Genomic DNA, 57671 nt, shown 5'->3' with positions numbered 1-57671 from the left:
TATGCTTTCTTAGAGCAAGAAAATGAGCGCCCTCCAAGTGCTGAAGAAATTGCTAAGAAATTAGACATGACAGTTAATGACGTTAAAGAATCAATGAAAAATTCTGGTCGTCATGTATCAATGGATGCTCCTTTAATTGAAGGTGAAGATTCTAATTTATATGATGTATTAAATTCTGGTGAATCTCCTAACCCAGATAGAACATTATTACATGAATCATTACGTATTGAAATTAACCGTGCTTTAGAAACTTTAACTCCTCGTGAAGCTGATGTTGTTAAATTGTATTTCGGTTTAGGTGAACACCAACCAATGACATTAGAAGAAATTGGTGAAACTTTCGATTTAACTCGTGAGCGTGTTCGTCAAATTAAAGAAAAAGCAATTAGAAGATTAAAGCATACATCTCGTAGTAAAATCTTAATGACTTACTTAGGATAATAACACATACAATAGCAAATAGTTATTATAACTATTCGTTTTTGGATTAATAAAAAGAAAACTCTTGAATCATCAAGAGTTTTCTTTTTTAGTTATTGCCCTTATTAGTTTTAACTATATTTGCATCACAACACAACAAACAAATACATTTAATGGAAAAACTTATTGCTCCTTCAGTTTTAGCCGCTGACTTTGGAAATTTACAGCGTGATATAGAAATGGTTAACGATAGTAAAGCTGACTGGTTTCACATAGATATTATGGACGGAGTTTTCGTTCCGAATATTTCTTTTGGAATGCCTGTGCTAAAATCAATAGTACAACATGCTAAAAAAACAGTTGATGTACATTTAATGATTGTAGACCCTGATAGATATATTGAAACTTTTGCTGATTTAGGAGCAAATATACTAACAGTACATTATGAAGCGTGTACACATTTACACAGAACTATACAAGCAATAAAAGCTGCTGGTATGAAAGCTGGAGTTGCTTTAAACCCACACACGCCTATAGCAGTTTTAGAAGATATAATTCATGATTTAGATTTAGTTTGTATTATGAGTGTTAATCCTGGGTTTGGTGGGCAGTCATTTATTGAAAACACCTATAAAAAGGTACAGCAACTAAAAAACCTTATTGAATTTAACAACGCTTCAACTTTAATTGAAATTGATGGAGGGGTAACTGATCAAAATGCCAATAAATTAGTTGAAGTTGGTGCAGATGTTCTTGTTGCTGGTAGTTTTGTATTTAAAAGTGAAACTCCTATAGAAACTATTGAAAATTTAAAAACAATTGTTAATTAAATTTTTAATTGATATAAAAAAGGCGGTAAAAAATTAATTTTTTACCGCCTTTTTTATTAGTTATATTGTTCTAATAAATAGTAAATTAAATCTGTAGTAGTAACTATACCTTTTAATTCACCTTCTTCAATTACTGGTAATGCATGAAACTCTTTTTTAGATAAAATTTCTGCCACCTCCTTTATTGTATTTGAAGGACTCACTGTTACTAAATTCTTTGCCATAACCTGTTCTATTGTAAACATATTATATACTACAGTATCTACATCACTTTCATCTTCATCAATAGCATCAGCAAAGCTAATTCTCAATAAATCAGTATAACTTAACATCCCTACTATACTCTTACCACTTACAACAGGGATATGTCGTATATCATTTTCTTTAAATAGTTTTTCAGCCATCATTAAGTCATCTGATAAATTTAGTGTGATAACATTTTTAGTCATTATTGTTTGTACTGGTGTTCTTTTTTTCATCTTAAATATGGTTTTATTATTTCTATTTCTATATCAAATTTCAGAAAATATCTCGATAGAAAAACTGATTTTTATCAGTAAAACAATAATTATATATTCGTAACTTATTAAATGCTTTTTATTTTAAAAAGTAGTATTTTTACAAAAAAGCCAACAAGTTTTGATAGAAGAATTAAAAAACAATTACGGTTATTTATTTGAAGAAGCTTTATTAGAAGAAATAAATGATGTAGCCATTTTAAAGGAATTTAAAGCTGATGTTACCATTATTGAAACTGAAAGTTATATTGTTTCGATCCCTTTATTACTAAGTGGAGCTATTAAAATTTTAAGAGAAGATGAAAATGGCGATGAACTCGTTTTATATTATTTAGAAAGAGGAGACACTTGTGCAACTACATTATCATGTTGCATGGGGCAAACAAAAAGTAAAATAAGAGCTGTCTCTGAAACTGATGTTGCTTTATTAATGATTCCTAAGCAAAAAATGTCAGAATGGTTAAGTAAATATAAAAGTTGGCAAGAATATATTTTACAAAGTTACCATAATAGATTACAAGAATTTATAGAAGCTGTTGACACCATTGCTTTTTTAAACATGGATCAACGTTTACTGAAGTATTTACGAGACAAAGCCTTAGTAAATCATAACGATATAATAAGTGTAACTCATCAACAAATTGCTAATGATCTTCACACATCAAGAGTTGTTATATCAAGACTTTTAAAATCTTTAGAAAAACAATCAAAAATAGAACTACAGCGTAATCAAATAAAAGTTTTAGAACTTTAAACACTTGATTTATATATTATAAATCATTCTTTATTTAAATAACCCTTAGGCTCTAAACGACATACACCCCTGAATATCAATTTAAAACAAAATATTATTCAATAATATTTACAATCACTCCTGCAAAAAAGAATTTTTTTCATTTTTCTAATAAAAAAGAAACTTCATTAAATATTTATTTCTCTTTTTACATAGATTTACCATGTTATCAACCTTAATTTCAACCATTTGAAAAACACAAGATAACAGTTCGATTGATCAACGAAAAAACACAAATAAAATGAATTCTATTATTTGATAGTATTAACAATAAATATTAATCGTAATGAAAAAAAACGTAATTAAATCTTCAATTGCGTTTGCAACAATAATATTGGCAATTTATTCTTGTCAAGATTATGATAACGCAAACCCTTCTAATATTGAAAATCAAAATCTAATTTCAATAGAACACCTAAAAGATGAAAACCTATTAGGAACTGCTGCAGCTACTCCATTTAATACTGGGTATTATGGCGCATACAAAACATATAAAATGGCAAGTGGCCAAAGTTACATAGAATGGGCAGTACCAAATTTAAAATGGTTTTTTGGTGTGAACCCAACAGTATATAATTGGAGAGGAACAAATACTAATAATATGTTAGCTTACTCAAACCCAGATCGTGTTTTTATTGGAGAAACTTGGTGGAATAGCATGCTATTAAACTATGATGCTTATGCAGCAAAATCTATTATTGCTCACGAATTTGGTCATATCTTACAATATAACAATAATTGGTACTGGGCTTCAGGGAAAAATCAAGAAATAGGAGCAGATTTCTTTGCTGGTTACTGGTTAGCTAGTAATGTTGGTCAGAATATTTCTTGGCAAGAAGCCTCAAACTCTTTTAAAAACTTTGCAGCTATTGGTAACGGAGTTTCTCATGGTTCTTCTACCGAAAGGCAAGCAGCTGCTAAATTAGGGTATTACACGGGCTATTATGCTAATACTAAAGGTTTTTTAGGCTGGGATAAAGTATATAAACTACTTGTTCGTTTTTGGGGATACATAGGTCAAGGTACTTATTGGTACGATAGTACTGATTATTATAGAACTAGCAAAAAAGCTAAGAGTAAAAAAATGTATGAGGGGCTTTCAAATAAAGAAGCTGATTTTTTTGAATTTATGATGCTTAATTATAATGAAATCTTAGATATCAAAAAAGGAAACGTTTCAAAAGAAGAATTTAGTAAGTTTAAACTAAAAAAAACTAAATAGACTTAAAGCCATTTCTAATGAAATGGCTTTTTATATCCGTTATGTAACAAATGTTACATTAAAAACCAATAAAAAATACTAAATTTATAATATAATAATCGGAAAATCAGATATTTATAATTTAACCTCGGATTCTATTATTACGTTTAGTCCCTCCCCTGTAAAAGCATCTTTTTTTAATGAAAAAGATGCTTTTATATTAAAACTGTAACATTGGTTACTGATTACCTTTTTTTTCAGAAGTAAATTTGCCTGCAACAAAATGTGTAAATATGAAAATAAAGCTTTTCAACTTTTTAATAGTTAGTTTTTTTCTTTCCAATACTATTAGTGCTCAAAATAATGTACTTATCTCTAAAAAAGAAGTCCTTAATAAAGTTACAGAAAACAATTCTTCTCTTAAAATAAGTAAACAAAATTATTTGCAAGCTCAAGCAAACTATAAACAAACAAGTGCTATTTTTTTACCTAACATAACCGCTTCTCATACTGGTTTTATTACGACTAATCCTTTGATGGCATTCGGAAGCAAATTAAATCAAGGAATTTTAATTCAAGCAGATTTCAATCCTCTTTTGTTAAACAATCCTAAACGCACTCAAAATTTTGCTACAAAAATAGAAATTCAACAACCGATATTAAATATTGATGGACTTTATAAACGTAAAGCTGCAAAAACCAAAATGGTGGCAACTAGTTTACAAATTCAACGTACTAAAGATTTTTTATTGTTTGAAGCTGAAAAATTATACATGCAATTACAATTGTCATATAAAAATGTATATGTTTTAGAAAAATCATTAGAAGCGGCAAAAGCAAACTTACAAGTGGCTGAAAATAGTCTTGAGCAAGGTTATTTACAACGTGCAGATATTTTAGCTATAGAAGTACAAGTTACGGAGGTCAAAAATCAATTATATACTGCTAATAATACCATAGAGAACATTTCTAACCACTTATCCTTTTTAGTCAGTGAAACACAAAACAATATTTATCAACCTGCTGATAGCTTAGAAGTAAAACCTTTTAACACATTATCAAATAAAACGCTATCTGATAACCGCTCAGATTTAAAAGCAATGCAATTAACTTCAGAAACTTATAAAAAAATGCACACTGCAAATAAAATGAGTTTTCTACCTACATTAAACGCTTTTGGTAGTTATGAATTATATGACAATAAAATTTTTAGTGCTAATAGTAATGGCTATTTAATAGGTGCTCAATTAAGTTGGAATATTTTTAAAGGTGCTGAACGCTATGGAAAAATTCAAGGAAGTAAAGCTGCTTATGAAAAATCAAAACTTGAATACCATCAGTATAAAGCTAAAAGTGAGTTAGAACTAAACAAAACTAAACGCATTCTAGCATATACTGAAAAACAATTAAATTTAACAAAACTAGCGTTAAAGCAATCTTCAGAAGCATTACGAATTCGAAAAAACCGTTTTAAAGAAGGGTTAGAAAAAACCTCAGATTTACTAATAGCTGAAACTCAGTATGCTCAAAAACAATTACTGTACTATCAAACAGTATATCAATATAACTATACCAAAGCATATTTAATTTTTTTAACAAAAGAATAATTACACAAATGAAAATCATTTATAAAATCACACTTGTTTCGATATTCTTATTACTTTTTAGTTGTGGTAAAAAGGAGACAAAAACACACATAAATAACAATCCGAAAACTGCTGTAAAAGTAAGTAAAGTTATTACTAACAATAATAGTCTTTTTATAACAACAAGTGGTAAAATACAAGCAGTAAACAATGCTGATTTAAGCACACGCATAATGGGATTTGTAAACAAAACTCATGTTAATATAGGTGACAAAGTAAAAAAGGGACAATTATTAATCTCAATAAACAATGCTGATTTACAAGCAAAAAATGCTCAAGTAAATGCAGGTGTTACTGAAGCTAAGGTTGCTTTTAACAATGCTAAAAAAGACTATACTCGTTTCAAAAATTTACTCACTAAAAATAGTGCCTCACAAAAAGAAATGGATGATATGACAGCACGTTTTAAAATGGCTAAGGCTCGTTTAGAATCTGCTAATCAAATGAAAAATGAAGTGAGCTCTCAATTTAAATACACAAATTTAACAGCTCCCTTTAATGGTGTGATAACAGCAAAGAATATAAAGCCTGGAGATATGGCAACTCCAGGAAAACCTTTAATATCTATAGAAAATCACGATATATTTGAAGTTATAACAATGATTCCTGAAAATGAAATTTCAAAAATTCAAAAAAACATTGAGGTCAATGTTCTTATAAAGTCAATCAATAAAACTATTAAAGGAAAAGTAACAGAAATAAGTCATTCTGCAAAAAATACAGGAGGTCAATATATAGTCAAGATAAGACTAAATAAGACTAACACAAATGTTTTATCTGGAATGTACACAGCTGTTCAATTCCCTATAACTAAAAAAACAACAACGTCTGACATTATTTTAATCCCTAAAAAAGCAATTATCACTCGTGGTCAATTGTCGGGTATCTATACAGTAAGTCAAAGTAAAACAGCAATATTACGTTGGTTACGATTAGGAAGAACTTTTGGAGAAAACGTAGAGGTTTTATCTGGTTTATCAGCAAACGAGTCTTACATAGTTTCTTCAGAAGGCAAACTATATAATGGCGTAAGTGTTTTAATTAAATAATTATAAAAATCGAAAATATGAAAGAAGGTTTAGCAGGAAAAATAGCGAAAGTCTTTATAGATTCTAAGCTAACTGTACTTCTAATGATTGTTTTTATGGTTATTGGAGTTTACAGTTCTTTTTTAATTCCTCGTGAGGAAGAACCTCAAATAGATGTGCCTATAGCAGATATTTTTGTTGGATACCCAGGAGCAAGCCCCAAAGAAATTGAATCAAGAGTAATAAAACCATTAGAAAAACTAATTTCAAATATTAAAGGAGTTGAGTACGTATATTCAACTTCAATGAAAGAACAAGGAATGGTTATTGTTCAGTTTTATGTTGGTGAAGATATTGAACGTTCATTTGTAAAACTCTATAACGAAATTAATAAGCACATGGATCAAATGCCAGAAGGTGTTACTATGCCGCTTGTTAAAACTAGAGCTATTGATGACGTACCCATGTTAGGGTTAACTTTATGGAGTGAAAATTATGATGACTACCAATTAAGTCAAATAGCTCAAGAATTAGATAGTGAAATTAAAAAAGTAAACGATGTTGCAATCACTCATAAAATTGGAGGAAGAAACAGGCAATTACGAGTAGTTTTAGACAAAGATAAACTTGCTTCTAGTGGACTAGATTTTTTAACTGTTTCTGAAATGATTAAAAAAAACAACTCTCAATTAAGTTCAGGAAGTTTCTCTAAAGGTGATACAGAGTTCTTAGTAAATACTGGTAGATTTTTAGAATCTGTATCAGATGTTGAAAATTTAGTCGTTGGAGTACAACAAAATCAACCTATTTATTTAAAACAAATTGCTACAATTATTGATGGTCCAGAAATACCTAAAAATTATGTTTCATTAGGTTTTGGACAAGCTAGCCTTAAGAAAAACAACTATAAATCTGAATACCCTGCAGTTACCATTTCAGTAGCAAAACGGAAAGGTGCTGATGCCATGAAAATTGCTGAAGTTATTATTGATAAAGTTTCTCATTTAAGAAAAACTCTTATTCCTGATGATGTGCATGTGAAAATTAGTAGAAATTATGGAGAAACAGCTTCACACAAAGTCTCAGAACTTCTACTCCATCTTATTGGCTCTATTATAGCTGTAACATTAGTAGTTATGCTTGCCATGGGATGGCGTGGTGGTTTGGTTGTTTTTTTATCTGTTCCAATTACGTTTGCCTTAACGTTGTTAAGTTACTACATGTTAGATTATACTTTAAATAGAATTACACTATTTGCATTAGTATTTGTAACTGGTATTGTAGTTGATGACTCTATTATTATAGCTGAAAACATGCACAGGCATTTTAAAATGAAACGCTTAGCTTTTAAAGAAGCTGCACTATATGCTATAAACGAGGTTGGTAACCCAACTATTTTGGCCACTTTTACAGTAATAGCATCAGTATTGCCAATGGCTTTTGTTTCTGGATTAATGGGTCCATATATGGCACCAATGCCAATTGGAGCTTCAATAGCAATGATTTTATCACTCTTTGTTGCTTTAACAATTACACCATATTTAGGTTGTATTTTTTTAAGAGAAAAAGAAAATAAAGGCGTTAAATCAAAACCTGAAAAAACAGTAGAAGAAACATTTATTTATAAAATTTATGATAAACTTGAAAGACCTTTATTAGAAAATAAAGTAAAACGTTGGTTCTTTTTAGGAGGTACTTTTTTAGTATTAATAGGCACTATGTTTTTATTTTTCACTAAATCTGTAGCTGTTAAAATGCTACCCTTTGATAATAAAAATGAGTTTCAAGTAGTTATTGATATGCCTGAAGGTACAACCCTAGAAAGAACTGGAGTTGTAGCACAAGAAATTTCACAGTATTTATCTACCCGTCCAGAAGTATTAAATTATCAAAATTATATTGGAACATCAGCTCCAATAACTTTTAATGGTTTAGTTCGTCATTATGATTTACGAGGTGGAAGCAATATGGCTGATATTCAAGTTAATCTAATTGACAAAGGTCAACGTAGTATACAAAGTCATGGCATTGCAAAATCAATGCGTTCTGATATTCAAAAAATAGCTTCAAAATATAATGCTAATGTAAAACTGGTTGAAGTTCCACCAGGACCTCCTGTTTTATCAACAATTGTTGCTGAAGTTTATGGTCCAGACTACAAGGAGCAAATTAAAATTGCAAATAGCATTCAAAACATTTTAAAAAACACGGATGATGTTGTAGATATTGACTGGATGGTTGAAAGTGATCAAATAGAATATCAATTTAAAATCAATAAAGAAAAAGCGATGCTTTATGGTGTTACACCTCAACAGATAGCATATATAATGAACATGGCTTTGTCAAATCGTCCTATTACAAATTTATACGATGAAAATGCATCAAATCAAATTGGTATAATACTAGCTTTAGATGAAAGTGAAAAATCTACTATTAGTGATATCTCTCAACTTAAAGTTACATCTCAACAGGGAAATATGCTTCCTATTGGTGATTTAGTAGATATCCAACAAACCACAAGTGAAAAAAGTATTTTCCGAAAAAATCAAAAACGTGTTGTTTATGTCATGGCTGACATGGCAGGAAAACTAGAAAGCCCTGCTTATGCAATTTTAGGTATGGAGGAAAAATTAAAACAAATAAAAATTCATGAAGGTTATAAATTAAATGAAATGTATCTCGGGCAGCCAGATTATGAAGATGATTATACTGTAAAATGGGATGGTGAATGGCAAATTACATTAGAAGTTTTTAGAGATTTAGGAATTGCTTTCCTTGGAGCTATTCTATTAATTTACATTTTAATTGTTGGTTGGTTTCAAAACTTTAAAGCACCAATCGTTATGATGGTAGCAATACCTTTGTCTTTAATAGGAATTATTTTAGGCCATTGGATGATGGGAGCTTTTTTTACAGCTACTTCGTTTATAGGAATGATTGCTTTAGCTGGTATTATGGTTCGGAATTCTGTTTTACTGATTGACTTTATCAATTTAAGATTAGCAGATGGCATTCCTTTAAAACAAGCAGCTATTGAAGCAGGAGCCGTTCGTACAACTCCTATTTTATTAACAGCTGGAACCGTTGTAATTGGAGCTTTTGTAATTCTCTTTGATCCTATTTTTCAAGGATTAGCTATATCATTAATGGGAGGTACTATTGTTTCAACAGTACTTACTTTATTAGTTGTACCATTAGTATACTATATGATAGAGAAGAAAAATCATAAATAACAAATTCCGCAACCTTAAAAGTAATAACAATGTTAAATAAATATTTCAGAACAATAGTAGGCACATTTATTTTATTAAGTATTGTACTAACAGTATATATAAATCATAATTGGATTTGGTTTACAGTATTTATTGGTCTAAATCTAATTCAATCAGCATTTACTAAATGGTGCTTACTAGAAACAATTTTAATCAAAGTATTTAAATTAAAGGATTAACCCTTTATACTTTTTAAACACCAAGAGGCTATCATGAATGATAGCCTCTTTTTAATTATGAATAATAAGTATTCATAATCAAACAACTGTAAAACTTATAAAATATTCAAACTTGCAATCATTTTTACTTTATTAGCCATTGTAGCATAATTAGGTGAGAACTTTATAACCTCATCTGCTGCTTCTTTATATTGAATTTCATTCCCATTTCCTTTTACAGTAAATGCATATTCAATAGTATCAAAACCAACAGGAGAAGTTTCATTAACACCCAAAAAACCTTGAAGGTCTAGCCCAGATTTTATCTCTAAACTTACTGATTCTAATTCTATTCCTTTAATTGAACACATTGCTACAAAAGTAACCATCATACATCCTGAAAGCCCACCCAACATATAATCTTGTGGTGTCGGAGCTGAATGTGCTCCTAATAATTGTTCAGGTTCATCAATAGTAAATGAAAAATCGTGAGAAATAGTATCATTTCCTAAAGTAAGATCATTGGTGGTAACACCTACTTTAGTACCTCCCATCCATGTTGCTTTAATACCACCATTATACATCCCATTTGTAGCATTTTTCTCAACTGTTGCTTTGTAAGCTCCTAACGCTTCTAAATTTAATCCGTTAATCATCATTATATTTATTTGTTTTTCTAGTTTAAATAACCGTTTTCTATTAATTGTTTTTGAACTTCTATATATGTTTCTTCATATAATTTATCTATATCATTTATAGGCATAAACGCATCAGAAAATCCAGGTTTTTCAGGATCAATCATTAATTTAATTGACTGAATAAAGTGTTTAATTAATTCCTTTGGGTTTTCATTTCCTACAGATATTCTCATCGTAGTCTTATAAATTCCTGCTTTCAATAATGCATCTTGATCTAGTTCTGAATGCGAAGTAAATGCTGGACATAATAATGTTGTATTAATTTGACCTAAACTCACTTGAAAACCAAATGCAGGTGCTAAAGTGTCGAAGAATTTTTTAAATGCTGAGTCACTTACTCCAGCTTTTTCAAAATCAATAGTAAACAATGGAGCTGCTAACTTATACTTACTAACTTTTTTCATAATGGCATTATTCTCATTGTTTTCAATGGCATTACATATTACTGACATTTCTGGATTTGAGTTGAAGAATTTAGCAAGCACTAATGTATTTACACATTTTTGAGTCATCCTTAAATTCAACGTTTTCATTCCAGATAAAATTTCAAAAGCAGCATCAGCATTTAAAAAAGCACCTTTAATATAATATACATTCCAAAAGAGCGACTCATCCCAATTTATTCCATCTACTTTTTCTCCTTTTGGCACAAACATTAAACTGTTTTTTCCAATTATTCCACCCGCAATTGCATTACCTGAGCCAGTAATATCTTTTGTGTAACTATGAAATAAGAAATCTGGTCGACATTCTTCATCTTCTTCTTGTAAAGGTTTAATTAAAAACGGAGTTGCCACAGTTCCATCTAACATCACCATAGAACCATTTTGTTTTGAGTATTTACATATTGCAGGAACATCTAACATATAACCATGTGGATTACATGGTGACTCTATATATACATGTATTTTTTTTCCATTTTTTATTTCATCTTTATATGTTTCTTTTGCATTATCCATTACTGGTTTAAAATCTTCTAATGTATATCCATCAAACCAAACAACTTGAATATCCATTTTGTTCTTTTTTGCAAAAAAATCTTCTATCAATTGATAAGCTCCTCCATAAATATTTCTAGATACAATTAGAATATCTTGATAACTCAATACATTAGATAATAACGCATCTATTGCTGCCATACCACTATTAAAATTCCAAGCAGTATATTCATTTGCATATTTACCTGCTTCTAAATGAACCATATGCGTACCTAAAGCCATTGATGTTGGATTTAGTGATCTTGAATAAATATGATGAATAGATTCTTTACCATTAAAAGCATCATCTATCCACTCTGTACATGAATAATCATAAGTAGATGTTCTAGCAATTACTGGAGTTGCTGAAAACAAAGCTGCAATATTATTAAATAAAGGCATTGGGCCTTTTGCATTTAAAGTAGCATCCGATTGCTCTAATGACTGGTATGTTTGTTTCAATGGTCCTTGCAAAGTTTCCAAAACTTTAGCTATTTGAAAAGACATAAAGCGCTTTGCATTAAAATACGCTACTTTTTCACTTGCATCTAATTTGCCTACAGTGTCATTTGTAATCTCCTGAAGTTTTGATATATCAGATTGTGCGGTGTAAATATCTATAGCTGCTTTTTTTAATGTCTCTCCATAAGCGCTATTAGGATTAATTTGAAAATATGCTAACTGCTCAATTGCTAACTCTTCGATACTAGAGCAAGTTGTAGAATTTCTTTTTGGTGATAAAACCTTTGTGTTGTTTAAAGTACTCATTTTTGTAATTATTTAAGATTGAAGCAAATTATTTTAGTTGAACTCATTTCTCGTATTGCAGATCTAACACCTTCGCGTCCAATCCCACTCTTTTTTACACCTCCAAAAGGCATCATGTCAATACGATAATCTGAAGAATCATTAATCATTACCCCTCCACACTGTAATTCATTACTAGCTTTAAAGGCATGTTCTATATTATTTGTAAAAATTCCTGCATGTAATCCGTAAGGAGAATCATTACTTGCTATAATCCCTTCTTCCAATGAATTCACTCTTGAAATTGTTGCTACTGGACCGAAAATTTCTTCTTTTCCGTTTAACTTATTATCAAAGTCTCCTTCAATAATAGTTGGCTCTATCCCGTTTCCAACTCGTTTCCCTCCACATAACACTTTATATCCTCCTTTTACTAAATTTTCAATTGACCTTTCAATTTCACTAATAGCTTCTTGATTAATTATAGGCCCCATATCAGTACTATCATCTTCTGGGTTTCCTAATTTGACAGCTTTAGAAAGATTTATGATTTTTTCTTTAAAAGAATCGTAAATAGTATCATGCACATACATTCGCTTTACTCCTACACAATTTTGACCAGCTGCCCAAACCATGCCTCCTATACAATTTTTTGCAACGGCTTCTACATCTACATCATTCATAACAATTACTGGAGAACTAGAACCTAACTCCATTCCTATTTTCTTAACTCCAGCTGCTTTTGCTATAACTTCACCTGATTTAGAACCTCCTGTAAAACTTACCATATCTATTCTTGAATCTGTAACAAGAATATCTCCGAAATTATCTATAGGTCCAGTTATAATATTAAGAATATGATAAGGTAAACCAGCCTCTAGAAATAACTCTCCTAATTTTATTCCTGAAATTGGAGTGAAATCCGATGGCTTTAATATAACCGCATTACCAGCAGCTATAGCTGGTCCTAGTTTATGAGCCACTAAATTTAACGGGTCATTAAAAGGCGTAATTGCAGTAATAATACCAATAGGATCATATACATAGTGTCCTTTTTTTGAAGATCCTCCTTCAAAAGCCGCAAATGGAACAGTTTCTCCTATTACTCTTTTTGCTTCCTCTCCACAAAGTGTAAGTGTATTAATACATCGATCTACTTCTTTACCTGCTTCTCGTTTTGTTTTTACTCCTTCGTTTACAATAACCTTAGTAAACTCCTCTTTTCTTTCTTTTAAAAGATTAACTACTTTGTTAATGATCTCACTTCTGTCAAGAGGAGATAAATTTTTCGAAATTATTTTTCCTTTTTCAGCAGATTCTAATGCTTTATATACATGCTCTTCTTCTGCACAAGAAATAGAATACACATGATTTCCTGAAAAAGGGTTAAAAACTGGTAATTGCATAGGAGTATCAACCCAACTCTCTCCAATAAGCATTCCTTTTGTATTCACTTTTTTATCTAATAAATCTATTATCATAATTTCTCTTTTTTTAAAATTGATAACACATCTGAAAACACTGAGTATCCTGTTTCTAACTTACCTGCACCTGGACCAGTTATCATTAATTTCCCCAAATATTTAGTGGTAATTTCAATAGCGTTTGTTACTCCATCAATATTAGATAATGCGTCAGTTGTTGATAATGGTTCTGGTGCTACTTTTCCTTCTAAAAAATCTCCTTTTTTTTCTAAACTTCCAACCAAGCGAATATTTTTACCAGCTTTTTTTGCAGCATTTACCTCTTCTATAGAAATAGAGTCAATTCCTTTTGTCAAAATTGAATCTAGTCCTAAATCAACACCAAAAACTTTATGCGACAGAATTGCAATCTTTCCTCTTGCGTCATATCCTTTTACATCATTGGTTGGGTCAGCCTCAGCATATCCTTTATCTTGCGCTGTACGTAAGGCACTATCAAAAGAATCTCCTTCTGACATTTTTGAAAGAATATAATTACTCGTGCCATTAAGTATACCCCTAATTTTAAGTATTTCATCACCCGCTAAACATTCTTCTATTAAAGAAAATGTAGGTGTTCCACTTAATACAGTTCCTTCATATTGAAGAAATACATTACTTTCTTTAGCTAGTTTATTTAATTCGTTAAAATGTAGTGCTATTGGACCTTTATTAGTTGTTACTACATGTTTACCCCTTGAAAGAGCTTTTTTTATAAAAGTATAAGCAGGATCTCCAGTAGTATAATCACTATATGTTGCCTCTACAATTAAATCAACTTCTTCTACAGAGCTTACTTCAGTATCTTCAGATATACTAGCATCAGTTATAAGTTCTTTGTTATTTAATTTCTCTAATAACTTCTTTAAGTCTATTCCATTAGGGTTGTACATATTCCCTTTCTGAATATCTTTTACAACTACTACTTTAATCTTTTGTTCATACTTTTCTTGTAACCAAATATTCTTTTCTTGTAAAATTTCAATGAATCCTTGTGTTACTGTCCCAAGCCCTATAATACCAATATTCATGTTTAAATTATTTAATTATATTTGTACAAAATTCAATAAAATACGCTTATTATTGAATTTAATACATTAAAAAAAACATAAATATGAAATTTATTCTATAAAAATATTTAAAATGAAGTTAGATCAAAAAGATATTCAAATTTTGAACTTATTACAGAAAAATGCTCGGTTATCAAATAAAGAAATAGCAGCAGAATTAGAAATAGCAGCTTCTACGTGCCATGAACGCTTAAAAAGATTAACTAGAGATGGTTTTTTTAAATCTTTTAACGCTAACCTTAACTTAAATAAGTTAGAGTTTAATATTGAAGTAATGATTTCTATACAACTTAACAAACACGAGCGAGAAGTTATTAATTCATTTATAAAAAATGTTAGAAAAATTAATGGAGTAATTAAATTATACCACATGGCAGGCAAAACTGATTTTATGCTTCATGTTGCAGTATGTAACTCAAATGAGTTACGTTCATTAATTTTAGATGAACTAACTAAATTCAACTATATAGGTCATATAGAAAGTTCAATGATATATTTTCATGATGATATAAACCAACTACTCATAAAACCACAATAAAAAAGTATTTTCTTTAACAAGAAATTAACTATTCTAGCACGTACTTATGTAACAAATGTTACAAACAACTATTTAGTAGTTATATAATTTCGCCGTCTTTAAATCCCTAATATTATATTTCCCCTTAAACAAGAAAAGCAACAGAAATTATTCTGTTGCTTTTTATTTGTGACCCAGGAAGGACTCGAACCCTCATCGTCAGAGCCGAAATCTGATGTTCTATCCAATTGAACTACAAGGTCAAAAAATTATGAAAGTTTTGCTTTTACAATTCCTGATATAATTTTACCATCTGCTTGTCCCGCTAACTTTTGTGATACAATCCCCATTACTTTACCCATATCTTTCATTCCTTCAGCTCCAACTTGACTTATAGTAGCTACTACTACTTTTTCAATTTCATCTTCACTTAAAGCTTCTGGTAAAAATTGTTCTAACACTTTAGCTTCTGCTAATTCAGGTTCTGCCAAATCTAATCTATCTTGATCAGTAAAAACTTTCGCGCTGTCTTTACGTTGTTTAACTTGTTTTTGAATTATTTTCATTTCTTCTTCTGAAGATAATTCATTTGCACCTCCTTCTGTATTTGCAAGCATAAAAGCTGACTTTAATGCTCTTAATGCAGTTAAAGCTACTGTATCTTTCGATTTCATAGCTTCTTTCATTTTATTCATTACCTCTTGCTGTACACCCATTTTTTTAGTTTTTTAAGTAAAAAATTCCTGATTACTCAGGAATTTAAAAATATTTAAAATTGTATTATTAATCTACATTATCATGTAAGAATGAGTTATTAGATTGTAACAAATCATTATTATCGGTATTCAATGCTGTATCAGATTTACTAATATCTTTATTAGTTTCAATATCTACTCCTAACCTTTTGTAAGCTGGTTGACGTTCAATTTCATCTATATTTTTACTAACTTGATCAGCAAACTTATAATTAAATCCTTTCATTTTTTCACGTCTTTCTTGAGCTTTTCTTTGTAGCTCAGAAATCGTTAAACTTAAAGGTGTTACCTCTTCATTTGAAGTATCAGTTGTAACTTTCTCTTCAGTTTTAGTTTTCACTTCAAAACGTAAAGCTTCTTCAACTTCATTTTTAATTGTTGGCGTAGAACTTTTTCCTATAGTTGGTTCAACATTAAAATCATCTAAAACATAACGCTTTTGAGTTTCTTTTACTAAAGGTTTTACTTCTTCAGCTTTCACCTCAATACTTTTAATATCTTCAGTTGTTTCTACAAGTGCTGGGTTTGGTTTTATTTCTTCATAAGAGTTTAATGGTAAATCAAACAATAAATCTTGTTGAATATACTGTTGTTTTTCTTCTTTAATCTCTTCTTTTACTTCTGAAATATTTGTAATGATAAAATCTTCTTCAGAAATATTCTCTATAGCAATCTCATCGTATACAACCTCTATATTTTTAATAACATCAGTAGTAGCTATTAAATCTATCTTTGGTTTTATTACTTCTTTTTCTTCTTCTAAAACATGAACTATTTTTTGTTCAGTCTTAGGAGTTAATGGTTGATTTATTGTTGCAGCTTTTTCTATTTTTTGCTCGTCAAAAGTATACGTTGCTTTTTGTTCATCTTCTAAGGTGTGAACAATTTTTTTAACTTCAGTATTAGTTATATTACCTTGTTGATCAGCAGCAAAACCGGTTGCAACAATAGTTAAAGATAGTCCATCTTCCAATGACTCATCTTCTCCTATTCCCATGATAATGTTAGCATCAAATCCAGCTTCTTCTTGAATATGATCGTTAATTTCTCCTATTTCATCTAAGGTAACCTCATTAGCTCCAGAAACTATTAATAGCAATACATTTTTAGCTCCAGTAATTTTATTATCATTCAATAAAGGAGAATCTAATGCTTTTACAATAGCATTTTTAGCTCTATTAGCACCTGTTTCTTTTGCTGACCCCATAATTGCAGTACCACTGTTAGATAACACAGTTTTTGCATCATGTAAATCAATATTTTGTTTATAGTGATGTGTAATTACCTCTGCTATACCTTTAGCTGCAGTTGCCAATACTTCATCAGCTTTAGAGAATCCAGCCTTAAAACCTAAATTCCCATAAACTTCACGTAATTTATTATTGTTTATAACAATTAAAGAATCTACATTTTTACGTAACTCATCAATACCTGTTTGAGCCTGTTTTGAGCGCATTCTTCCTTCAAATTGAAATGGCATAGTAACGATTCCTACCGTTAATATATCCATATCTTTTGCAATTTTAGCAATAATTGGAGCCGCTCCAGTACCAGTACCACCTCCCATACCAGCAGTGATAAACACCATTTTAGTATGAGTACTCAACATTTGTTGAATTTCTTGAATACTTTCTGCAGCTGCTTGCGCTCCAACCTCAGGGTTGGCTCCAGCTCCTAAACCTGATGTTAAGTGTGCTCCTAACTGAATTTTATTAGGTATTGGGCTGTTTTCTAACGCTTGAGAATCTGTATTACAAATTACGAAATCTACTCCGTGAATTTGTTTGCTATACATGTGATTTACTGCGTTACTTCCTCCCCCACCAACACCAATTACTTTAATGGCATTCGATTGTGTTTTAGGCATGTCGAATGAAATGTTATCAAATTCTGCGCTCATAATAACTTTTCTTTTATTAAATTTTTGTTTACTAAACTCCTCTTTAGGGGAATAAATAGGAGTAATTCTTATATAATTAATTATTCTGCATTATCTAAAAACTCTTTGAATCGTTCTGTAAACTTTTCAAAAAAAGATTTAGATTTATGTGTCTTACTTTTATTCTCTACAACAGGTTTTTCCTGCTCTTCTATTTCGTCTTTTATTATCTCTCTTTCAAAAACTGGTTCTTCAATGATTTCTTCCTCAACATTTTCTTCTTCCTCTTTTCTTTGTTTTTCTAAACCTTCCATTAATAAACCTACAGCAGTTGCATAAGCAGGACTAGATAAAACATCATCAGAATCTCCTGCTAAATGTTCGTTAGGATATCCTATTCGTACATCCATTCCTGTAATGTACTCAACTAATTGACGTAAATGCTTTAACTGTGATCCTCCTCCAGTAAGAACAATACCAGCTATTAGTTTTCCTTTTTGAGTTTCATGGCCATAATTTTTTATCTCTAAATATACATGCTCTATAATTTCTTGAACACGAGCATGAATAATCTTTGATAAATTCTTTAATGTAATTTCTTTAGGTTCTCTTCCTCTTAAACCTGGAATAGAAACAATTTCTGTTTCTTTATTTTCTCCTGGCCATGCTGAACCAAATTTAGTTTTTAATAACTCTGCTTGCTTTTCTATAATTGAGCAACCTTCTTTAATATCTTCAGTAATTACATTTCCACCGAAAGGTACTACAGCAGTATGCCTAATTATACCATCTTTAAAAATAGCTAAATCAGTTGTTCCTCCACCTATATCAATTAGAGCAACTCCTGCTTCTTTTTCTTCCTGACTCAAAACAGCTGAGGCTGATGCTAATGGTTCAAGTGTAATATCTGAAAGACTTAATCCAGCACTTTTCACACATCGCCCTATGTTTCTTATAGAAGATACTTGACCAACCACTACATGAAAGTTGGCTTCTAGCCTTCCTCCATACATTCCTATAGGCTCTTTGATGTCTGACTGACTATCTACTTTATATTCTTGAGGCAATACATGAATAATTTCTTCACCTGGTAACATTACCAACTTATGTACTTGCTCTACTAAATTCTCAATATCTAACTCATCTATTACTTCATCTGACTTTTCTCTTGTTATATAGTCACTATGATGTAAACTTCTTATATGTTGACCAGCTATTCCAACTACAACCTCTTCTATTTGTTGCCCCGAAACACTTTGTGCTTCATCAACAGCTTGTTGAATAGATTGTATTGTTTGTGTTATATTATTTACCACACCTCGTTTAACACCTAAACTTTTCGCTTTACCAATACCTAAAACTTCAAGTTTTCCATATTCGTTTTTACGACCAATCATGGCAACAATTTTGGTAGTACCAATATCTAACCCAACTGCTATTTTATTGTTTTCCATCTTGATTTTGTTTTGTGCACACAACTTGATTGTGATATTTTACATTTATTTTTTTATACTTTTTTATAGTACCATCTATTAACGCTTTATTATAAAATGCTTTAAGTTTTTTAAACTTAACTTTTACGTTTTTAAGCTTTCCAAAAATTATTTTATAGCTTCCTGTACGAACTGTAAAAACATATTCGTTTTGAGCATTTTTTTCAATTGCAATGATCTCTTTTGTAAAAAAGTCATCTTTTGAAATTGTCGTTATTAACTGAATCAATTCTTTTATTTCTTCAGTACTTTTCACACCAGAAGCTAAAGGTACACGAGCCGAAAAATTTGCTGATAAAGGCATCTTAACACCATACTTATCAACATAATAGGACTCACTTTTATCAACAACTCGAACTATTGGTTTTCGTTGTTTTATGATAGTTTTCAACATACCATCTATAGTTAAAAAAACAGTTGCTTTTTCTACATATGGGTTCGCTGAAACATTAGTTTCTAGAAAGTGTAAATCTACTATTCTTTTTGGTTGGTTTTTAACAAATTCTCGACTTTGTATTAACAATTTATCAACCGCTTTGTGCGTCAAGAAGTTATTATCTCCTGCTTCAAATTCAACAATAGTATTTTTTACTTTTTTCGCATTATTTCTAGTAGACGTAAACCCGTACAAAAAGAGTAAAGCCACTACTAAAACCACTAATGATATGTATGGTACTATTTTTTTCACTTTTAAACCTTATACTTTTCTTCTAATTTAACTTTCACGTCATTTACTAACAAACCTATATCTCCTGCACCAATCATTACTATGATTTTAGCTTCAGATTTTAAAACGTCTTGAACTATTTTTTGTTTTGTTGTTAGCTTTTTATTCTCAAGAGACATTTTATCTAATAACCATGATGAAGTAACTCCTTTTATTGGCAACTCTCTAGCAGGGTATATATCTAACATTAAAACTTCATCAAACTTAGAAAGAGCCCTAGAAAAATCATCTGAAAAATCTTGTGTTCTACTAAATAAATGTGGTTGAAAAACCGCTAATACTTTTTCATTAGGATACATTTCTCTCACAGAATTTTCTATTGCATTTATTTCTGTAGGGTGATGTGCGTAATCATCAATCAACACAACGCTGTTCGTTTTTATCTTATATGAAAACCTTCTCTGAACACCTTTAAATGTTTTTAATTGCTCTTTTATCACCTCTAAAGAAACACCATATACATCCGCCATAGCAAATGCTGCTAAAGCATTCATTAAGTTATGCCTCCCTGGCAAATAAAACTCTATATTTTTTATTAATTTAGTTGGTGTTTTTACACTAAACACATAAGCTCCATCATTTATTTCAATATCGAAAGCCATGTAGTCAGCTTCATCATTTATAGCATATGTTAATCCCTCAATAGGTAATCCTTTTGCTATAATTAGTGTATCTGTAACTTTATTAGCAAACTCTCTAAATGATTGTTCTAAAGCATCAGCCTCTCCATAAATATCTAAATGATCAGCATCCATAGAAGTAATACAAGCTATATTTGGAGATAGCTTTAAAAACGATCTATCAAATTCATCTGCTTCTACAACTGAAACCTCTTCTCCACCTAAAATCAAATTCGAATTATAGTTCTCAGCTATTCCTCCTAAGAAAGATGTAGCCTTTACTGGTGCCATTATATGACCCAAAATCGAAGAAGTTGTTGTTTTTCCATGGGTTCCTGCAACACCTAAGCAAAAAGAATTTTTTGTAATCTCTCCTAATATTTCAGCCCGCTTTAAAACAGTATAATTATTAGCTTTGAAATACGTGAGTTCCTGATGTTCATCAGACACGGCAGGTGTATAAACCACCACTGTTGATTCCTTATCTAAAAACGACAACGGAATATTTTTAACAGCATCATCAAAATGAATTTCTATACCTACACTTTTTAATGAATTAGTAATTGGTGTCTCTACCTTATCATAACCTGCTACTATTTTTCCATTCACAGAAAAATAACGAGCAATAGCACTCATTCCAATACCTCCAACTCCTATAAAATAAACATTATGTATCTTATTTAAATTCATCTACTCCTTAAAATGGATTATTTTTTCTATTTCGTTTACAATATCATTTGTTGCATTAGGTAATGCTAAAGTTTTAATATTTTCACTTAAACTTTCTTGCTTTCCTTTATCTTTCAACAACGTTTCCAGTACAATTGGAAATGTATCTAATTCACTTTCTTTCACCAAAATTGCTCCATGTTTATCCACAATAGCTTTAGCATTTTTAGTTTGATGATCTTCTGCCACATTGGGAGACGGGATAAAAACCGTAGGCTTCCCTACAATACATAATTCAGAAACCGAACTTGCACCTGCTCGAGAAACAATAAAATCAGAAGCAGCATATGCCAAGTCCATTCTATTCAAAAACTGATGTACTTGAACATTTTCATTTAGATTATACTTTTTATACTCATCATAATACAACTTACCACATTGCCATATAACCTGCATATTATTCTCTTTGAAAAAGCCTAACTGAGACTCTATCAATTGATTTACTCTTCTTGCACCCAAACTACCTCCTAAAACCAATACTGTTTTCTTATTTGCTATTATTTTAAAAAACTTCTTACCCTCTTCAGTTTTAGAATGAATAAACAACAAATCTTGCCTAACAGGATTCCCTGTTTTTATAATTTTATCAGAAGGAAAAAAGCGTTCTAAATTATCATATGCTACACAAATTTTTTCTGCTTTTTTACTTAACAATTTATTTGTTATTCCAGGGTATGAATTTTGTTCTTGGATTAACGTAGGAATTCCTTTATTAGCAGCAACTATTAAAGTAGGTCCACTTGCAAATCCTCCCGTACCTATTGCCACATCAGGTTTAAATTTCCTTATAATACTATTTGCCCTCCATAAACTACTTAATAACTTAAAAGGAAACATTAAATTTTTTAATGTTAACTTACGTTGGATTCCAGAAATCCACAACCCTTTTATATCATAACCGGCTTGAGGTACTTTTTCCATCTCCATTTTATCTTTAGCTCCCACAAATAAAATACTAGCATTAGGGTACCTTAGCTTAATTTCATTTGCAATAGCAATAGCAGGATAAATATGGCCTCCTGTTCCTCCTCCACTTATTATAACCTTAATCGATTGTTTCATGTAAAATATCTAAAGGGTTATCATCTAAAATCGTTTCCTCAGTTTCATTCTTTGAAGCACTTACACTCAATATCATTCCTAAAGCAAAGCAAGTCATCCATATTGAGGTACCTCCACTACTTATTAAAGGTAATGTTTGACCTGTAACTGGTAAAATATTTACAGCTACAGCCATATTAATCATAGCTTGAAAAACAATGGGAATACCTACTCCTACCACCATTAATGTTGCAAAAATTGTTGTCGCCTTTTTTGCTGTTATCAATATTCTAAACAACAATAAGAAATAAATAAAAACTACTAAAAGCGCACCCAACAATCCATATTCTTCAACAATTATTGCATAAATAAAATCTGATGATGATTGCGGTAGAAAATTTTTCTGCACACTCTTTCCAGGACCTTTTCCTATTGGCCCTCCAGTTGCTATTGCTATTTTAGCTTTCTCAACTTGGTAACTCTCAGCTCCTTCTGACTTAGAAAAACTCTCTAACCTACTTTGCCAAGTATTAACACGGTTAGGCATAGCGTCTGGAAACGCTTTTGCTACTAGTATAAAAAACAACAATGAAAACAAACCAATACCTAATATATAACCTATATACCTTAAAGGGTATCCACCTATGAATACCAACAATAAAATCATAGTGAAAAAGATGGCTGTAGTTGAAAAATTTGCTGGTAATACTAATATCAATACCAGTCCAACTGGCAACCATAATTGCAACAAACTATCTTTAAACTGTATTTGTTTTTCTTTATTTCTTGCTAAATATCTTGCCACATATACCATTAACACTAAGCCTGCCAATGTAGATGTTTGAAACCCTATCCCAACAAAAGGTATATGAATCCACCTACTAGCATTTGCCCCTTCAATTACAGTACCTTGTGCCATTGTAAAAATTAACAACAACACTACTATTGGAAGCATCAATACAGATCCTCCACTAAAATACCTATAAGGAACTTTATGTACTCCATAAATCACAGCAAAACCAGTAATTAATAAAACAACATGCTTTATTAAATGTCCTATAGTTGAACCATTACCAACAACATACACTAAATTTGTACTAGCACTATACACTGGCATAAATGAAAATATTGCCAACACAGTAACAATAGCCCAAATTGCTCTATCTCCTTTAATATGTTGAAAAATGGATTTCATTTACTATTTAACTCTTTTTTTAATCTATAAATTCTTTACTGCTTCTTTAAATTTCAATCCCCTATCTTCATAGCTATCAAATAAATCAAAACTAGCACAAGCTGGCGATAATAAAACAGTATCACCTTTCTGAGCAATCTTATGCGCTACCTTAACAGCTTCTTCAGCTCCAGCCGTCTGTACCAAAACATCAACCACATTTCCAAAAGTTTCAATTATCTTTTGGTTATCTAAACCTAAACAAACAATACCTTTTACTTTTTCTCTTACCAATGGCAATAAATCTGCATAATCATTTCCCTTATCTACACCACCTACAATCCAAACAGTAGCACTATCCATACACTCCAAGGCATAATATGTTGCATTCACATTGGTTGCTTTACTATCATTTATATATTGAACACCATTGATTTTTTGCACATTCTCTAAACGATGCTCAACACCTTCAAAGTCTGATAAACTTTCTGCAATAGTTTCTTTTCTCACTTTCAACAATCTTGCCGCCATAGCAGAAGCCATTGCATTTTTTGTATTATGCTTACCTTGTAATTTCAAATCTGAAACATTCATTAGAACCTCTTCTGTATTTAATTTCATTATTATTTTATCTTTTCTTACAAAAACACCATAAACCAATTCTTTCTCTAATGAAAAAGGAACTAATATTGCTTTTGTTATATTATTTTCCAACCAGTCAGTGACTACCTTATCATCAGCATCATATATTAAAAAATCTTTTTCTGTTTGATTTTTTGTTATTCTAAATTTTGACGCTATATACTTATCAAAATTGTTATCATATCTATCTAGGTGATCAGGAGTTATATTTGTTATTATAGCTATGTGAGGACTAAAATTATTAATTCCATCTAACTGAAAACTACTCAATTCCAACACATACTCATCATAACTCTGTTCTACTAATTGCTTTGCAAAACTATCACCAATATTACCCGCTACACCAACATTCAATCCAGCATTTTTTAATAAATAATGCGTAATCAAAGTGGTAGTTGTTTTACCATTTGCTCCTGTTATTCCTACTAACGTTGCCTGAGTAAACTCATTTGCAAATTCTATTTCAGAAATAACTAAAATTCCTTTTTGTTTTAATTCTTGAACCAATGGAACACTATCAGGAATCCCTGGGCTTTTCATTACCACATCAGCAGAAAACACTTCAGACTCTGTATGCCTACCTTCTTCAAATTCAATAACATTATTTAAAAGAACTTTTTTATATTTTTCTGCTATCACTCCTTTATCGGTAACAAAAACCTCAAAACCTTTTTGTTTCCCTAAAAGAGCTGTACCTACTCCGCTTTCTCCACCTCCTAAAACAACCAATCGCTTCATTTATCTCAACTTTAGGGTTACCATAGCAAATACTGCCAATAAAATACCTACAATCCAAAATCTGGTAACAATCTTACTTTCGTGAAACCCGCTTTTTTGATAATGATGATGGATAGGTGACATTTTAAAAATTCGTCTACCTTCACCAAATTTCTTCTTTGTGTATTTAAAATAAGACACTTGTAAAATCACTGATAAATTCTCAATTACAAAAACCCCAGCCAAAATAGGCAACAATAATTCTTTTCGAATAGCAATAGCAATTACAGCTATGATACCTCCAATAGTTAAACTACCTGTATCTCCCATAAAAACCTGAGCTGGAAAGGTATTATACCATAAAAAGCCTATCAAAGCTCCTGCAAAAGCAAATATAAAAACAGTCATTTCCCCTGACTTTGGTATGTACATTACATCTAAATAATCTGCAAAAATTATATTTCCAGATACCCATGCAAAAATTGCCAACGCAATAACCATTATTGCCGACGTACCTGCCGCTAACCCATCTATTCCGTCTGTTAAATTAGCTCCATTAGATATTCCTGTTACAATAAAAACTACAACAAAAATGAACACTACCCAACCATATTTCCTATAACCGTCTCCTAAAAAACTTAATGCTTTTGCATAATCCAATTCATTATCTTTCAAAAAAGGAACTGTTGTTTTTGTAGATTTATGCGCATCTCCAAAAACTTTCTTTTTTCCATTTTCCTGAATAGTTTGTTCTGCTAGAGGCAATTGTTCTTTTATTGTTACATCTGGATGAAAATAAAGCATCGCTCCTACAATTACACCCAAACCTACTTGACCTAAAACTTTAAACTTACCTTTTAATCCTCCTTTATCTTTTTTGAATACTTTTATATAATCATCAGTAAAACCAATAACCCCCATCCATAATGTGGTTATCAATAATATTATGATATAAATATTTTCAAGCTTTGCTAACAACAATACTGGTATTAAAGTTGCCAAAATAATGATGATTCCTCCCATAGTTGGAGTACCAGATTTTTGAGCTTGCCCATCTAACCCTAAATCACGAACAGTTTCTCCTACTTGTTGTCTCCTTAAAAAGTTTATGATTTTTTTTCCAAAAATCATAGATATCAATAACGACAAAATAAATGCAGATGCTGCACGAAATGTTATAAACTGAAACACACTTGCTCCAGTTAAATTAAATTCATTTTCTAAATATTGAAAAATATAATACAGCATTCGTTATGATTTTTTTAATTGATTAAAACAATTTATCACTTCTTCTAAATCATCAAAATGACTTCTTTCACCATTTATCTCTTGATAATTTTCATGCCCTTTTCCTGCTATTAAAATTATATCACCAGGCTTAGACAACTTACATGCCGTTTTTATAGCCTGCCGTCGATCTAAAACTGACAATGTTTTTTTGTAATTTTCAGCAGCCACTCCTACTTCCATCTCATCAATTATTACTTGCGGATCTTCAGTTCTTGGATTATCTGAAGTAAATACTACCTGATTACTTAATTGAGATGCTATATGAGCCATTTTTGGCCTTTTAGTTTTATCTCTATCTCCACCACAACCAACAACAGTTATTACTTGTTCATTCCCTGTTCTTATATCATTTACCGTCTGTAAAACATTTCTTAAAGCATCTGGCGTGTGTGCATAATCAACAATCCCAGTTACTCTATCATCTGATACAGTGTACTGAAAACGACCACTAACACTCTCCAAATCACTCAACAATCTTAATATTTCAATTTTCTCCAAGCCTAATAAATTTGCCACACCATATATTGCCAACAAATTATACGCATTGAAAACACCTATTAACTTTGTCCAAACTTCTACTCCATTTACAGTTAACAAACTTCCTGAAAAACTTTTCTCTAAAACCTTAGCTTTAAAATCAGCTAATGTTTTTAATGCATATGTTTGCTTATTAGCTTTACAGTTTTGCAGCATTATCTGTCCGTTTTTATCATCAATATTCACCAAAGCAAATGACGTCTTAGGTAATGAATCAAAAAACTCTTTTTTAACATCCCTATACTCAGCAAACGTTTCATGATAGTCTAAATGATCGTGAGATAGATTTGTAAACACCCCACCAACAAACTCTAACCCTTCTGTTCTTTTTTGATGAATTCCATGCGAACTCACTTCCATAAAACAATACTCAACACCTTCTTCCACCATTTCAGCTAAATATCTATTAATCATAACCGAATCTGGAGTGGTATGTGTTGCTTTATACTCTTTAGCATTAACTACAACTTTTACGGTAGATAATAAACCTACTTTAAATTCAGTCTTCTTAAATAACTGACACAAAAGTGTAGCAATAGTTGTTTTACCATTTGTACCAGTTACCCCTATTAATTTTAATTTCTTCGAAGGATTTTCATAAAAATTAGCTGAAATAATAGCCAAAGCACTACTTGAATTATCTACCTCAACATAAGTCACTCTCTCATCTTTAGCTTCTGGAGTTTTCTCACAAACAATAACAGAAGCCCCAGATAAAATAGCTTTATCTATAAACAAATGCCCATCAACAGACACTCCTCTTTGAGCAACAAAAAGATCTTTATCACCAACCTTTCTACTATCAAAAATAACTTCATTAATCCCCACATCTGTACTTCCGAAAATAGAATTTACAGATACCTTATACAATATGTCTTTTAACCTTTTCAACTATAATAATCTTAAATAAACAGTTGCTCCTTTTGATACTTTCACTCCTTTTTTTATTGATTGCTCCATCACCTTCCCCATTCCAGAGAATTTGACTTTCAACCCCATATTCTCCAACAACGAAATAGCATCCATACCACTCATATTAACAACCTTTGGCATAATTGTTTTGTACTTCCCTAATTTCTCATAATAATCCTGATATTGTTTATCTATTTTCGCAAAAGAAATAGTATCAGAAACTGACTGATTATCAATAGGTGTAGTTGTGTATATTTTTTGTGCTATTTCTTTAAATATAGGAGCAGCAACATCCGCCCCGTAATATCCTTTTTCTTTCTTAGGCTCGTGCACTACAACTATACATGAATATTTAGGCTCTTTAGCTGGAAAAAAACCAGCAAATGATGCCACATATTTTTTATTTGAATAATGACCAGCTACCACTTTTCCATTTCCATCTTTATGCCTTGGAATGTATTTTTTTGCAGTACCTGTTTTACCTGCCATTGAAAAATTAGAAGAATATATTTTTTTAGCAGTTCCTTTCTCAACTACATTCTCCATCACTTTTCTAATTTTATCTAATGTTTTTTGAGAAGCTATTTTCTCTTTCAAAACTTCTGTTCCGAAACTTTTATCAACTCTATTCCCCATCCTTAACTCTTTCACAAAATAAGGCTTAACTAACTTCCCATTATTAGCTACTGCATTATAAAAAGCTAGCGTTTGCAAAGGCGTCAACGAAACTCCATAACCCCAAGCCATCCACTCTAATGAAATAGGACTCCAGCTTTTTTCCTTCGGATTGGGTATATAAGGCTTTCCTTCTCCTTTTATTTTTACTCCAGTTTGTTTATCTAAACCAAAGGATTTAATTTTATCAATAAATTTTTTAGGGTTTTTATCATAATGCTTTCTTATTGTCTTTACAATCCCAACATTTGATGAAACCTCAAAAACTCTAGCTAACGATATCTTTCCGTACCCCCCATACTTACTATCCTCAACTTTTCTATTATTAATAAAAATTTTCCCTTTACCACAGTCAACTACCGTAGAAGTATCTGCAACCTTATCATCTAAAGCCGCCATTAAACTCGCTAACTTAAATGTTGATCCTGGTTCATGACTTTCCCATACAGCATAATTTCTTTTTTCATAATACTTCCCTTTTGAAGTTCTACCAAGATTAGAAATCGCTTTAATTTTACCAGTTGCCACTTCCATAACAACAGCACATCCATGCTCTGCATCAAAATCTTCTAACCTTTTTAATAAAGCATGATGAGTTATATCTTGAATATTAACATCGATTGTTGTTATTATATCATGACCATCAATGGGTTCTTTCTCATTTACATCATTAATCGGTTTCCACTGCCCTTTTGCAATTTTCTGCTTCAATCTCATTCCATTTTTCCCCTCCATGTAACCTGCAAAAGCTCCTTCTATACCTGCCCCTCCTCTGTAATCATCATAACCTATCGTTCTTTCCGCAATCTTACCTATTGGATGCACCCTTACAGTTTCTTGCTCAGCAATAAAACCTCCTCTATAAATACCTAGCCTTAAAATTGGAAAAGTTTTTATTTTAGCATAATCATTATACCCTATATTTCTTGCAATTAACAAATAACGGTTTTTACGTTTTTTTTGCGTTTCTTAATTTTTTTTGATAATAATCTGCTGATTTCCCCAACAATCTAGACAAAGACTCTGACAACCCTCTAATATTTTTTTCAAAAACACCAGATTTCACCGTCATCACATCCATTCTTATAGTAAATTTAGACATTGAAGTTGCTAATAAATTACCATCCGAAGCATACACATTCCCCCTATTTGCGAATATTGTGTCGTTTCTAACTGTTTTTTCTTGAGATAATTTCCTATACTTATCTCCATCTATATACTGAAGTTTAAAAACCCTAAAAACAATAACCACAAAAAAAAGCGTCATTAAAATTACAACTACATAGAGTTTATTTAATATGCCTTTTTTTACCACCATTATTATTTATTCTTTTTTTAAGGTTACTTTAATTTTTTTCGGGGGAGTTTTTGCCGGCTTAAGTTTTTTTCCTTTCACCTTTTTACGAATACTACTTTCTAACTTCATCCGCATTAAAATAGTACTCGTATCAACATTTTCCGCCCTTAACCGTCTTTTTTCTCTATTCAACTCCGCTATCTTTACCACCTTTGCATCTGCACTATGCGCACTTGAAATCATGATAAGTAACAATCCTACTATAAAAATAAGTATTCGCCAGTTTTTAAAAGCACTTTCATCAGTAAGAAAACTACCCCTCAAAACATCATAAACACTTCTTCTAACTTTAGACATAAAAACTATTTTAGCGTTGCTATCCTTAACTTAGCACTCCTAGCCCTATTATTCTCTTTTATCTCTTCTCTAGTAGGCACAATTAACTTCCCCACCTTTTTTAAAGGAACACTTATGTTTCCAAAAAAATCTTTCTCAGGCTCACCACTAAACAATCCAGTTCTAATAAAGCGCTTAACCAACCTATCCTCTAAAGAATGATATGCTATTACACTTAATCGTCCTTCCTCATTTAACAACTGCGGCATTTGCTGCAAAAACTCCTTTAACACCTCTAGTTCTTGATTTACTTCTATACGAATAGCTTGAAATATTTGAGCCAATATCTTATGCTCTTTCGCCTTAGGAAGAAACCTTTGTAAAACCTCTTTTAATTGAAAACTTGTTTTCACTTCTTCTACCTCTCTAGCCTCAACTATTGTTTTAGCCAATACCTTAGCATTTCTAAGCTCTCCATACAAAAACAAAACATCAGACAACTCTTGCTCTCCGTAAGTATTTATAATTTTCCTAGCTGAAAGCTTTGACTTCTGATCCATCCTCATATCCAAATCAGCATCGAACCTTGTTGAAAAACCTCTTTCAGCAGCATCGAACTGATGAGAAGAAACCCCCAAATCAGCCAAAACACCATCAACCTTCTTCACTCCATAAAACCTCAAAAACCTAGATATAAATCTAAAATTCTCGCCTATCAATACAAATCGGTCATCTTCAATTTTATTAGCATGTGCATCTGGATCTTGATCAAAAGCAAACAACCTCCCATTCTCTCCCAAGCGACTCAAAATCTCCCGTGAATGACCACCTCCACCAAATGTAACATCCACATAAACACCATCTTCTTTTATATCAAGCGCATCCACACTTTCCTTCAATAATACTGGACTATGATAATTCATCTACCTCTGTATTTCCCATCACCTCTTCTGCCAAATCTGCAAAATCAACAACAGCTTCATCTATTACTTTTTCGTACTCTACTTTATCCCAAATCTCAATAATATTAACAGCAGAAGACAAGACAAGCTCTTTACTCAAACCTGCAAACTGACATAAATCTTTCGGGATTAAAATCCTCCCAGAAGCGTCAACCTCCACTATCTTTACCCCCGCAGTAAATCTCCTTATGAAATCATTATTCTTTTTAACAAAACGATTCAACTTATTCACTTTACCCATCATCAAACTCCACTCTTTCATCGGATACAACTCCAAACATGACTGAAAAACAGAACGTTTAACAACAAAACCATCTTGTAACACTGATGATAATTGCTTCTTAAAAGCCGATGACATCATCAACCTTCCTTTAGCATCCATCTTACACTCATATGTCCCAATTAGGTTTACCACTTAATAAATTGATAGTTTGCATCAAAAATATAAAAAAATTACCACTTTTTACCACTTTACCCCACTTTGTTAATAAGTTTTACTACAACACTTAAAACACTGATAACAAACACCTTTACACTATCTCTTCTAATGAAAATAATAAAAATGAAAATGTGCTAAAAAAAAACTACATTTGTCGATAAGTCAAATCAAACTTTTTTATGACTGAATTTTTAAAAAAAGAAGGCAAATTTACATACGCAGAAGCTGGAGAAGGAACACCGATCATCGTTTTACACGGGCTCATGGGAGCATTGAGTAATTTTGACGCAACTTTTAGCTATTTATCAAAAAAAGGATATAAGGTTATAATTCCTGAACTCCCTTTATATTCACTTCCTCTACTAAAAACAAACGTTAAAAATTTAGCTAAGTTTATATATGAATTTATTGAATTCAAAAACTTAAAAGATGTTGTTTTATTAGGTAATTCATTAGGAGGCCATATTGCTTTATACTATATTAAACACTATCCGAAAGACATTGCTGCCCTAGTTTTAACTGGTAGTTCTGGTTTATATGAAAATTCAATGGGGAATAATTACCCTAGACGTGGAGATAAAGAATTTGTTAGAAACAAAACTCGTGATGTTTTTTACAATCCTGAGATAGCAACTGATGAACTTGTTGATCAAGTTTATGAAGTTATTAATGATAGAAATACATTAATTAGAACATTAGCTATTGCAAAAAGCGCTGTAAGGCATAATATGGCGAATGATTTGCCAAATATGGAGCAACCAACATGTTTAATTTGGGGAAAACAAGATACAGTAACCCCTCCTGAAGTTGCTGAAGATTTCCATAGATTATTACCTAACTCTGATTTATATTGGATAGACAAATGTGGTCATGCAGCAATGATGGAGACACCTGAAGAGTTTAATCGTCTTTTAGAAGAGTGGTTAACAAAACGTAATATATAACAAGCTATTTATTTACATGAAAATCAAATCAGCTGATTTTATAATGAGTAACTCTAATGTTACTAAAGCCCCAAAAGATCGACTTCCTGAGTATGCATTCATTGGCCGATCTAATGTAGGTAAATCTTCATTAATCAACATGTTAATGGAGCGTAAAGATTTAGCTAAAATATCTGGAAAACCTGGAAAAACTCAACTTATTAATCATTTTAAAATTAATGACGAGTGGTTTTTAGTGGATTTACCTGGATACGGTTATGCCAAAGTTTCTAAAAAGAAAAGAACAATCTTTCAATATTTTATTGAAAATTATTTTAAAGAAAGAGAACAACTAGTATGCACCTTTGTTTTAATTGATAGCCGCCATGATCCTCAAAAGATCGATTTAGAATTTATGCAATTCCTTGGCCAAAATCAAATTCCTTTTTGTATCGTTTTTACTAAAGCAGATAAATTAGGAAGTTCAAAACTAAACAAGCAAATTACGTCTTATAAAAAGAAGCTTTTAAACACATGGGAAACACTTCCTAATTCATTTATAACTTCATCTTCAACTGGACTTGGACGTGATGAGTTTTTAAGTTTTATTGAACAGGTAAACCATGATGTAGCTAAGGATTTTAAATAATTGGTAGCTACCTCAAAGTAACAAAATGCATTCAACCAAAGAAACCCTTGAAGTTTTACACGAAGACAATCATTTAATAATTGTTAATAAACGTTCTGGAGACATTACTCAAGGTGATAAAACTGGAGACAAACCTCTAAGCGATGTTGTTAAAGAATACATTAAAAAGAAATATAACAAACCTGGAAATGTATTTTTAGGAACGGTTCATCGGTTAGATAGACCTACTTCTGGTGTAATTATTTATGCTCGCACTTCGAAAGCTTTAGAGCGATTAAATAAAATGTTACGTGATAAAACCATAAAAAAAACATACTGGGCAGTTGTAAAACAACAACCAAAAAAAGAAAGTAACACTTTAATTAATTACCTTAAAAAAAATCCAAAGAACAATAAATCTTCAGCATACGATAAAGAAATTAAGGAAAGCAAAAAAGCTATACTTCATTATAAGACCATTAAGCGTTTAGACAATTACTCTTTATTAGAAATTGATTTAGAAACTGGTCGACACCATCAAATTAGGGTGCAACTTTCAAACATTGGAAGCCCTATAAAAGGAGATTTAAAATACGGATTTAACAGAAGTAATAAAGATGGAAGTATTCATTTACATGCACGAAAAATTGAGTTCATTCATCCTGTAAATAACGATTTTATTAAAGTTGTAGCACCTACACCTAAAGATTCAATTTGGGATGCTTGTATGTAATTTGTATATTTAGACAAATTTCAACAATGAAAGCCTTCAAGTATTTATCTATTTTAGTTTTACCACTAACAGTATATATTTCTTTTACACAAAATGGCTTATTTACTTTTTTACCACTAATTACATTTTTTGGGCTTGTACCTTTTTTGGAACTTTTTTTTTCTCCAGATAAAAAAAACCTCACACAAGATCAAGAAGATATAGAAAAAGAAAATAAGATATATACTGGCATCTTATACTTCACCGTTCCTTTACAGTTATTCTTTTTAGGATGGTTCTTTATTATAATGCAAGATCCTAACCTTACATTTACAGATACTATTGGTAGAGTTTTTGCTATGGGATTAATGTGTGGTGTTATAGGTATCAATGTTGGCCATGAACTTGGTCATCGAAATAATAGGTTTGATGAATTTTTAGGAGAAGTTTTATTACTAACCTCTTTAAACACTCACTTTCTACCTTATCATAATGCAGGTCATCATTTTAATGTGGCAACCCCTAAAGACGCAGCTACTGCAAGAAAAAATGAAATAATTTACCTCTTTTGGTTTCGCTCTCATTTTCAAAGTTATTATCAGGCTTGGAAAACAGAAAGCATACGATTAAAAAACTCAGAAAAAAGCTGGTTTCACTATCAAAACAGAATGTTAATCTATACTTTTTGTAATATTATTTTACTAGGTAGCTTATTCTTTTTCTTAGGATTAAAAATGCTTCTTATATTTTTAATCACAGCAATAATAGGAATTTTATTACTTGAAACTGTAAACTATATTGAACATTACGGACTATTACGTAAGAAAAACGAAAGAGGAAGATATGAGCGCGTTAAAAGAACACATTCCTGGAACTCTGATCATGTAATCGGGAAAACAATGTTGTTTAATTTATCTCGACATTCAGATCATCATTATAATGGAAGTAAACATTACCAATTATTAAAATCATTACCGGAAAGTCCACAAATGCCTACGGGTTATCCTGGAATGATGCTACTAGCTCTATTTCCTCCATTATGGTTCAAATTAATGAATAAAAAACTAGAAGAACTCTAAGCAAAATGAACATCCCTCAACTTATTCAGCATCAAAGAAAATTCTTTACAAGCCAACAAACTAAAGATATAGCATTTAGAAAAAATATCTTAAAGCGCTTATTAAAAGAATTAATAAAAAGAGAACGTGAAATTATTAAAGCTTTGTACGATGATTTTAAAAAACCGGAATACGAAGCAGTAATGACTGAAATCTCTATTGTGATTTCTGAATTAAGGATGACTATTAAAAATATTCATTCTTGGAGTAAACCTACACGGGTTTTACCTTCTATTTTAAACTTTCCCTCTTCTGCTAAGATATACAAAGAACCTTATGGAACGGTTTTAATTATTGCTCCTTGGAATTACCCATATCAATTGGCTTTTTCTCCTTTAATTGGAGCTATAGCTGCTGGAAATACAATTATTGTAAAACCTTCAGAATTAACACCTAATACAAGTAAAATAACTAAAGAAATTATTGAAAATGTTTTTGACATCAACCATGTTACTGTTGTTGAAGGTGGTGTACCAGTTGCTCAGGAGTTATTAGCACAACGTTGGGACTATATTTTTTTTACAGGTAGTGTTCCTGTTGGAAAAATTGTTGCTAAAGCAGCTGCTGAGCACTTAACTCCCGTAACATTAGAACTGGGAGGTAAAAGCCCATGTATTGTTGATGACACAGCTAATATTAAATTAGCCGCTAAACGAATTGTATGGGGTAAATTTATTAACGGAGGACAAACGTGTATTGCTCCAGATTATTTATTAATTCATAAAACTGTTAAAGATAGTTTTGTTCGTTATTTTAAAGAAGAAATATCAAAAGCTTATGGTGATAATCCTAGTGAATCTCTAGATTACCCTCGTATTGTAAATGCTCGAAATTTTGATCGTTTAGCTAAAATGTTAACCAATGAAAAGGTATTAATTGGTGGTAAAACCAATAAAGATAGCAACTATATTTCACCTACCTTGTTAGATGAACCTAGCTTAGATAGTGAGTGTATGAAAGGTGAAATTTTTGGACCTATTTTTCCAGTTATTTCTTATGAAAATGAAAATGATATTGAAAAAATCACTTCTAATTATGACAAACCTTTAGCATTATATGTATTTACTAATCGTAATTCTTTTGCTAAAAAAATTATAAAACGTTATTCATTTGGAGGAGGTACTGTAAATGATACTACTGTACATTTTGCAAATAACAGATTACCTTTTGGTGGAGTTGGTGAAAGTGGAATTGGAGGCTACCACGGAAAACAAACATTTGACACTTTCTCTCATAAAAAAGGAATAGTAACAAGAGGCACATGGTTAGATATTCCTACTCGATATGCTCCATATAAAGGAAAATTAAAACAACTTAAAGCTTTAATGAAACTTGGATAACCCTATTATGACACAACAAAAAACAGTATCAGAAGCTATTAATTATCGCCGTTCTGTAAGAATATATGATGAAAACAAAACAATTGATTCTTCTATTGTAAAAAAATGTATAGAACAAGCTAGCTTAGCTCCTACTAGCAGTAACATGCAACTATGGGAGTTTTATCATATAACCTCTAAAGAGGTTATTACAAAAATAGCTCCATTGTGTTTTAATCAAAACGCCGCAAAAACAGCACAAGAATTAGTTGTTTTTGTAGTTAGAAAAGATTTATGGAGGAAACGCGCAAAAGCTAATTTAGATTTTATGGATGAAGCCTTTGGGAAAAACACTCCAAAATCCAAACAAAGTAGTAGAGAAAAAGTAGCAAGAAACTATTATGGAAAACTCATTCCATTTGTATATTTTGATTTCTTCGGAATTTTAGGCATATTTAAATACCTGTTAACTTTAATTACAGGACTATTTAAACCAATATATCGTGAAGTTAAAAACAGCGACATGCGAATTGTTGCTCATAAAACTTGTGGTTTAGCTGCTCAAACTTTTATGTTATCAATGGCTTCAGAAGGGTATGATACTTGCCCTATGGAAGGTTCAGATACTTGGCGTATAAAACGTGTTTTAGGCCTACCAGTTAGTGCAGAAATCAACATGATTGTTTCTTGTGGTATTAGAAAACCTGAAGGAGTTTATGGAAAACGCTTTAGAATACCTTTTGACGAAGTTTATAAAAAAATTTAAGTTTTTAACACCAAAAATCAGTTCGGATAAAATTTTAAAACCACAATTAAGCAACAAAGTTGCGTTAGAAGAAAAAATGTATATCTTTGCCATGTGAAAAAACACAAAAAAATAGTAGGCAAACTTTTTTTAGGACTCATGATAATGATGCACCTATCTACTTTTTTTCACTCTTTTTTTCATCACAATTCAACAAAAGTTACATCTTCTAAAGATATTGTTAAAGTTAGCGATTCTGAAAACGAGTGCTCTTTCTGTTATTTAAATCTAAACAATTTATATACGAATATTGATAAACAACAATATTTTATAAATACTTTTTATCAAAGATTAAATGTATACTATATAAATTCACATTTTACAACTTCCTTTATAGGAGCTGAAAATTCGAGAGCACCACCATTTTACTTATAATATACCATTCCTTTTATAAAGCAATTAATATGTAATCAAACTTTTACTTATTAAGTATATATAGAATATTTTTTATTCGCTTTTTAATCTAGGAAATTCTTTTCACAAAACAAATTATTACACAAACCTACTCAATGCTACAAGCCATAAACCTATCTATGTGCTATGGGGATAAACATGCACTAAAAGATTTAAATTTTTCAGTAGCTCCAGGAGAAATATTTTGCCTACTAGGGCAAAATGGTGCTGGTAAAACAACCACCATTAATATTTTTTTAGGACTATTAAAACCAACGTCAGGAACCGCTACTATAAACAACAGCTCTTCTCTTAATAATAGTAACGTAAGAAAAAACATAGCTTATATACCTGAAATAGTTCAGTTATATAGAAATTTAACTGGGCTGGAGAATTTAAACTTCTTTAGTCAATTAGCTGGTTTTAAATATTCAGAAAAGGAGTTAATTACTTTTTTAAACACCGTTGGACTTCAAGAAGAGGCTCATCGAAAAAAGTTAGCTACTTATTCAAAAGGGATGCGTCAAAAAGTGGGTATTGCTATTGCATTATCTAAAAATGCTAAATATATTTTAATGGATGAGCCTACTTCTGGTTTAGACCCTAAAGCTTCTTTTGATTTTACAGAAATCTGCAAAAAACTTGCTAAAAATGGAGTAGGGATCCTTATGGCTACTCATGATATTTTTAATGCGGTAAATGTAGGTTCTAGAATAGGTATCATGAAACAAGGCACAATAGTTCATACAGCTGAAACTTCAACTATTAACGCACAACAATTACAAGAATTATACATCAAAACAATATAAAATAATTCCTTTTAAATATAGCAACATGAAAATTAATAAATTAATTCTATTCGCAATAACATTTTGCGTGTATCAAATAGCCCACTCACAATCTAAAATTAGTGGAGTTCTAATAGATGCCAATAAGCAACCTATTTATGGAGCTACAGTTATAGTAAGCAAAAACAATAACAAAACTCATACTGCATCTGACCTTGACGGAAAATTTTATCTTGAAACAAAAAAAGATGGATTGCATATTATTCAAATATCTTATGTAGGTTACAAAACTTACCAACAGGAAATAACAATTACATCAAAACAAAATTATGGCCTAGGAAAAATAATACTAGCTTTATCTAATGAGTATTTACAATCGGTTGAAATAATTGGTAGAACAAGAAAAGATTATAACAGTGATTATTCTTTTTCAGCAACTAAAATAGCTATCAAAAATAAAGAACTACCACAAGCTGTAGCTAGTGTAACTAAAGAACTTATTTCTGATCGTTTAGCTTTTCAATTACCAGATGCTGTAAAAACAGTAAGTAATGTATCTGCTACTGGCTTATACAATCACTATAATATTAGAGGTATTACTCAGGCTGATGATGGTCAAATAGTTAACGGTATGCGTACTCGTCAGTATTACTTTTTACAACCAATAACATCACATTTAGAACGTGTAGAAGTTATCAAAGGACCTTCTTCTGTAACTTTCTCTAGTTCTGATCCAGGAGGAACTGTGAATATGGTTACAAAAAAACCATTATTAGAAAAACGTAGTGAAGTTTCTTTAGCTACTGGAAGTTTTGGAACAATTAGAGCTACCGCAGATTTTACTGGGCCACTAAACGAGTCAAAAACATTATTATATCGTGTTAACGCAGCTTTTCAAGAAGCAGATTCATTTAGAGATGTTGTAAATAACAATGCCATTTTATTTTCTCCTTCTTTAAGTTACATACCTAATGAAAACACTTCATTTAATGTAGAATTGATTTACAACAATGCCGAAGGTAATTTAGATAGAGGTCAGCCAATTTTTGGAGCAATAAATGGTGAGTATGATATCAATAGTACACCTATTACAATGAATGTTGGCGCATCAAACGACCATTACAAAACAAAAGAGCTAACATTTATGGCTAGCTTCAATAAAAAATTTTCTGAAAACTTTGGTTTTAATGCTCAATATATGAAGCAAACTTGGGATGAAGATTTAGCTGAACACAGAATAGACGGTTCAGCTGTTGACATTAATGGTACTATAATTCCTACACTTGCAAGAATGAGATATGATAAAAGACAACAGTTTTGGGAAACAGATAACTTTAGTGCATATTTTAATTACGATATTAAAGCAGGAAACATTACTAATAAAATATTGATTGGTTATGATGCTTCACGTTGGGAAAGAAAAATTGGAGCAGGATTCAATAGAGCAAGACGCTATTTAACAGTTAGTGGTGGTCAAGCAAATTTTAACCCAAGTAACGCAGCTAACTTTCAACAAATGGTTGTAAATGGTGTAACAATGCCAGTCCCTGCTGTTCCTCATTTTGATTTAGAAAACCCTTTTAACGGTGCAAGAAACACAAGTGCTTACAATCTTTCTGAATTAACAATTCCTGCAAATTTAAATTCATCTGATGGAATATACATTCAAAATCAATTTAAGATTGGAAAATTCTCCGCATTAGTAAACTTAAGATATGAATGGTTTTTTGATATTTTTAATTATAAAGCGGATGAAAAAGAATTTAAAACAAATGCATTTGTACCAAGAATTGGTTTAACTTATGAAATCACTAACAATATTAGTGCATATGGAACTTATTTAGAAGGCTTCCAACCTCACACAAATACAGTTTCATTATCGCCAACAGCAGAAGGTTTCTTTTGGGCGGCTTCACCAAGCAGGTTCGAGCCTCTAGAAAGTAGTTTAAAAGAAATTGGTGCAAAAGGAGAATTTTTAAATGGTAGAATATTTGCAAACATTGCTTTGTTTGATATTACTCAAAAAAATATCTTATTAGGTAATACTTATGATTTAGATAATTTAACAACAAGAGGTAAGCAACGTAGTAAAGGATTTGAATTTGATGTTTCTGGTTATATAACATCAAATTTTCAACTTACAGCTTCTTACGGTTATACAGATGCTAAAATTGTAGAAGATGCAATACCTGAATTTATTGGAGCACGAATAGGAGGAGCTCCAAAGCATAATGCAAACTTCTGGGGACGTTACGATTTTAAGAATGAAACTTTAAAAGGTATTGGAATCGGTTTTGGTGCCCAATATGTAGATGAAAGATATACTTGGTACAACCCTACATATGCTATTAATAGAGTATTATTACCAGATTACACAGTTTTTGATGCCGCTGTATATTACAAGCCAAATAATACAAGTATGCAATTAACTCTTAAAGTAAACAATTTATTTAACAATACTTATTGGTTAGGAGGTTTGAATCCTTCAAGATTAGGTCCAGGAGCTCCAAGAAACTTCATGCTAAATGCTACCTATAAATTTTAATTACCATGAAAAGTAAACTTGTTATTTTAATAGCAAAGCAATTTTTTAAAAAGACCTTTATTACTAAAGGTCTTTTAGTGCTTTTATTTATTTATTTAGCAGTTTTAGGGTATGTTACTGCTAATAGTTGGGCCGCTTTTGAAAAAAAGCATCATTCAGTAGAACATCATCAAGAATCTTCAAGAAAAAGTTGGGATGAAAATCCAGACAAACATCCACATAGAATGGCACATTTTGGGTCATTCGTTTTTAGGGCACAACATCCATTAAGTATTTTTGATTCTGGACTAGAAAGTTTTACAGGTAATTCTATTTTTTTAGAATCTCATAGGCAGAATACAGCAAATTTTTCTGAAGCAAGTTTATCTACAGGCTTAGTTCGTTTTGGTGATTTAAATATCACCATGTTATTACAGCTAATTCTACCTTTAATAATATTCTTTTTGGGATACGCTGCAATTACTTCAGAAAAAGAAAACGGAACGATTAAAATAATTTATATTCAGGGGGCTGGTATTAAAGAAATACTTTTAGGGAAATCTTTAGGATTATTTTTAGTTTCTTCACTTTTCTTTTTACCATCTTTATTTTCTTTATGGGGAATTTCTTTTATAGAAAATGAAACAATCAATAGTGCAATAACTACAAGATCATTGTTAATAACCGTTAGTTATATTCTGTTTTACATGATTTTATGTTGTGTAACTGTAGTATTCTCAGGAAAGAGTCAAAACTCAAACAAAGCACTCTTAAGTTTATTAAGTGTTTGGTTATTGTTTTTCATTATCGTTCCTAAAATGGCACAAGTTGTAGGAAATTCAATATATCCAAACCTTTCAAAAATTGAATTTAAAGCTGCTATTGAAGAAGAAGTTTCTAAAATTGGTGATAGTCATGATCCTGATGATCCATATTTCAATTCACTCCGTGATTCAGTTTTAAAGGTACATAAAGTTACAAACATAAAAGATTTACCTTTTAATTATAGTGGGTTTGTAATGAGTAAAGGAGAAGAACAATCGTCTACAATTTATAACAATCAACATAAAAAATTGATAAATACTTATAAAAAACAAAATAGCATCTCTAATGGATTGGTATTGTTGAATCCGTACTTAGCGATTAAAAATTTGTCAATGAGTTTTTCTGGGACTGATTTTGACACCTATGTAAATTTCTTATCTCAAACAGAAAAATATAGATACAAGCAATCGCAATACATGAATGAACTTCAAATGAAATTTATTAGTAATAAAGCAACAAGCAGTGAAGGGAAAATTAATGTTATTGATCGTTCCTATTGGAAATCTGCTCCTAAATTTAGTTATGAATATATGCCCATTCAAAAAATAATAAAAAATCAATTATTAGCTATTTCTACATTGATTTTTTGGTTGCTATTTGTACTAATTTTAATCACTAAGTTTTCTAAACGTTTTAAAATTATTTAGCCATGTATTCTTTATTAATTAAACATTTTTTTAGATCAAAAATAGTAGTGTTAGCTTTTGGAATCTTAATGATTTTAGGTTTTTTGAGTATCGGAACAGGAAAACAATTTTTAACACAAAAACAAGAAGTAATTACCAAAGCCAAAATTGAACAAAAAAAACATATTAAAACACAGACGAGTCTACATAAAAACGATTTAGGATTACTTTTATATTATTTAAAATTTTCTTACATCAATCCTGTAAGTTCTTTAGCTGGGATATCTATTGGGCAAAGTGATTTGAATTCTCATATACAAAATGTTACTATTTTAAACTTAGAAGGCCAGAAGTACGATACTGACTTAGTAAATCCAATGCGTTTACTTGTTGGGAATTTAGACATTAGTTTTCTCATTATTTTTCTTTTCCCACTAATTATTATTGCGTTAAATTTCAATATTTTATCGGAAGAAATAGAAAAAGGAACTTGGAAAATGATTACTATTCAAGGAAAATCATCATTCAACTTTTTGTTAAAGAAATTCTCTATAAGAATTGGTTTCGTTTTTATTATTTTAGGGTTACTTTTTTTATTCGCTAAGATTATTTTAGAAATTTCTTTTAGTGTAAATTTTCTAAAGATTATTATAATTAGCTACTTGTATATTTCATTTTGGTTTGCCATTTGTTTTTTTGTTATCATGTTTAGAAAATCTTCAAATACAAATGCAATTGTATTACTATGTAGCTGGTTACTTTTAGTAGTTTTTTTACCAGTTTTGGCAAACAATTATATAACAAACAAATATCCAGTAGATGAAGCATTTACAATGACTATTAAGCAAAGAGACGGATATCACAAAAAATGGGATACCGATAAAAAAGAAACTTTAGATAAGTTTTATGCACATTATCCTCAATTTTCAGATTATAAGTTACAGGAAAAAGGTTTTTCTTGGTTGTGGTATTATGCAATGCAGCAAATGGGTGATGATGAGTCAAAAAAAGAAAGCAACTCCTTACGCGAAAAAATACTTAAAAGAGAAAAGCTAAGTAAACAAATAGCACAGTTTTTCCCTCCTATGCAAACTCAGTTAGTTATGAATGATATTGCTGGAACAAGCCTTACTAATCATGTAAGTTTTTTAAATGCAACCACTGAATTTCATGAAAAACTACGTTTAGAATTTTATCCAAAAATATTTGATAAAAATTCAGCAAATAGCGTTAATTGGAATAATTTTACACCTGAAGTTTACAAAAAGAATAGCTCTACTTCTTGGGTAAAAAACATACTTCCAATCACTATAATTACTTTCCTTTTATTACTATTTGGAATTATAAAGTTAAGAAAGATTTAATTTTATAGCCTAATCATATTTTTATTATGATTGGGCTATAATTTATTTCTTTGGTATAAAAATCAACACATTTTCACTCTTCTGTATCTCCTGTTGATTCAATTTCATTTTTACAAACTTCCCATCTAAATATTTCTGTGCTTGATTTTTATAGTACGAACTAAATACATTTCCTGATTGCCCTGTTGGTAAAATAGCCATACTGTTTTCTACATCTGAAAAATCAATAATTCTTCTAGTTGATGGCCCAGCACTTACTTTATAATATCCAGTACTATCAATTTTATAAATCTGATTGTTAATTACTTGATCGCCCCCTATAGTTTTAAAAGGACCTACATTAAACAGCTTACGTAAAAGCCCTCCTGCTTTACCTATAGCATGCTCATATTCTACAGATGCTACTCTTTCCCATCTCCAATCATCAACATTTTCTCCTAATTGATTTTGTAAAAACAGTATTGCTTTCTTAAATGATTTCGTAACTATCTCTTCCTTTGTTTCTATTTTATCTTTCGTTGTAATATCATCCCACCAAACTGATACTTTCTTTTTTACTTGACTTGCTACTACTTTTTCTTCAAGAGGAGTACTTACAAATTGCTCTAAAGCATCTCCCATTTCATCTTTAAAAGTATTTTGTACAAACTCATACCATAAACGATTATAAACAACAGGAGCTACTTGTTCTTTTTCAAATACTCCATTCCATGCTTTTAATATTTGTAGTGCTTTTTTTTCACTAGGAGATAATTTAGATTTGTCAATGCTTTTTATCAAATGACCAATAACTTCAGGAGCTGTTACTGAAGTTACATCATATATCATTTTAGCTACATCTTCTTTTGTGAAATCATTTTTAGCATCTAGTAAATTCTCTATTCTTCTTGCTCTATTTTCAGGTAAATAATAACCGGGATATAGCATTCCAGCAATAGAATCTGGTTGATTATTTGCTGAATACACATAGTTATTTTTTGGATTTATTGCTTGAGGGTTTTCCTCAAAATCCAAATAACTCAATATCTCATCTTTTCCAGAAGCGCCATCTAAAATTAATTTAGTATTTAAACTGTCTCTGTATTTATATAACTTCCCTGATGCAAACCAGGCTATATTATTTTTAGCATCACCATACATAATATTCAATCCAGGTGCGTGTAATTTACTAGCTCCTTTTTTAAAATCAGATAAAGAGTTAGCATGAGACATTTCATAAGAAACATCTAATAACTCATTATTTAACTTCGTATAAATCCACTGCATAGCTATAGGACGAGTATCATCTAGAAATTCAATCAATCCATTCATTATTGGACCGTGCTTACTAACCTTTACTTGATATGTAGTGTCTTTTTCTCCTTTAACTTTTATGGTTTTATTTATCAATTTATACTTTTCATAACCTAAAGGTGTTTTATATTCTAAAGCATTATCTGGGTTATTTTGTTCATAATAAAAATCTACATCATCATTTTCAAACATTGTTAATCCGTAAGCATAATCTTTATTATGACCTAATAAAGGAAATGGAGTTAATGCTAAATTAAAACCATACATTTCATAACTAGGCGTTTTAATATGCGATTGGTACCATACAGAAGGTTGAGAAAACCCTATATGTGGATCATTAGCAAAAATCACTTTTCCTTTTTTAGTTTTTTCCGGTCCAATGACCCATGAATTACTTCCAATAAATGGAGATACTGGTAGCTTTTCTAATAAAGTATTAATTGCTTTAGCAAAACCAGCTTTTAATTCAGGATTTTTTTCGTTTTTAATAACTGTTAAATTATCAAACGTAGCTCCATTAAGTTCATCGAAATAAGCATCTCCTAATTTTTCCTTCACTTCAGTTAATAAAGGATCTGTTTTATGAGCAACAGCAAAACTAAACGCCATATAACCATACACATTATAAATATCACTTAAAGTGTACTCTTCCTTATCTACACCTACCATATAAAACTCTAAAGGTGTTGCTCCTTCTTGCATAAATTGATTTATTCCATCTAAATATGATTGTGTTAATTGATATGATTGTGAGTTTTTATCTAATCTTTCAATTGTTTTTTTTGTTGCTTCCTCAATTCCTAATCCAGAAAAAAACGTGTCAACTCGTAATAATTCTTTTCCAAAAATTTCAGATAATCTACCCGCAGCTATTCTTCTTATTAGTTCCATTTGCCACAATCTATCTTGTGCATGAACATACCCTAAAGCTTTATAGGCATCTTTTTCATTTTCAGCATTAATATGTGGAACTCCAACTTCATCATAATATACTGTAACTTTTTCAGATATGTTGGCTAAAGCTACTTCACCATTATATACAGGTTTTAAACTACTGGTAAACAACCAAATACCTATAAATAGTAAAGTCAATAAAACTAAAATTACCTTTAATAATTTTTTAAACACAGTCATAAATCTGTTTTTCATCAAATATAAAAGAAATTTAGTTTGTTTATTATACGTCTTAACTTTTTAGCTTGGGTTTTAACAGTGTATTTTTTACACACTCATAATTTTATAATACACACTTTTTACACAAAGTATAAATAGCAAAAAAACACCTAATAAAAAATAAAGCGCTGAAATACAATACATTAAGAACTCTGGAAGTAATCTTAAAATACGATGGCATGTTTATTTCAATATCTAATGCAAATAATAATTATAAACTATTTAAGTCATGAAAAAATTAATTTTAGCTACAGCTATTTTTGCAGGAACAGTTTCGTCATATGCTATTACTAATAATGAAACACCACTTACAAACACCACATATTGTTTTAAAAACGATTCTTTTAAAGAAATCTCATTAGATAAATTGCCTTCTGCTTTAAATAAAGCTCTAAAAAAGGATTTTACTACAGCAAAAGTAAATAAAGCATATATTAATCAACACAATCAATACAAACTAGAACTTAGTATTAATAAAGAAATAAAAATTATTTATGCTGATAAAGATGGTAATTGGTTAGATGAAAAAGAGATAAGTAATCTTAAAAAATAATTTTCTGTTTTCCTTTCAATTTTCTCTTAAAAAGAGCGTTTTAAATAAAACGCTCTTTTTTTTATTCTATAAAGAGTAAACCTCACTAACTTAATAAGAGTATAACCATTTTATGAACAAGATTTTATTAATTGAAGACGATATTACTTTTTCAAAAATGTTAAAACATTTTCTTGAACGTAACCAATACATCGTTGACATTAGTTATACTATTAAGAATGCCTTTACTTTATTAAAAAAAAACTCCTACAATTTAATTTTTACAGATCTTCGTCTTCCCGATGGTGATGGTATTAACTTTTTAAAACAAGTAAAAAAAAACAATAACATTCCTGTTGTACTAATGACAAGTTATGCTGAAGTTTCAACAGCTGTTCAAGCAATGAAACAAGGTGCTTTTGATTATGTTTCTAAACCATTTAACCCTGATGAAGTTATTGAAGTAATAAAAAATGCTTTAGAAGAAAAATCAAAAAAAAATATAATAACCAAAACACTAATACAAGAAAAAGGAGAAAACAACACTCAATTTATCAAAGGTATTAGTTCAGCTTCAAGAACTTTATATGAGTATATTGATTTAGTAGCACCAACTAACATGTCTGTACTTATTAACGGTCAAAGTGGTACTGGTAAAGAAGTTGTTGCTAAAACTATTCATAAACAAAGTACAAGAAAAAATCACCCATTTATAGCTGTAGATTGTGGAGCTATTCCTAAAGAAATTGCTTCCAGTGAGTTTTTTGGACACAAAAAAGGTGCTTTTACTGGCGCTACTAACCATAAAACTGGTCACTTTGAAGCAGCTAACAATGGAACTCTTTTTTTAGATGAAATTGGAAACTTAAGCTATGAAAATCAAATACAATTATTACGCGCTTTACAAGAGCGTAAAATAAAACCTGTAGGAAGCAGTGAAGAAATAACTGTAAATATTCGATTAATCACAGCAACTAATGAAAACTTATTAAAAGCTGTAGAAGAGGGTGATTTTCGTGAAGATTTATATCATCGTATTAATGAGTTTTCTATTAAAACACCTAGTTTAAAAGATAGAAACGATGACTTAATTTTATATGCTGACTTTTTTCTTAACAAAGCCAATCAACAACTTAACAAATCTGTTATTGGTTTTTCACAACAGGTTTTAACTATATTTCAATCTTATCATTGGCCAGGTAACCTAAGAGAATTATCAAATATAATTAAAAGAGCTACACTTCTAACTCAAACTAAAATCATAGAAAAACATACACTCCCTGACGAATTAATATATGTGGAGGAAGAAAAATCAACTTCAATTAAATTCTCTACAAAAGAAAATGAAAAGAAACTTATTTTAAAAGTTTTGAATAAAGTAGGAAATAATAAAACTAAGGCCGCTAAACTTTTAAACATTACAAGAAAAACTCTCTATAATAAGATAAACGAATACAACCTTAATTGAGGTAATTTTTAAGTTCTAAAACAAAGCATTCCAGATTTGCTTTAAAATTTTCATATATAGAATCATTTATTCTTGTGGTTGTTTCAAAAGCTTCTAAGAATTCTACAATATCAGTTGCTTCAATTTGTTTAAACATACTTAACATTTTATGACTGATATTGTTAAAACTAACTATGTCTTCTTCACTAATAGCCTTTTCTAAATTTACACTATTTTTTTTTGTCTCCTTCAAAAAAAGAGCTAACATATTTTTTACTTCTGTTTCATCATTATTAAGAAATTCTTTCAAGGACAGAAAACTGTAAGTTTTCAGTTTTAATTTACTTGGTGGTTCTAGATCTTTTTTACTAAAAAAACTCTGAATCAAGTACTCTAATTTAACCATTGAAAATGGTTTTAATAATATATCCGAAAAACCAATTTCTATATATTCTTTTTTAGAAAAACTCGCTCTACCAGTCATAGCTATTATTGGTTGCTGTTTGTACGAACTCATTTTTTTTAGCGTTTCCATAAATTGTATTCCATTCATTTTTGGAAGTTGTATATCTGTTAAAACAAAGTCATATACTAATTCATTAATACTTTCAAGAGCATTTTGTCCGTTAGTAAATAGAACAACTTGTATCCCTAATTGCTCAAAAATATTTTTTAAAAGCTCTCTTATAGTTACATCATCTTCTACAACTATAGCCTTTAATTTATTTTTAAATTTTATAGGTTGCTTCTTTTCTTCCGGTAAGGTATTTTCTGAAAATCGTATTGGGATTTTTAAAATAAAAACACTTCCTTCACCCAAATTACTTTTTAAAGTTAAAGTTCCTCCTAATAATTCTGTAAGTTTTTTAGAAATAGTTAAGCCTAAACCAAATCCTTTTTTCCCTTTTTCATTTAATTGTAATTGTGAAAAAGGCTTAAATATTTTTTCTTGCTCACTTTCATCTATTCCTAATCCAGTATCACTAACTGTAACTTCTAAATATTTTTTATGACTTATAGTTTGAAGTTTAGCTTCAATTTTTATAACGCCATTGTTTGTGAATTTACAAGAGTTAGTTACTAAATTATAAAGGATTTGTTTTATTCTAAAAGGATCACTCAATATATTTTTATTAAAAGCTTTATCGGATTTTAAAATAATTTTAACGGGTTTTTCTTTTATTAAGTTTTTAGCATTTTCAAACACTTCATTCAAAAGCTTTTCTATGTTAAAAGGAATACACTCAATACCTATTTCTCCATTTTCAAGCTTTGAAAACTCTAATAAATCTTCCACTAACTTTCTCATATACACTGAGGCAGTTTGTATATGAGTTACTTGATTCTTTTCTTTAGTATTGTTTATTGACTTTTGTAATAATTCACTGTAACCAATTACTGTACTTAAAGGAGTCCTTAAATCATGGCTTACCATTGAAATTAATTGTTCTCTACTTTTTAAAAGTGAAGACGTTTTAATATTTGCATTTTCTAACTCTATTCTATAATGTTGACTCTTCCAAAAATCATTTAGTATAATAAATGAAAAGAAAACGATTATAATAAAGCTAACTCCACCAGCTAATAAAATAATATTCTTGCTTCTACTTAACATTTTTTGATGTTGATTATGAATATTACTTGAATAAGAAATGATGCTTTTTTCTAAACTATTAAGCACCTCTATAAGCTTTCTCGAGATTATTAAATCGTTCTCTACTAGCTCTTTTTCTTTTACTCGTAAAAATTTCTTTTTATTATTACTCTGCTTTTGAGCTTTTTGTAGTATTATTTTAGAAATAGATACTAATGAATCTATTTCTTTCTGATTTATATTTTTATCTTTATTATCATCATCAAAACTATTAATATATTTAAAATACTCTTCTAAACTTTGTTTTGTGCTTTTATCAAAAAACTTTGAGTTTTCAACAAACTCTTTAGTCGTAATTTTTCCCAAAAGAGTATCTATAGATCTAAGTTTATTGATAGCTTCATTTATAGATTTATCAGAATTATTTCGTCTAGAAATTCTATATAAACTAGTTATATTTTTATACTTTTTATTGATGCCTAATTTTATACTATCTAAAATACTCTTTTGCATAGCATTTTCTATTATAAAATTAAGTGAATCAATTTTTAACAACAATAATTTATTTTCTGAAGTATACTCATTAATTTTTTTTGCAGAATTTAATTGGATAGCTGCTCTCCCTAGATTTTCGTTTTCATAAATACTAGCAATTAAACTACTTGTTTTTAGTATTCTTTTTTTATCAGCAATACCCTCTTCTTGAATATAAATAAAGGTTTTAATTTCAGAAAACAATAATGCTCCAGAAATAATTGCTAGAAACCCCAGAATTATATATCCCATTAAAACCTTAAACGTTATTTTATGCTTTAATAATTTCATAAAAACAGTATCAAAATATTCGAATTATTCTTTTGTAACAACAACGATGCATTCTAATCTTTGTTGCTTAAAAACACCATATCTGCTAACATTACTTGTATTAATATATAATTAGTAAAAACAATAAAAGATTGTTTGTATTTTTGTAATTATAAAAATTCATTCTACCAATGAAAAAAATACAAATGGTTGATCTACAAGGTCAATATCAAAAAATAAAAGACGTTGTTGATACGTCAATTCAGGAAGTTTTAAATTCATCAGCTTATATTAATGGGCCTTATGTTAAAGAATTTCAGGCCGACTTAGAAAAGTATTTAAACGTTAAACACGTTATTCCTTGTGCTAACGGAACTGATGCTTTGCAAATTGCAATGATGGGATTAGGATTACAACCTGGTGACGAAGTCATTACTGTTGATTTTACTTTTGCTGCAACTGTAGAAGTTATTGGTTTACTTAAATTAACACCTGTATTAGTTGACGTTGAACTTGATACTTATAACATAGACATTGAAGCTCTTAAAAAAGCTATAACTCCAAAAACAAAGGCTATTGTTCCTGTACATCTATTTGGTCAATGTGCTAATATGGAAGCTATTTTAACTATTGCTAAAGAGCATAATTTGTTTGTAATTGAAGACAATGCTCAAGCTATTGGTGCAGATTACACTTTTACTGATGGAACAAAAAAGAAAGCTGGTACTATGGGGCATGTGGGTACTACTTCATTTTTCCCATCAAAAAACCTAGGATGCTATGGTGATGGTGGTGCTATTTTCACTAATGATGATGAATTAGCACATACATTAAGAGGAATGGTAAATCATGGAATGTATAAACGTTATTATCATGATGTTGTGGGAGTTAATTCACGTTTAGATAGTGTACAAGCTGCAGTTTTAAAAACAAAATTACCTTTACTAGATAATTATTGTGAAGCTAGAAGAAAAGCTGCTTCGTATTATTCAAATTCATTTGCTAACAATTCAAGTATTGTAACTCCAGTTATTAGTGACTTTACCACACATGTTTTTCATCAATACACTTTTAGAGTTACAAACGGTAAGCGTAATGAGCTACATAGGCACCTACTAGATAATGGAATTCCTAATGCTATTTATTACCCTGTTCCTTTACATGCTCAAAAAGCATATCAGGATGATCGATATAATGAAGAAGACTTTAAAATAACTAACCAGTTAATTGATGAAGTAATTTCATTACCAATGCATACAGAATTAGATGAGGAACAATTAGTATTTATTACTAATACTGTTTCTGAGTTTTTAAAATAACCATTTAATTTGTCAATCGAGGAAGAACTTAACTTCAAAAAAATCATTAGAAAAGATATAGTTTACATTTTTAATAGGATTTATTTGAAGTTAAGTTCTTTTTATTTTTTCAAAAAATACAGCAAACTTGCTATAACTTAGTAAATAGAATATTCAGATATGCTATTAGTTATATTTTTTTTACATAGTAATTATAAATAATAGCAAACAAATTCACACAAAAAATAAAGTCATGAAAAAAATTTTAGTTACTGGAGGATTAGGGTTCATTGGTTCTCATACTGTAGTAGAATTACAAAACTCTGGTTTTAAAGTAATTATTATTGATGATTTATCAAACTCAAAAATTGAAGTCTTAGATAATATTACAGAAATAACAGGAGTAAAACCAGAATTTCATAAACTTGATCTAAAAATAAAATCTAATGTTCAAGATTTCTTTAAAAATAAAAAAATTGATGGTGTTATTCACTTTGCTGCGTTTAAAGCTGTAGGTGAAAGTGTTCAAAATCCATTAGATTATTATGAAAATAATATTGGAAGTTTAGTGTACTTATTACAGGGAATGCGTGATAATAATATTGACAACTTGATTTTTAGTTCTTCTTGTACTGTATATGGACAATCAGATGAGTTACCCATAACTGAAAATGCTCCAATTAAAACTGCAGAATCTCCATATGGAAACACTAAACAAATTGGAGAAGAAATAATTAAAGAAAGCTGTAAAGCTTATACTATGAACGCAATTTCTTTAAGATATTTTAATCCTATTGGAGCGCATTCAAGTATTAAAATAGGTGAATTACCTATAGGTATCCCTCAAAATTTAATTCCTTATGTAACACAAACTGCTGCTGGGATAAGAAAGGAATTATCTATATTTGGTAATGATTATGAAACTCCTGATGGAACTGCTATTCGAGATTACATACATGTAGTTGACCTTGCAAAAGCACACATAGCTGCATTAAATCGTCTATTAGAAAAAAAGAATACAAAGTCTTTTAACTTTTTTAATATAGGCACTGGAATTGGCACTTCGGTTTTAGAAATTATTAAAAATTTTGAAAAGTGCACTGGTGTAAATCTAAATTATAAGTTTATTGGTAAACGTGAAGGAGACATTACTAGTGCATTTGCAAGTACAAAAAACGCAAACGAACAACTTAACTGGAAAGCTGAAAAAAGTTTAGAGGAAGCTCTACTATCAGCTTGGAAGTGGCAACAAAAAAGCAATAATGTATAGAATAAATACTATCTATATAGTATCGTGAAAACTATTATCGTCTATACTTATACTAAAAAAATCAATAAACTATCTAATGAATTATTCAAAACATTGTGATTTATGTAAAAATAAACAAATGGAATTGAAAAATGGATTGATATGTAGTTTAACAAATAAAAAACCTGATTTTAAAATATATTGTACTAAAATTAATTTTAGTACAGATTTACAACAAATATTAGAATCAGTTAATATAGAACTAGAAGTTATAAAGAAAGATAAAATATCAATTTCTTTAAGTTTTTATCTTTTTTCAACAATTGGAACTTTTATTATATTTGGTGGAATATCTCTTTTAAAGTCTACTGAAAACAGCCGATATTCCATTGAAATTGTATTTCTGATAATTAGTCTTGGTATTAGCATATTTACAATAACATATCATAACATTAAAAAATACAGAAGAAAACTACATAATGCAAAATTTGATAAATATGAAATAGATTCTTTTCTTAAAAAATATAGGATTGAATATACATCAAAAACAAGTTTTAATGATAAAGTTCACGGTGCTCAACAAATAGATATTGAAATAAATTTCTTGAATAAGACAAAAAAATCAACTAGATCTTCTTATACCATAGATTGCTAATCTTATATTCAAAAGTATTACCAACTAATAGAGTCTTTCCAAGCTAATACTCCCACAGTATTGAACTACTGATTATTTAGGTTGTGTTAAAAAAGTAAGGTATAGCACAAAAAAAAAACCGTTCTTTATCTTACTAAAGAACGGTTTAAAAGAAAGGCAACGACCTACTCTCCCACCTGTGGCAGTACCATCGGCGCTAATGGGCTTAACTTCTCTGTTCGGAATGGTAAGAGGTGAGCCCCATTGCAATAATCACCTTAAATTGTTTCAGTGTATTTCAACTGTATAAGTTAACATATTGATAAATATAATATTGTAAAGTTTCAAAGAGTTTGCTTCCCCTCACAAGGAGGGGAAGTACGTACATAAGCCTATGGGTTATTAGTACTACTTGGCTACATACATTACTGCACTTACACCTATAGCCTATCAACGTGGTAATCTCCCACGACCCTTTAAAGAAATCTCATCTTGTGGTGGGTTTCGCGCTTATATGCTTTCAGCGCTTATCCCTTCCCGACGTAGCTACCCTGCAGTGCCACTGGCGTGACAACAGGTACACTAGAGGTCAGTTCAACTCGGTCCTCTCGTACTAAAGTCAAATCCACTCAAATTTCTAACGCCCACAGCAGATAGAGACCGAACTGTCTCACGACGTTCTGAACCCAGCTCGCGTGCCACTTTAATGGGCGAACAGCCCAACCCTTGGGACCTTCTCCAGCCCCAGGATGTGACGAGCCGACATCGAGGTGCCAAACCCCCCGTCGATGTGAGCTCTTGGGGGAGATCAGCCTGTTATCCCCGGAGTACCTTTTATCCTTTGAGCGATGGCCCTTCCATGCGGAACCACCGGATCACTATGCTCTACTTTCGTACCTGATCGACCTGTATGTCTCTCAGTCAAGCTCCCTTATGCCATTGCACTCTACGCACGGTTACCAAGCGTGCTGAGGGAACCTTTAGAAGCCTCCGTTACTCTTTTGGAGGCGACCACCCCAGTCAAACTACCCACCACGCACTGTTCTCATCGCTGAGTTAGGCTCTAGATAAGCAAAGGGTGGTATTTCAAGGATGATTCCACAACGCCTAGCGACGCCGCTTCATTATCTCCCACCTATCCTACACATTACTTATCCAAAGTCAATACGAAGCTATAGTAAAGGTTCACGGGGTCTTTTCGTCCGCTGCGGGTAATCGGCATCTTCACCGATACTACAATTTCACCGAGCTCATGGCTGAGACAGTATCCAGATCGTTGCACCATTCGTGCAGGTCGGAACTTACCCGACAAGGAATTTCGCTACCTTAGGACCGTTATAGTTACGGCCGCCGTTTACTGGGGCTTCATTTTAGATCTTCGCCGAAGCTAAACCCTCCACTTAACCTTCCAGCACCGGGCAGGTGTCAGGCCTTATACATCATCTTTCAATTTAGCAAAGCCCTGTGTTTTTGATAAACAGTCGCCTGGATCTTTTCACTGCGGCCAGCATTGCTGCTGGCGACCTTTCTCCCGAAGTTACAGGTCTATTTTGCCTTAGTTCCTTAGCCATGAATCTCTCGAGCACCTTAGAATTCTCATCCCAACTACCTGTGTCGGTTTACGGTACGGGTTCTCATAATCTGAAGCTTAGAGGTTTTTCTTGGAAGCCCTTAGGCACACTATCAACGCATCCGAAGACTTGTTGTACTATCACACTTCAGCTAGACTAGCGGATTTACCTAAAAGTCTAATACCTACATGTTTCAACGAACTATTCCGTCAGTTCGCGGTGCTTTCATTACTCCCGTCACCCCATCGCAATTATAAGAAGTACAGGAATATTAACCTGTTGGCCATCGACTACTCCCTTCGGATTCGCCTTAGGTCCCGACTAACCCTCAGCTGATTAGCATCGCTGAGGAAACCTTAGTCTTTCGGTGAGGGGGTTTCTCGCCCCCTTTATCGTTACTTATGCCTACATTTTCTTTTTCTATCCGCTCCAGCATACCTTACAGTACACCTTCTGCGCAAATAGAATGCTCCCCTAACCACTTTATACTTAGTATAAAATCCATAGCTTCGGTAATATGTTTATGCCCGATTATTATCCATGCAAAACCGCTCGACTAGTGAGCTGTTACGCACTCTTTAAATGAATGGCTGCTTCCAAGCCAACATCCTAGCTGTCTAAGCAGTTTCACCTCGTTTTTTTCAACTTAACATATATTTGGGGACCTTAGCTGATGGTCTGGGTTCTTTCCCTCTCGGACATGGACCTTAGCACCCATGCCCTCACTGCTGAGTAACATTTTATAGGCATTCGGAGTTTGTCAGGAATTGGTAGGCGGTGAAGCCCCCGCATCCAATCAGTAGCTCTACCTCTATAAAACTTTCGCTCAACGCTGCACCTAAATGCATTTCGGGGAGTACGAGCTATTTCCGAGTTTGATTGGCCTTTCACCCCTACCCACAGGTCATCCAAAGACTTTTTCAACGTCAAACTGGTTCGGTCCTCCACTGTGTGTTACCACAGCTTCAACCTGCCCATGGTAGATCACTCGGTTTCGCGTCTACTACTACTAACTATGGTCGCCCTATTCAGACTCGCTTTCGCTTCGGCTCCGGACCTTAAATCCTTAACCTTGCTAGCAACAGTAACTCGTAGGCTCATTATGCAAAAGGCACGCCGTCACACAGTAAATGTGCTCCGACCGCTTGTAGGCGTACGGTTTCAGGTTCTATTTCACTCCCTTACTTAGGGTTCTTTTCACCTTTCCCTCACGGTACTAGTTCACTATCGGTCTTTCAGGAGTATTTAGCCTTACCGGATGGTCCCGGTAGATTCATACAGGATTACTCGTGTCCCGCACTACTCAGGGTACTGCTATATTATCTTCGCTTACCTATACGAGGACTATCACTCTCTTTGGTTCGTCTTTCCAAACGATTTCTAGTTCACTTAGACTCTAATGTCGCAGCCCTACAACCCCAATACTGCCGTAACAGCATTGGTTTGGGCTAATCCGCGTTCGCTCGCCGCTACTAACGGAATCACTATTGTTTTCTCTTCCTCCGGGTACTTAGATGTTTCAGTTCTCCGGGTTTGCTCCTATAAATAGGTGACATGTCTTCAACATGCCGGGTTGCCCCATTCGGAAATTTACGGATCATAATGTGTGTGCCACTCCCCGTAACTTATCGCAGCTTATCGCGTCCTTCATCGCCTCTGAAAGCCTAGGCATCCGCCATACGCCCTTATTTAGCTTATTGTACTTTTTGCTGCAGTATCTCTACTACAACGAGCTCTTTATAATTCTTTATTTTTATAAAAATATTGTTGTTAGATCGTAATCTAACTTCTCTATCTTGATTCTTTACGATATCATTTTTACCAATATGTCAATGAACGTTTTTAGACCTATAGTCTAATGGTGGAGAATATCGGAGTCGAACCGATGACCTCTTGCGTGCAAGGCAAGCGCTCTAGCCAGCTGAGCTAATCCCCCATTATGAAATTCAGAATATGAATCCTCAATTATGAATGTTGAATTCTCTAACTTCCAGAATTTCCTTCCTAATATATACTTCTTTATTTGTAGTCCCGGGCAGACTCGAACTGCCGACCTCTACATTATCAGTGTAGCGCTCTAACCAGCTGAGCTACGAGACTATAATAGCTATATATTAGTGTGTTTTAAAATTAACAGCAAAGAGCAAAATGTACCTCTTTTGTAACTCACCATCTTTCTCTAGAAAGGAGGTGTTCCAGCCGCACCTTCCGGTACGGCTACCTTGTTACGACTTAGCCCTAGTTACCAGTTTTACCTAGGCAGTTCCTTGCGGTAACCGACTTCAGGCACCCCCAGCTTCCATGGCTTGACGGGCGGTGTGTACAAGGCCCGGGAACGTATTCACCGGATCATGGCTGATATCGATTACTAGCGATTCCAGCTTCACGGAGTCGAGTTGCAGACTCCGATCCGAACTGTGATATGGTTTATAGATTCGCTCCTATTCGCATAGTGGCTGCTCATTGTCCATACCATTGTAGCACGTGT

At 31.3% G+C, this 57671-nt stretch carries 44 protein-coding genes, 3 tRNA genes, 3 rRNA genes and 1 pseudogene (1 of these 51 running past the window's edge); 24 read left to right on the top strand and 27 right to left on the bottom strand.

Going from position 1 to position 57671, the window contains the following annotated elements:
* Together BLV71_RS00500 and rpe are read left to right on the top strand one after the other, a co-directional pair.
* Positions 1 to 441 carry the 3' portion of a sigma-70 family RNA polymerase sigma factor gene (locus BLV71_RS00500; RefSeq protein WP_093868660.1) on the top strand. It extends 423 nt beyond the left edge of the window, so the window shows 441 of its 864 coding nt (coding positions 424-864); its start codon lies off the left edge, out of view; its stop codon occupies positions 439 to 441.
* A gap of 152 nt (positions 442 to 593) precedes the next feature.
* A complete protein-coding gene (gene rpe, locus BLV71_RS00495; protein WP_093868659.1) occupies positions 594 to 1250 on the top strand; it encodes a ribulose-phosphate 3-epimerase in 657 nt (218 codons plus the stop codon).
* A 56-nt stretch (positions 1251 to 1306) separates the two neighbouring features.
* Here rpe and BLV71_RS00490 read toward each other — a convergent pair whose 3' ends face one another.
* Positions 1307 to 1729 (bottom strand): CBS domain-containing protein, encoded by a 423-nt coding sequence (locus BLV71_RS00490; RefSeq protein WP_093868658.1) that lies wholly within the window; start codon positions 1727 to 1729, stop codon positions 1307 to 1309.
* Between the two features lie 160 nt (positions 1730 to 1889).
* Here BLV71_RS00490 and BLV71_RS00485 point away from each other — a divergent pair, with 160 nt between their 5' ends.
* The 6 genes from BLV71_RS00485 (at position 1890) to BLV71_RS00460 (ending at position 9887) form a co-directional block, all read left to right on the top strand.
* A complete protein-coding gene (locus BLV71_RS00485; RefSeq protein ID WP_093868657.1) occupies positions 1890 to 2522 on the top strand; it encodes a Crp/Fnr family transcriptional regulator in 633 nt (210 codons plus the stop codon).
* 325 nt (positions 2523 to 2847) lie between these two features.
* Positions 2848 to 3783 (top strand): ImmA/IrrE family metallo-endopeptidase, encoded by a 936-nt coding sequence (locus tag BLV71_RS00480; protein ID WP_093868656.1) that lies wholly within the window; start codon positions 2848 to 2850, stop codon positions 3781 to 3783.
* 272 nt (positions 3784 to 4055) lie between these two features.
* Complete coding sequence (locus BLV71_RS00475; RefSeq protein WP_093868655.1) at positions 4056 to 5369, top strand: TolC family protein; 1314 nt, start codon at positions 4056 to 4058, stop codon at positions 5367 to 5369.
* Positions 5370 to 5377: 8 nt separating this feature from the next.
* Positions 5378 to 6457 (top strand): efflux RND transporter periplasmic adaptor subunit, encoded by a 1080-nt coding sequence (locus tag BLV71_RS00470; protein WP_093868654.1) that lies wholly within the window; start codon positions 5378 to 5380, stop codon positions 6455 to 6457.
* A 17-nt stretch (positions 6458 to 6474) separates the two neighbouring features.
* Complete coding sequence (locus BLV71_RS00465; protein ID WP_093868653.1) at positions 6475 to 9669, top strand: efflux RND transporter permease subunit; 3195 nt, start codon at positions 6475 to 6477, stop codon at positions 9667 to 9669.
* 29 nt (positions 9670 to 9698) lie between these two features.
* Positions 9699 to 9887: a YgaP family membrane protein gene (locus tag BLV71_RS00460; RefSeq protein WP_093868652.1), complete on the top strand. Its 189-nt coding sequence runs from the start codon at positions 9699 to 9701 to the stop codon at positions 9885 to 9887.
* Between the two features lie 95 nt (positions 9888 to 9982).
* On the opposite strand, the gene BLV71_RS00455 is transcribed toward BLV71_RS00460, so the two are convergent.
* From BLV71_RS00455 to BLV71_RS00440, 4 genes are read right to left on the bottom strand one after another with little or no spacing between them, the layout of a single operon-like run.
* Positions 9983 to 10525: an OsmC family protein gene (locus BLV71_RS00455; RefSeq protein ID WP_093868651.1), complete on the bottom strand. Its 543-nt coding sequence runs from the start codon at positions 10523 to 10525 to the stop codon at positions 9983 to 9985.
* A 17-nt stretch (positions 10526 to 10542) separates the two neighbouring features.
* Positions 10543 to 12309: a PLP-dependent transferase gene (locus BLV71_RS00450; RefSeq protein WP_093868650.1), complete on the bottom strand. Its 1767-nt coding sequence runs from the start codon at positions 12307 to 12309 to the stop codon at positions 10543 to 10545.
* An 8-nt stretch (positions 12310 to 12317) separates the two neighbouring features.
* On the bottom strand, positions 12318 to 13769 hold the full coding sequence (locus BLV71_RS00445; protein WP_199488209.1) for an aldehyde dehydrogenase family protein: 1452 nt from the start codon (positions 13767 to 13769) through the stop codon (positions 12318 to 12320).
* Positions 13766 to 14782 carry a homoserine dehydrogenase gene (locus BLV71_RS00440; RefSeq protein ID WP_093868649.1) on the bottom strand — a complete coding sequence of 339 codons (1017 nt, stop codon included), beginning with the start codon at positions 14780 to 14782 and terminating at the stop codon, positions 13766 to 13768. Before BLV71_RS00440 ends, BLV71_RS00445 begins: the two co-directional genes overlap by 4 nt.
* Positions 14783 to 14894: 112 nt before the next feature.
* Here BLV71_RS00440 and BLV71_RS00435 point away from each other — a divergent pair, with 112 nt between their 5' ends.
* Positions 14895 to 15359: an Lrp/AsnC family transcriptional regulator gene (locus BLV71_RS00435; protein ID WP_093868648.1), complete on the top strand. Its 465-nt coding sequence runs from the start codon at positions 14895 to 14897 to the stop codon at positions 15357 to 15359.
* 169 nt (positions 15360 to 15528) lie between these two features.
* On the opposite strand, the gene BLV71_RS00430 is transcribed toward BLV71_RS00435, so the two are convergent.
* From BLV71_RS00430 to mraZ, 15 genes and pseudogenes are all read right to left on the bottom strand, one after another.
* Positions 15529 to 15601 (bottom strand) — tRNA-Arg (locus tag BLV71_RS00430).
* 6 nt (positions 15602 to 15607) lie between these two features.
* The gene (locus BLV71_RS00425; RefSeq protein WP_093868647.1) at positions 15608 to 16054 is read right to left on the bottom strand and encodes a GatB/YqeY domain-containing protein; all 447 of its coding nucleotides are present in this window, start codon (positions 16052 to 16054) and stop codon (positions 15608 to 15610) included.
* Positions 16055 to 16121: 67 nt separating this feature from the next.
* Positions 16122 to 17993: a cell division protein FtsZ gene (gene ftsZ / locus BLV71_RS00420; protein ID WP_093868646.1), complete on the bottom strand. Its 1872-nt coding sequence runs from the start codon at positions 17991 to 17993 to the stop codon at positions 16122 to 16124.
* A gap of 80 nt (positions 17994 to 18073) precedes the next feature.
* Positions 18074 to 19426 carry a cell division protein FtsA gene (gene ftsA / locus BLV71_RS00415; protein WP_093868645.1) on the bottom strand — a complete coding sequence of 451 codons (1353 nt, stop codon included), beginning with the start codon at positions 19424 to 19426 and terminating at the stop codon, positions 18074 to 18076.
* A complete protein-coding gene (locus tag BLV71_RS00410; RefSeq protein ID WP_093868644.1) occupies positions 19413 to 20153 on the bottom strand; it encodes a cell division protein FtsQ/DivIB in 741 nt (246 codons plus the stop codon). The genes ftsA and BLV71_RS00410 overlap by 14 nt, the downstream gene beginning before the upstream one ends.
* A 2-nt stretch (positions 20154 to 20155) precedes the next feature.
* The gene (gene murC, locus BLV71_RS00405; protein WP_093868643.1) at positions 20156 to 21502 is read right to left on the bottom strand and encodes a UDP-N-acetylmuramate--L-alanine ligase; all 1347 of its coding nucleotides are present in this window, start codon (positions 21500 to 21502) and stop codon (positions 20156 to 20158) included.
* Positions 21503 to 22603, bottom strand: a complete 1101-nt coding sequence (murG, locus tag BLV71_RS00400) for an undecaprenyldiphospho-muramoylpentapeptide beta-N-acetylglucosaminyltransferase (protein WP_093868642.1) — start codon at positions 22601 to 22603, stop codon at positions 21503 to 21505.
* Complete coding sequence (locus BLV71_RS00395; protein WP_093868641.1) at positions 22587 to 23777, bottom strand: FtsW/RodA/SpoVE family cell cycle protein; 1191 nt, start codon at positions 23775 to 23777, stop codon at positions 22587 to 22589. The genes murG and BLV71_RS00395 overlap by 17 nt, the downstream gene beginning before the upstream one ends.
* Before the next feature lie 24 nt (positions 23778 to 23801).
* Positions 23802 to 25136, bottom strand: coding sequence for a UDP-N-acetylmuramoyl-L-alanine--D-glutamate ligase (gene murD, locus BLV71_RS00390; protein WP_093868640.1), 1335 nt, complete (start codon positions 25134 to 25136; stop codon positions 23802 to 23804).
* Positions 25137 to 26363, bottom strand: coding sequence for a phospho-N-acetylmuramoyl-pentapeptide-transferase (gene mraY / locus BLV71_RS00385; RefSeq protein ID WP_093868639.1), 1227 nt, complete (start codon positions 26361 to 26363; stop codon positions 25137 to 25139).
* 3 nt (positions 26364 to 26366) lie between these two features.
* Positions 26367 to 27833, bottom strand: coding sequence for a UDP-N-acetylmuramoyl-L-alanyl-D-glutamate--2,6-diaminopimelate ligase (locus BLV71_RS00380; RefSeq protein WP_093868638.1), 1467 nt, complete (start codon positions 27831 to 27833; stop codon positions 26367 to 26369).
* A pseudogene (locus tag BLV71_RS00375) lies at positions 27834 to 29796 on the bottom strand (penicillin-binding protein).
* A gap of 57 nt (positions 29797 to 29853) precedes the next feature.
* Positions 29854 to 30183: an FtsL-like putative cell division protein gene (locus BLV71_RS00370; protein WP_093868637.1), complete on the bottom strand. Its 330-nt coding sequence runs from the start codon at positions 30181 to 30183 to the stop codon at positions 29854 to 29856.
* A 5-nt stretch (positions 30184 to 30188) separates the two neighbouring features.
* The gene (gene rsmH, locus BLV71_RS00365; protein WP_093868636.1) at positions 30189 to 31085 is read right to left on the bottom strand and encodes a 16S rRNA (cytosine(1402)-N(4))-methyltransferase RsmH; all 897 of its coding nucleotides are present in this window, start codon (positions 31083 to 31085) and stop codon (positions 30189 to 30191) included.
* Positions 31072 to 31539: a division/cell wall cluster transcriptional repressor MraZ gene (mraZ, locus tag BLV71_RS00360; RefSeq protein WP_093868635.1), complete on the bottom strand. Its 468-nt coding sequence runs from the start codon at positions 31537 to 31539 to the stop codon at positions 31072 to 31074. Before mraZ ends, rsmH begins: the two co-directional genes overlap by 14 nt.
* A 203-nt stretch (positions 31540 to 31742) precedes the next feature.
* Between mraZ and BLV71_RS00355 the strand changes: the two genes are divergently transcribed.
* From BLV71_RS00355 to BLV71_RS00305, 10 genes are all read left to right on the top strand, one after another.
* On the top strand, positions 31743 to 32507 hold the full coding sequence (locus BLV71_RS00355) for an alpha/beta fold hydrolase (protein WP_093868634.1): 765 nt from the start codon (positions 31743 to 31745) through the stop codon (positions 32505 to 32507).
* A gap of 16 nt (positions 32508 to 32523) precedes the next feature.
* Positions 32524 to 33135, top strand: coding sequence for a ribosome biogenesis GTP-binding protein YihA/YsxC (gene yihA / locus BLV71_RS00350; RefSeq protein WP_093868633.1), 612 nt, complete (start codon positions 32524 to 32526; stop codon positions 33133 to 33135).
* 25 nt (positions 33136 to 33160) lie between these two features.
* On the top strand, positions 33161 to 33847 hold the full coding sequence (locus BLV71_RS00345) for an RluA family pseudouridine synthase (protein ID WP_093868632.1): 687 nt from the start codon (positions 33161 to 33163) through the stop codon (positions 33845 to 33847).
* Between the two features lie 26 nt (positions 33848 to 33873).
* Positions 33874 to 34905 (top strand): alkane 1-monooxygenase, encoded by a 1032-nt coding sequence (locus BLV71_RS00340; protein WP_093868631.1) that lies wholly within the window; start codon positions 33874 to 33876, stop codon positions 34903 to 34905.
* Between the two features lie 5 nt (positions 34906 to 34910).
* On the top strand, positions 34911 to 36284 hold the full coding sequence (locus BLV71_RS00335) for an aldehyde dehydrogenase (RefSeq protein ID WP_093868630.1): 1374 nt from the start codon (positions 34911 to 34913) through the stop codon (positions 36282 to 36284).
* 7 nt (positions 36285 to 36291) lie between these two features.
* Entirely contained in the window at positions 36292 to 37029 is a 738-nt protein-coding gene (locus BLV71_RS00330) for a nitroreductase family protein (protein WP_093868712.1), read from the top strand.
* A 548-nt stretch (positions 37030 to 37577) separates the two neighbouring features.
* On the top strand, positions 37578 to 38270 hold the full coding sequence (locus tag BLV71_RS00320) for an ABC transporter ATP-binding protein (RefSeq protein WP_093868628.1): 693 nt from the start codon (positions 37578 to 37580) through the stop codon (positions 38268 to 38270).
* 25 nt (positions 38271 to 38295) lie between these two features.
* Complete coding sequence (locus tag BLV71_RS00315) at positions 38296 to 40794, top strand: TonB-dependent receptor (RefSeq protein ID WP_093868627.1); 2499 nt, start codon at positions 38296 to 38298, stop codon at positions 40792 to 40794.
* Between the two features lie 5 nt (positions 40795 to 40799).
* Entirely contained in the window at positions 40800 to 42245 is a 1446-nt protein-coding gene (locus tag BLV71_RS00310) for an ABC transporter permease (protein WP_093868626.1), read from the top strand.
* Between the two features lie 2 nt (positions 42246 to 42247).
* The gene (locus BLV71_RS00305; protein ID WP_093868625.1) at positions 42248 to 43588 is read left to right on the top strand and encodes a DUF3526 domain-containing protein; all 1341 of its coding nucleotides are present in this window, start codon (positions 42248 to 42250) and stop codon (positions 43586 to 43588) included.
* Between the two features lie 42 nt (positions 43589 to 43630).
* Here BLV71_RS00305 and BLV71_RS00300 read toward each other — a convergent pair whose 3' ends face one another.
* A complete protein-coding gene (locus BLV71_RS00300) occupies positions 43631 to 46015 on the bottom strand; it encodes a penicillin acylase family protein (protein WP_093868624.1) in 2385 nt (794 codons plus the stop codon).
* Positions 46016 to 46283: 268 nt separating this feature from the next.
* Between BLV71_RS00300 and BLV71_RS00295 the strand changes: the two genes are divergently transcribed.
* Positions 46284 to 46607 (top strand): hypothetical protein, encoded by a 324-nt coding sequence (locus BLV71_RS00295; RefSeq protein WP_093868623.1) that lies wholly within the window; start codon positions 46284 to 46286, stop codon positions 46605 to 46607.
* A gap of 112 nt (positions 46608 to 46719) precedes the next feature.
* Positions 46720 to 48054 carry a sigma-54-dependent transcriptional regulator gene (locus BLV71_RS00290; protein ID WP_093868622.1) on the top strand — a complete coding sequence of 445 codons (1335 nt, stop codon included), beginning with the start codon at positions 46720 to 46722 and terminating at the stop codon, positions 48052 to 48054.
* On the opposite strand, the gene BLV71_RS00285 is transcribed toward BLV71_RS00290, so the two are convergent.
* The gene (locus BLV71_RS00285) at positions 48047 to 50452 is read right to left on the bottom strand and encodes a hybrid sensor histidine kinase/response regulator (protein WP_093868621.1); all 2406 of its coding nucleotides are present in this window, start codon (positions 50450 to 50452) and stop codon (positions 48047 to 48049) included. The genes BLV71_RS00290 and BLV71_RS00285 overlap by 8 nt on opposite strands.
* A gap of 170 nt (positions 50453 to 50622) precedes the next feature.
* Here BLV71_RS00285 and BLV71_RS00280 point away from each other — a divergent pair, with 170 nt between their 5' ends.
* The 3 genes from BLV71_RS00280 to BLV71_RS00270 all read left to right on the top strand — a co-directional run bounded on the left by BLV71_RS00280 (position 50623) and on the right by BLV71_RS00270 (position 53633).
* A complete protein-coding gene (locus tag BLV71_RS00280; protein WP_093868620.1) occupies positions 50623 to 51750 on the top strand; it encodes a DegT/DnrJ/EryC1/StrS family aminotransferase in 1128 nt (375 codons plus the stop codon).
* A gap of 232 nt (positions 51751 to 51982) precedes the next feature.
* Positions 51983 to 52999, top strand: coding sequence for a UDP-glucose 4-epimerase GalE (galE, locus tag BLV71_RS00275; protein ID WP_093868619.1), 1017 nt, complete (start codon positions 51983 to 51985; stop codon positions 52997 to 52999).
* Positions 53000 to 53075: 76 nt separating this feature from the next.
* A complete protein-coding gene (locus tag BLV71_RS00270; RefSeq protein ID WP_143032738.1) occupies positions 53076 to 53633 on the top strand; it encodes a hypothetical protein in 558 nt (185 codons plus the stop codon).
* A gap of 151 nt (positions 53634 to 53784) precedes the next feature.
* Here the strand turns inward: BLV71_RS00270 and rrf are convergent.
* From rrf to BLV71_RS00245, 5 genes are all read right to left on the bottom strand, one after another.
* Positions 53785 to 53893 (bottom strand): 5S ribosomal RNA (gene rrf, locus BLV71_RS00265).
* Positions 53894 to 53994: 101 nt separating this feature from the next.
* Positions 53995 to 56883 (bottom strand): 23S ribosomal RNA (locus BLV71_RS00260).
* Between the two features lie 159 nt (positions 56884 to 57042).
* A tRNA-Ala gene (locus tag BLV71_RS00255) sits at positions 57043 to 57119 on the bottom strand.
* Between the two features lie 90 nt (positions 57120 to 57209).
* Positions 57210 to 57283: transfer RNA gene (locus BLV71_RS00250), tRNA-Ile, on the bottom strand.
* 83 nt (positions 57284 to 57366) lie between these two features.
* Positions 57367 to 57671 (bottom strand): 16S ribosomal RNA (locus tag BLV71_RS00245); the annotation flags it as partial.

The sequence above is a fragment of the Tenacibaculum sp. MAR_2010_89 genome (assembly GCF_900105985.1).
Classification (GTDB): domain Bacteria; phylum Bacteroidota; class Bacteroidia; order Flavobacteriales; family Flavobacteriaceae; genus Polaribacter; species Polaribacter halocynthiae.
Note: the sequence above shows the minus strand (reverse complement) of the source record. Positions and strands in the feature narration are given on the sequence as shown.

What these genes read in the sequence shown, in the direction of transcription:
- BLV71_RS00435 (WP_093868648.1), top strand. Translation starts at nt 14,895, where the DNA reads ATGAAGTTAGATCAAAAAGATATTCAAATTTTGAACTTATTACAGAAA.
- BLV71_RS00315 (WP_093868627.1), top strand. Translation starts at nt 38,296, where the DNA reads ATGAAAATTAATAAATTAATTCTATTCGCAATAACATTTTGCGTGTAT.
- ftsZ (WP_093868646.1), bottom strand. Translation starts at nt 17,993, where the DNA reads ATGAGCGCAGAATTTGATAACATTTCATTCGACATGCCTAAAACACAA.
- BLV71_RS00340 (WP_093868631.1), top strand. Translation starts at nt 33,874, where the DNA reads ATGAAAGCCTTCAAGTATTTATCTATTTTAGTTTTACCACTAACAGTA.
- murD (WP_093868640.1), bottom strand. Translation starts at nt 25,136, where the DNA reads ATGAAGCGATTGGTTGTTTTAGGAGGTGGAGAAAGCGGAGTAGGTACA.
- murC (WP_093868643.1), bottom strand. Translation starts at nt 21,502, where the DNA reads ATGAATTTAAATAAGATACATAATGTTTATTTTATAGGAGTTGGAGGT.
- rpe (WP_093868659.1), top strand. Translation starts at nt 594, where the DNA reads ATGGAAAAACTTATTGCTCCTTCAGTTTTAGCCGCTGACTTTGGAAAT.
- BLV71_RS00305 (WP_093868625.1), top strand. Translation starts at nt 42,248, where the DNA reads ATGTATTCTTTATTAATTAAACATTTTTTTAGATCAAAAATAGTAGTG.
- BLV71_RS00295 (WP_093868623.1), top strand. Translation starts at nt 46,284, where the DNA reads ATGAAAAAATTAATTTTAGCTACAGCTATTTTTGCAGGAACAGTTTCG.
- BLV71_RS00445 (WP_199488209.1), bottom strand. Translation starts at nt 13,769, where the DNA reads ATGATAATAGATTTATTAGATAAAAAAGTGAATACAAAAGGAATGCTT.
- BLV71_RS00345 (WP_093868632.1), top strand. Translation starts at nt 33,161, where the DNA reads ATGCATTCAACCAAAGAAACCCTTGAAGTTTTACACGAAGACAATCAT.
- BLV71_RS00465 (WP_093868653.1), top strand. Translation starts at nt 6,475, where the DNA reads ATGAAAGAAGGTTTAGCAGGAAAAATAGCGAAAGTCTTTATAGATTCT.
- BLV71_RS00355 (WP_093868634.1), top strand. Translation starts at nt 31,743, where the DNA reads ATGACTGAATTTTTAAAAAAAGAAGGCAAATTTACATACGCAGAAGCT.
- BLV71_RS00280 (WP_093868620.1), top strand. Translation starts at nt 50,623, where the DNA reads ATGAAAAAAATACAAATGGTTGATCTACAAGGTCAATATCAAAAAATA.
- BLV71_RS00290 (WP_093868622.1), top strand. Translation starts at nt 46,720, where the DNA reads ATGAACAAGATTTTATTAATTGAAGACGATATTACTTTTTCAAAAATG.
- yihA (WP_093868633.1), top strand. Translation starts at nt 32,524, where the DNA reads ATGAAAATCAAATCAGCTGATTTTATAATGAGTAACTCTAATGTTACT.
- BLV71_RS00455 (WP_093868651.1), bottom strand. Translation starts at nt 10,525, where the DNA reads ATGATGATTAACGGATTAAATTTAGAAGCGTTAGGAGCTTACAAAGCA.
- BLV71_RS00330 (WP_093868712.1), top strand. Translation starts at nt 36,292, where the DNA reads ATGACACAACAAAAAACAGTATCAGAAGCTATTAATTATCGCCGTTCT.
- galE (WP_093868619.1), top strand. Translation starts at nt 51,983, where the DNA reads ATGAAAAAAATTTTAGTTACTGGAGGATTAGGGTTCATTGGTTCTCAT.
- BLV71_RS00310 (WP_093868626.1), top strand. Translation starts at nt 40,800, where the DNA reads ATGAAAAGTAAACTTGTTATTTTAATAGCAAAGCAATTTTTTAAAAAG.
- BLV71_RS00285 (WP_093868621.1), bottom strand. Translation starts at nt 50,452, where the DNA reads ATGAAATTATTAAAGCATAAAATAACGTTTAAGGTTTTAATGGGATAT.
- BLV71_RS00395 (WP_093868641.1), bottom strand. Translation starts at nt 23,777, where the DNA reads ATGAAATCCATTTTTCAACATATTAAAGGAGATAGAGCAATTTGGGCT.
- BLV71_RS00440 (WP_093868649.1), bottom strand. Translation starts at nt 14,782, where the DNA reads ATGAATATTGGTATTATAGGGCTTGGGACAGTAACACAAGGATTCATT.
- BLV71_RS00460 (WP_093868652.1), top strand. Translation starts at nt 9,699, where the DNA reads ATGTTAAATAAATATTTCAGAACAATAGTAGGCACATTTATTTTATTA.
- BLV71_RS00490 (WP_093868658.1), bottom strand. Translation starts at nt 1,729, where the DNA reads ATGAAAAAAAGAACACCAGTACAAACAATAATGACTAAAAATGTTATC.
- BLV71_RS00470 (WP_093868654.1), top strand. Translation starts at nt 5,378, where the DNA reads ATGAAAATCATTTATAAAATCACACTTGTTTCGATATTCTTATTACTT.
- ftsA (WP_093868645.1), bottom strand. Translation starts at nt 19,426, where the DNA reads ATGGAAAACAATAAAATAGCAGTTGGGTTAGATATTGGTACTACCAAA.
- mraY (WP_093868639.1), bottom strand. Translation starts at nt 26,363, where the DNA reads ATGCTGTATTATATTTTTCAATATTTAGAAAATGAATTTAATTTAACT.
- BLV71_RS00475 (WP_093868655.1), top strand. Translation starts at nt 4,056, where the DNA reads ATGAAAATAAAGCTTTTCAACTTTTTAATAGTTAGTTTTTTTCTTTCC.
- BLV71_RS00335 (WP_093868630.1), top strand. Translation starts at nt 34,911, where the DNA reads ATGAACATCCCTCAACTTATTCAGCATCAAAGAAAATTCTTTACAAGC.
- BLV71_RS00370 (WP_093868637.1), bottom strand. Translation starts at nt 30,183, where the DNA reads ATGTCTAAAGTTAGAAGAAGTGTTTATGATGTTTTGAGGGGTAGTTTT.
- BLV71_RS00320 (WP_093868628.1), top strand. Translation starts at nt 37,578, where the DNA reads ATGCTACAAGCCATAAACCTATCTATGTGCTATGGGGATAAACATGCA.
- murG (WP_093868642.1), bottom strand. Translation starts at nt 22,603, where the DNA reads ATGAAACAATCGATTAAGGTTATAATAAGTGGAGGAGGAACAGGAGGC.
- rsmH (WP_093868636.1), bottom strand. Translation starts at nt 31,085, where the DNA reads ATGAATTATCATAGTCCAGTATTATTGAAGGAAAGTGTGGATGCGCTT.
- BLV71_RS00480 (WP_093868656.1), top strand. Translation starts at nt 2,848, where the DNA reads ATGAAAAAAAACGTAATTAAATCTTCAATTGCGTTTGCAACAATAATA.
- BLV71_RS00425 (WP_093868647.1), bottom strand. Translation starts at nt 16,054, where the DNA reads ATGGGTGTACAGCAAGAGGTAATGAATAAAATGAAAGAAGCTATGAAA.
- BLV71_RS00270 (WP_143032738.1), top strand. Translation starts at nt 53,076, where the DNA reads ATGAATTATTCAAAACATTGTGATTTATGTAAAAATAAACAAATGGAA.
- BLV71_RS00450 (WP_093868650.1), bottom strand. Translation starts at nt 12,309, where the DNA reads ATGAGTACTTTAAACAACACAAAGGTTTTATCACCAAAAAGAAATTCT.
- BLV71_RS00300 (WP_093868624.1), bottom strand. Translation starts at nt 46,015, where the DNA reads ATGACTGTGTTTAAAAAATTATTAAAGGTAATTTTAGTTTTATTGACT.